We start from the raw sequence: 56,815 nt of genomic DNA on the forward strand, positions 1-56,815 counted from the left end.
ATCAGCGTCGATGGTCACATCCTCAGGCGGGCCCCCAGCGATGAGCCTGATGAGCCCGGGGAGGAGATTCCCTCTCCATCGTCCCCGGATGCAGGCGAGAACGGCGACGGAGGATATCGCCGCCTATACGATCTCAGCGATTTCGATCGCATGGACACGCTGCCTGTGGACAATCCGCCCTTCTTCACGCGTCCAGAGTGGATGGCTGAGCATCACTGGCCCCTGTTACCCTACTCGCCTCCTGATGGAGGCACTCCGGATGGAGGTACTCCCGATGGAGGTCTTCACACGGATGGCGGCGCTCCAGCGCCTCCCTCCAGGTAACCGACTGACTTGCAGCTGAGAACCATCAGGGCGCCGCACAACAGCGCCAGGAGCTTCGTAGGCAGGGAGCGCATGGCTCGAAGCCTCCACAGAAGGGAGCCAGGGAGGCTGCGCTCGGGAGGATGACAGGCGGGCTCTTCCTCGTTCGCCCGGCGTGGGCCTCCTGCCTCCGGAACCTCGGCTGTCACCTCTGCGACATGGGCTCTCTCTCCTCCGAACCTCTTCGGAAAGAGAGCCCGAGTTGCAGTCCGCCTTCAGCACCACCGAGTCCTTCGCGCCCTCGCTCCTGCTCTCCTTCGCTCGCTCGAACGGGCTCATGGAACTCCATGACACCGGAATGCCCGGCTCGCTCTACCGGCGCGTGCTCGAGCGGCTCGTCCTCGCGGACACCGCGGCGCAGGCAGCTCGGCGGCGACTCCCCTCGCTCCCGGTGCACTTCCACCCCTGGTACCCGGTGCTCACCATCGGCATCGACAAGGTCCGCCTGTACCTGGAGGCCATCCAGAGCGCTGGGAGCCGGGACTCGGCGCACCTGCCGGAGCCTCGCTGGTTGATGCGCGTGGGGCTCTACCTCGAGTTCCTCACCTGCCTGGGCATCATCGAGGCCGTGCGCCCCGAGTACCCGGACCTGCTCTCCGCGGAGGAGCGCCACGCGGTGGAGACCACTCCCGCCCTGCTCGGCCTGCGCGAGCACCTGGACGTGAAGGCCTGGCGCAAGGTGTGGGCGCTGCGGCACATCGCCCGGCCATCGCTCTGGCTGCGCCGAGTCCCCGTCGGCCCGAGCAACCTGCTGCGCAAGCAACGGGCGACGCTGGCGTTCCTCGAGGTCCACCACGAGGATCTCAAGCGAGCCATCAGCCTCGCGGGCCCCGCTCGGGCGGGAGCGCCGGAGACATGGCGGCGGGTGTTCCTGGACGCCGAGCGCGCGGTGCTCCGCAATGTCGAGGAGGTGTTCCCGGAGCTGCAGGCGCTGCCCGCCTCCTGGAGGACCTTCGCGCTCTGTCACCAGCACGGAGACTTCCGAGCGCTGGGCTTCGGCCAGGTGCCGAGGCGGCTCAGCCGGCTGCTCGGGGACCGTGACGGAGTGCTCGCCTCCGCGTGCCGGCACTACCGGCGCTCGATGAACGAGGTGGCGCGCTGGGCGCGGGAGCATGGCTGGATGCACTACGCGGGCGAGGAGTGCATCCCCCACGAGGCCAGCCTCATCGAGAAGCTGCTGGCAGGCCAGGAGCTCAGCACCGCCTCCTGAGCGGAGCGGCTCCGGCGGGCCTCTCCCTGGCGCGAGGAGGGGCACAAGCAGTTATAATCTCCGCCGGCGGCCGGGCCTGATTCCATCATCCCCCTCACGGGCGAGGGCGTTCTTGAATCAGGGGTTTCGATGAGACACGGCTTCGTGACGCGCTCCCTCCTCTCCGTGCTCACCTGCGCGCTGTGCTCCTGCGCGACCACATGGGGCGCCTCGGACGACGCAGACGAGGGGGCATGGGACTCCTTCCTGGGCTCGGATCCGCCGGGCCTCGTGTGCGACAACACCCGGCTCGTGGGGGCCACCTCCTTCTCCGCGACCTGTCTGCCCGTGGAGGCAGCCCCCCGCCCCACCGCCTCAGGGCTCGAGCCGCTGCCTGAATCGCTGCGCGAGTGTGTGCTCACGGGCCTGCCGGTGGAGACAGGCCGAGCGGACCCCGCCGCATGCCAGCAGGGCGCGGCCCAGGTGCTCCAGGGGCGGTTGCGCCAGCTGGGTTGGCTGGAGGCCACGGTCTCTCCGCCGGCAGGTGCCGCCAACGTGTCCGAGGCCCAGCTCAGCGTCCAGCTCGGGAGCCGCTACCAGGTGGGCCCACTCCACGTCGAGCACAGCGGCGAGGGAGGAGTCATCGAGCCTCAGCGGATCCTCATGAAGGCCTACACCGCGGCGCCCGAGGGCTCCTGGTACACCTCGAGCGTCCTGGCGGACATGCACGCGCGTGTCTACCAGATGAAGAAGTTCAGAGCGGTCTGGGTCATTGGTGGCGAGCCCGATTTCGAGAACAAGGTGGTGCCCGTGACGATCGACGTCTGGGAGAAGCCCCACAAGCCGCACAAGCCCCAGCAGATCCGCCACGAGCAGGCGCGGGTGCCGGATCGCTACTGCCCCAGGCGCGGCGCCATCTGCCTCAACGGCAGGGACTGCACCTATGAAGTCCAACTGGGCTGTGCCGTCTGCTCCTGCCGCCCCCCGCGCTGGTGAACCTCCGAGGCTCCGCACATGAAACGCGCTCTGCTCCTCCTCCTCGTCAGCCTGTCCCTGGCGGCCTGCTCCACCGCGCCCAAGCCCTCCAACGCGTGGTGGAAGGGCCTCTCCGATACCGAGCCCAACCCCGAAGACGAGACCCTCTCCTGCCGCGGCGTCCGCTCGGGCGCGGAGCTGGATCGCCTCTCGAGCTGCTGGACCCCGGATGCGCCCATGCTCACCTCCACGGATGTGCGCGGACTCGAGGACATGTCTCCCATCCTGCGGGAGTGCCTGCTCGCGGGCCTCCCGGCGCGCTTGGCCGAGGGAGAGGACCGCCCGCGGTGCCAGCAAGGCCTCGCGGAGGTGATTGATCGCCGGCTCTATCAGCTGGGCTGGCTGAAGGCGCGGGTGACGCCAGCGGAGAGCACCGGCGGGGCCTCGTCGCGAACCCGGCTCGCCGTGCAGCTCGGGCAGCGCTACCGGATTGGGCAGCTCTTCGTCGCCACGGGCCCCAGCCAGCGCGTCGAGCCCAAGAAGATCATCAAGAAGGCCCAGAAGGCGATCCCCAAGCGGCGGTGGTGCACCCAGAGCGCCCTGGAGGAGATCCACACGCGCATCTACGACGGATCGACGTTCCAGCAGGTCCAGGTGGCCCTCGGAGAGCTCAACGACACCACGGCCCAGGCGTCGGTGATCATCACCATCCAGGAGTAGCGGGAGCCAGGCCTGGCTCCGCGAGCCGTGAACTCGCGGGGCGCCGGGGCTAGTCTGCCGCCCCTCATGGCCTTCCACTTCGACCGGAACTGCCGGCTGCTGGGTCCCTTCCTCGGCCATACCACCGACACCGAGACGCTCCTCTGGCTGCACATGGCCGACCTGAAGCCCGGGGAGCGCCGCACGCTCTACGTCACCGTGCACCCCGGCGACGCCAGCGCTCGCGCCGTGCACAAGCTTCCCCTGATCCTGTCCGAGGAGGACTGCGGCGTGGGCGTGATCACCCTCTCGGGGCTGGAGCCGGACACGCTCTATGTCTACCGCGTGTGGTGGGACGAGTCCTGTCTGGCGCCGTTGGATCTCCAGGGGCTGGAGCTGTCGGACACGTGCTTTCGCACGCTGCCTCGCGGCGGCTTCGAGCAGCAGCTCGATTTCCTGGTGATGAGCTGCCACAACCCAGAGACGGCGGTGCGCGATGGCCAGAACGGCTTCGCGGTCTGGGCCCAGCTTCCGGACATCATCGCGCACAACAAGAACGTCCGGTTCGCGCTGCTCATCGGGGATCAGATCTACGCGGACGACGTCGAGCGCAAGGCGCTCCGGGAGAAGGATCCGCGCAAGCGCCTGCAGCTGTACCTGGGCATCTATCGCAAGTACTGGAGCGACCCGCGCTACCGCCGGGTCCTCTGCCGGCTGCCCGCGTACTTGATGTGGGACGACCACGACGTCACCGACGGCTGGGGCTCGCGGGAGGACTCCTTCGAGGGAGCGCGCTCGGACGTGTTCAAGGGCTCGTGGCAGAGGATGTTCATGTCGGCGCGCACGGCGTTCCAGCAGATGCAGGCCTCGCGCAACCCGCCGCCGCTGTCTCCAGGCTTCCAGCAAGGCTTCGACACCTGCTTCCGGGTGGGGAGAGCCGGCTTCGTGATGGCGGACCTGCGCAGCCACCGCAACGTGCGCCAGGGGCGCATCTGGACGCCGGAGCAGCTCGCGGCGGTGGAGCGCTGGGTGGCCTCGGAGCGCGAGCACCTGGAGGTGCTCTTCTTCTGCAGCACGGTGGTGTTCTCGCACGGGCACCAGGGGCTGGAGGCGCTGATGCACAGCGGCTGGCCCTACGTGCTGCAGTTCTTCTCGTGGCTGGGCTCCCTCCGCCACGCGGGCCTGCGGAGCCTGGTGAGCAACTTCCACAAGAACATCGGGGACCTGAGGGACGACCTGAACGACAGCTGGGGCGCCGAGCCGAACCGGCGCGAGGCGGACCGGGTGCTGGACTTCCTGTTCGGGCTGCAGAACCCGCCGCCGGGCCAGCGGCCGCTGAGCGTGGTGGTGCTGGCCGGAGACATCCACACGCCCGGCTACTCCACGCTGTACTCGTCGGATCCGGCGCACGCGGCGCGGCCCTCGATTCCCCACGTGGTGGCGTCCCCCGTCTCGTTCCAGCCCTTCAGTTGGATGGCGGAGGCGGTGTACCGGCGGCTCACGCGGGTGGTGACGCTCGGAGAGCGAGGTGCCTACAGCGCCCAGGTCAGCCACCACTTCAGCCACCGCAACGTGGTGGTGGCCTCGCTGCGCCACGTGGCCACGGAGGAGTGGCACCTCAAGGTGAAGCTCTACCTGGAGGGCCACCCCGAGCCGCGCCTGCTGCTGTTCGATCTCAACCGCAGCTCGGGCCGCGAGGCCATCCCCTGGCCCCACGCCCGCGAGCCCACCCTCTTCGGCTGATCCCCGGGTCAGCAATCGCTCGATTGCCCGCTGGGCTCTCAAGACTGCATTCAATCGCCTCCATGGGCCGGATGAACCCTGGCGCCAGGCGGGGTTGCTCTCACGCGCCACCCGGCGCAAGACGCCACGGCTCGAGGCGCTGGAGGAACTTCATGAGGCGCATGTACCTGCTCCTGACGCTCGGGGCGCTGCTGGCCGCTGGCTGCGGTGGCTCCCCCGAAGACACGACCGAGGTGCTCCCCCCGGCTCCCGAGGCCCCCGTGCAATCCCCACCGGCGGAGACTCCGCGGACAGCCCCTCCAGTGGGCAGCGGCCCAGGGGCGGAGACTCCAGTGGGCAGCGGTCCAGGAGCCGAGACTCCGGGCTGGAAGTTGATCCGGCACGAGGACTTCGAGTCCCAGGCCCTGCCCTCGCCAGCCTGGGTGAAGGATCCGGTGCCGGATGATGGACCTTTCTCCGATCAAGGGAGCTTCTTCGCGCAACGCGGGGTGAAGGCGCCCGCGGCCTGGCGGATCTCCGCGCCCTTCGGGGAGCAGGGCTGGCTCACCTTCGAATCCTATACGCGCAACAGGGACACCCCCTTCTCCCGCCTGGCCTCGGTGGTGCCTGATCCGGCCAACCCCAACAACCATGTGCTGCGCCTGGCCTCGCCCGCTCACACGGACGCCACCATCGTGCGCCCGAGCGAGTCACTGTCGGCCCGTTACCGCGTCTCCCTGCGCGTGGGGTTCGCCGACTTTGGCGATGGCCGGCCGGGGCTCAACGGCTATGACAGCGGCAACGAGACGGCAGAGCCCTGGTCCACCGCCAAGTCCACCTCGCAGAATGGCTTTTACTGGCTGACCATCATGGACGCGCAGCCCCGCCCGCACAACAACACTTGGATCCACCACCGCCGCAAGGTGGTGATCGACTCAGACAACAACTCGCCGCCGTGGATGGAGACCTTCGACGGCTCGCGCTTCCAGCTCAATGGCGAGCACCCAGTCATGATGTTCGCCCTGGACGGGCGGGCGCAAGACACCGAGCTGTACGGGCCGCCCTTCCTGGCCTGGTCAGCCGATGCGTGGCAGCCCTCGGAGAAGATCCGCGCTGTGGACTCGTACCTGCCCGGCGAGTGGTACGACGTCTCCATCGAGCGGAACCCCGGGAGCTACACGCTGCAGGTGTCCGGGCGTTTCCGCTACGGGGGACAGAAGACGTACCGGGCCACCATCGACGCGGCGGCAAGCTGTGTCTGGCACTTCAAGGCCACCCCCGAGGAGCAGGCTCCGGGGTGCGGCTGGCCGGAGGGCGAGTGGTGGCCCGAGTACTTCATGTTCGGCGACCCGCACGTGAACTACTACGAGGGCCAGGTGCTGTATGACGACCTGCGGCTCGAGGTGTGGCGCTGAGTGAGGCGTGGAGTGCCGGGAGGACTTGCACCGGCAGGACTGCGCCCCCATGTGTTCTCCCAAGTGACACTCGCGTGCTGCCAAGGGGTTGACGGCCTCGCGGGGGTGTTGCCCGGAGAGCTTGCTGCCTGTCGAGCGCCCCATGCAGGTGTGGCCCCTGCTGTCCACGTTCCCGGCCAGTAGCAGCACGCACCCGGACAATGGAGACAGCATATGAAGATCTCGAATCAGAAATTCCTGGTGGCAGGCCTGCTCGCGGGCGCGCTCACGTTCGTGGGCTGCAAGTCCGACAAGTCTGCCGAGCGCCCTCCTGACACCACCCAGACAACGCCGCCTGCGGGCACGGGCACGGACACTACAGGCACGGGGACAGGCACCTCCACGGGAACTCAGACGAACCCAGGTACCGGTGGCTCCGGTAACTCCGACGGCCAGATCAGCACGACCAAGCAGTCGGATGACAACCTCCGCATGCCGGAGGACGATCCCCTCCGTCTGAAGAATGGGGACAAGAGCATCCGGGACGCCGAGTCCGAGCAGGGCGTCCACGAGAACACCCCTGCCACTCCCAAGCTCGAACCCAACAGCGGCACCGGCGGCTCGGGCCTCAACAATGATGCCACCGACGACAACCTGAACGACGGCGGCAACGTGGATGACAGCCTCCGCATCCCGGACTCTCCGGCGGATCGGTCCACGCCGGACGGCGTGACGAACAACAACGCCCCGGTTCCTGACGACGCGACGGCTCACTGACCCGAGCCTCTCGGCAGAGCTGGACTGACACGGCGCCCGCGCACTCGCGCGGGCGTTGTGCTTTCAACCAGGGGAAAGGGCTCAGGGCGCGGTGTACCCGCTGATGGACAAGCTCCGAGTGGCGAGGAAGCAGGTAGCGGTGGCGATCATCCGGCAGGCCCAGAAGGAGGGCGTGGCCACGGAGAAGCTGCCGGGAGACATGGGGGCGCACCTCGAGGCGCGCATGTGGCGCCCCGAGTTCCTCCCGCTGCGCAAGGCTCGTGGCGGCTGAGCCTTATTGAGCCTCAAGGCAGGTTGGCCAGGTCATCGCTGAAGAAGACGTCCAGCAACGTGGGAGGAGGATCCGAGCTGAGCCAGTTGAGCTGCCCGATACGAAGCCCCGTCACGGGCAGCTGAGCCAACCGCAGCGGAAACGGGCGGCATCTCAGGATCCGCTCCACGAGCCCTGCCAGCGCGTCAGCGTCCGGCTTGATGTCGCTGGGAGGCTCGAAGGTCAGTTGAGGGCGGGTAGCGCGGCGGAGGCGAAAGGCACCAGGGTCCGTCGGCTTGCTCGCGCTTTCAGAGCCACATTGGGGATGCCAGCGTTGGGTTGTGACGTAGACAACGTAGAGCGGAGCCAGGACGCTGACGGCGGCGGCCACTCGGGTGACGAGCTGATCGCCATCGGGCTGAGGGGCCACTTGATAGATCTGGCAGCGGAGACAAGCCGACACGAAAGGCTGGGTCCCACCGCCGATGGAATGTTCTGGGAAGGTGACTCGAAGCTGCTCCATGAACATGCTCCACTCCTCCCAGTGAAGCGCTCGGTCCCAAGCCGCCATGAACCGTTGGTGTTCGGGGGTCCGCTGATGGGCAGGAGTGGACTGGCTGGGGTCGTCTTCCTCTGGGGGAAAGCCCCGTGGATAGAACTGATGAGCCAGGCGAACCAGCTCCTCGTACGTCAGCTCATTCATCGGGCGATACGAACGTCGACGGCATTGCGCTCATGGACACAGCCTGACAGCACTGCGCTGCTCCAGAGCGCGACCGCGAGCCCCAACAGGCATGTCCTTTGCGAACGGCTCAAGACCACCATCTCGGCCCCTTCGATGCGCTCGGAGCCAGGACGATAGCAGTGATTCCGCTGATGCCTCTGCACCTTCAGACTGAGCCCGGCACCATGTGAGTCCAGGCCCATGGACCCAGACTTCAGCTCACGCCGACTCCCGGGTACGGAATGGATGAGGGCTGCGGCTCGATGACGCGCGGATCCTCGCCGCGGCCCGGCGTCTTCCCTGGACCCTCGGAGGGCCGCAGTGGCGGCGTACTGGGAGCGCGCTCCTCGTCCTCGGTCCGGGCCGTGCGGCCAGGGGCCGGCGTCTCCGGATTGGGAATGTGCAGGACGTCCTTCTTGCTCATGGCATCCCTCCAAGTGCTCGTCTCAGCCTCAAAGATGGTGAGCCCTCGGCTGGCCGGGCACCCTCGCCTGGAACGGGCCTCGCACCTCGCACGCAGAGAGACCAGCCGGGCGCTGGGCACCTGGCGCTCCATGGATCGCGCCGTCGCTGCCTGAAGACGCACCGCGCGCCAGCCCCGAGAGGAACTGGCGCGCGGGAGAAACGAGGTGCCTCTAGTACTTCTTGGCGCTGCCCGGATTCATCGTGTTCTTGTCGCCGGGGCTCTGGCTGCCCTTGTTCATGTCACCCGTGCCGCCGGTGCCCATGTCGTGGCCCTTCTCGTGCCCCATGTCCTTGTTCATGTCACCCGAGCCGCCCACACCCGTGGCCGCTCCCGGGCCGACGCGGCCGAGCAGCGTGTAGGCCTGCTGCCGGTGCTGGGAGACGGACTGGGAGACCTGCTGGAGCAGCGGGCTCAGCGCGTTGTCGGTGATGTTCTGCTGGGCCGCCATCAGCTTGCCGAGCGCGGCGTCATGCCCGCCCACCATCGCCGCCAGGAAACACGAGTCGAACGGCGCGCCCTTGAGCACCTGGAGCTTCTCCGCCTCCGCCTTCTCGGCGGTCATGGCCCTGCGCTCGACATCATCCATCGGCTTGGGCTCGGCCAGCTTGAGGCCCTTCTTCTGCGCGTAGGCCATGATCTGCTGGTCCGCCGAGGTGTGGTCCTTCACCAGCATGTCTCCGTAGGACTTCACGTCCTGGTTGTCGGAGTTCTTCTGCGCCAGCTTGCCGGCCTGGATCTCGTGCTCGTTGATGTGGTGCAACCGCTCGAGGAAGGCCTTCTCGTCGGCGGGCACCTTGAAGCCCATGTGCTCGACCATGCCGCCCTTGGCCATGCTCTTGCCGGCCTGGGCGCTGGTGTCAGTGCGCTGGGCGCTCCCCTGCTGGCTCTGAGCCAACGCGGTCCCTCCCAGCACCAGCGAACCTGCGAGGAGAAGTCCCTGAATCGTGCGCTTCATGTGCTGCTCTCCCTTCGTCAAGTGACCGCTATCGGTGAGTCCCCCATGGGCTCCCTTTGTTCGCGGTCGATGAAAACGGGGCGCACCTTGGCGGGCCGGAGAAACAAGATCACCCGGCCCGGAGGCTCGACGTGCACCCCTGCACATTCGCGCCCGGGATGTTTCCTGCACCGGACGGTGCGTGTGTCCGGCAGCAGAGCAAGGCCCTGGTAAGGCGGGCCTGCGTCCTAGCGGCGGCCCTCTCGGAGCACGTCGATGCGCGTCGCGTAGGTGTCTCCGGAGATGAGATTGAACGAGGCGCGGACCTCGCTCCCCTCGCGGATGTCCGCCACCGGAATGCGGCGATCCCCGCTCTGGGCATGCGTGCTCCGGGTCACGCGCAGGACGTAGGGCTCACCCGTCTCGTAATCGATGACCTCGATGGAGCCCTTGGAGACGTTGCGCACGCGGCCTTCGAAGACGGCGCTCGCCACCGGCTGGGGCGCCGAGGCCGCTGCGTTACCCGAGCCGCCCGTACCCGTGCCTTGCTGGGCGTGGTGGCCACGGCGCGACTTGGAGTGGCCGAGCTCCGCGCGGAGCCGATCCACCTCGGCCCTCAGCCTGGCAAGCTCCACCTGCTCATTCGCCGATACAGAGCCCGCCGTCGTCCCCGGCGTGGTGTTCGCCGTGCCCGGCGTGCTGTTGCCACCGGCGGTGCCAGCGCTCTGATTGCCCTGCTGATGGGTCGCGGCGCCCGTTCCCGCTCCAGCCGCGCCACCGGTGCCATTGATGGCAGGGCCTGCACCGTTCACGTTACCGGGACCGCTCGCGCCAACCGTGCCGTTGCTCCCGGTCCCCGTGCCTCCACCGCCCGTGGCACCGCCGGCTCCGCCAGCGCCGCTGCCCTGATCACTCGGGCCATAGAGCGTCTGTGACGGGCCGACCGCGCTCCCCACGGAGCCCTGGCCCGCGCCCCCCGCCCCTCCCGCTCCTTGTCCCAAGCCGCCGGCCTGCGCGCCACCTCCCAGCGTGCCTTGGGACTGGCCCTGCACCGAGAACGAGCCTGTCGTCGGCGGGCCCCCTTGAACTCCTCCACCGCTCGGCCCCGAACCTTGCGTGTTGGCCGGCATCCCCGTGCCACCCTGCGCGGTACCCGCTCCACCCGCGCCACCCTGCGCGGTACCCGCTCCACCCTGCGCGGTACCCACGCCACCCTGCGCGGTACCCGCGCCACCCTGCGCGGTACCCACTCCACCCTGCGCGGTACCCGCTCCACCCGCTCCCCCCGCGCCGCCCTGCGCGGCACCTGCTCCCCCCGCGCCAGCTGCTCCCCCCGCGCCGGCCGCCGAGGCTCCACCAGCGCCAGCGCCACCTCCGGCGCCCGCTCCGCCGCCCGCCTGGGCTTGGCTCCTCAGAGGCAGGGTGAACGTGGCCGCAAGGGCGGCTGCCAGGATGACCTTTCGCATGGGCTCGGCTCCTCATTCTCTCGGCTGCGCAGAGAAGTTGGGCCGCGACCAACGCCAGACCAAGGGGGGAGGAGGCTCGCGCCACTCAGCCGCCCGCAGGCGAGAGCGCCCTGCAAGCAGGGAGGCACGCGTTCAATGCCCATCAGAGCCTGCCGCCCCCACGGGCCAAGCGTTCTCCAGTGACTGAACACACCTTGTACGAGACGAGGTGGACACACAGATTGGCGCCCACACCCAACAGGCGTGTCATTTCAGTGGGATGGACGGGCGATGGAAATGGAAGTGTGGCCGGGGAAGCCATATCCCCGTGGGGCGACGTACGACGGCACGGGGGTCAATTTCGCGGTCTATTCACAGGTGGCGACGCGGGTGGAGGTCTGCATCTTCGATCCCAACCACCCCGCCCAGGAGCTCGCCCGCTTTGATCTGCCCGAGGTGACCGAGTTCGTCTGGCACGGCTACGTGCCGGGCATGGAGCCGGGGACCCTCTACGGCCTGCGCGTCCACGGCCCGTATGATCCGCTGCAGGGCCACCGCTGCAACCCGCACAAGCTGCTGGTGGACCCCTACGCCAAGGCGCTCTTCGGCGAGGTGGACTGGAAGCAGCCCGTCTTCGGCTACACGCTGGGCCACAAGGATCAGGATCTCGCGCGGGACGAGCAGGACAGCGCCGCGGGCGTCCCCAAGGGCGTGGTGGTGAGCGACTTCTTCGACTGGGGCAATGACCGGCGCCCGGATGTGCCCTGGCGCGAGACCGTCATCTACGAGGCCCACGTGCGCGGCCTCACCATGCGCCACCCCGCCGTGCCCGAGCACCAGCGCGGCACCTACGCGGGCCTGGCCCACCCGGCCGTCATCGAGCACCTGCTCAAGCTGGGCGTCACCGCGGTGGAGCTGCTCCCGGTGCACGAGTCCGCGGACGACTCGTTCCTCAACGACAAGGGCCTGAGCAACTACTGGGGCTACAGCACGCTCAACTTCTTCAGCCCCGAGCAGCGCTACGCCAGCCGCCGCACGCCGGGCTCGCAGGTGGCCGAGTTCAAGTCCATGGTGAAGGCCCTGCACGCGGCCGGCATCGAGGTGCTCCTCGACGTCGTCTACAACCACACCTGCGAGGGCAACCACCTGGGGCCCACGCTCTCGTTCAAGGGCATCGACAACACGTCCTACTACTGGCTCATGCCGGAGCCGCGCTACTGCCTGGACTTCACCGGGTGCGGCAACAGCCTGAACGCCTCGCTGCCCCAGGCCGCGCGGCTCATCGCCGACTCGCTGCGCTACTGGGTCACCGAGCTGCACGTGGACGGGTTCCGCTTTGACCTCGCCACCACGCTGGGCCGGCTCGGCGGCGGCGAGTTCAACCCGAACGCCCCCCTCTTCCAGATCATCAACCAGGATCCGGTGCTCGGGAAGGTGAAGCTCATCGCCGAGCCGTGGGACGTGGGGCTGGGCGGCTACCAGGTGGGGCGCTTCCCGGCGCCGTGGCGCGAGTGGAACGGCAAGTACCGCGACGCCCTGCGCCGCTACTGGAAGGGAGACGAGAACCTCGCGGGCGAGGTGGGCCATCGGCTCGCGGGCTCCTCGGACATGTTCCAGTCCGCGCGGCGCCGGCCCCAGGCCAGCATCAACTTCGTCACCGCCCATGACGGCTTCACGCTCCATGATCTCGTCACCTACAGCCACAAGCACAACGAGGCCAACGGCGAGCACAACCGCGACGGCGCGGATGACAACCAGGCGTGGAACTGCGGCGTGGAGGGCGAGACGGACGACGCGAACGTCATCGCCCTGCGCGAGCGGCAGAAGCGCAACCTGCTGGCCTCGCTCTTCCTCTCGCAGGGCGTGCCCATGCTGGTGGCCGGCGACGAGATGGGGCGCACCCAGGGCGGCAACAACAACGCCTACTGCCAGGACAATGAGCTGTCCTGGGTGGACTGGAACCTGGACGCCCGCCGCAAGGCGCTGCTGGAGTTCACCTCCCGGCTCATCCAGTTCCGCCACCGCCAGCCCGTGCTGCAGCGCCGCCGCTTCTTCCAGGGCGAGCACATCTGGGACTCGCACTTCAAGGACCTGGCGTGGTTCCGGCCGGACGGCACGGAGATGAGCGAGCAGGACTGGCAGAAGCCCTTCGTGCGCTCGCTGGCGTTCCTGCTGGGAGGCGATGCCATCCCCACCCCGGACGAGCGCGGCCGGCGCGTCATCGGCGACGGGCTGCTGGTGCTGCTCAACGCCCACCACGAGCCGGTGCGCTTCACCCTGCCCCAAGCCGAGCACGGGCACCCCTGGGTGCTCGAGTTCTACACGGCGGAGGACTCGCGCGGGCCGGAGCCGGTGTCCGCGAGCGCCTTCGAGCTCACTGGCCGCTCGCTGGCGGTGTTCCGCGCCGCCTTGAGCGACTCCCAGCCCTGAGCCCCGCAAAGACCACGGGCCGGCTCCCAGGGGGTAAGAGCCGGCCCGCTGACTTCAGGACACAACCAGGGTGGGGGCCCTGCCTGAAGCTAAATCACGCTGACCGTGGACCACTCCCCGATGCAGCGAGACAAGAACTGTTCTAGCAATCATGAATAATCCTGTAAAGCACGATTTTAAGAAGATGCGAATTATCCATGTTGGACGAGAACTTAGCCCCTCTCCTACCTGAAGCGCTCAGGGGGCGAAGAAGTCCACCTCGCCGCTCTCCAGGCTGTACTCCGCGCCGATGACGCGCATCCCATCCTCGAGCACCATCCGCTCGAGGATCCGCGAGCCGTACTTGAGCTGGTTCACCGAGGCGCGGACGTTGGCGCGCGTGGCCTCGCGCACCAGGCGCTGGTGATCCTTGGCCAGCTCGGTGTGCATCAGGCTCTCGATGGAGGGGCGCACCCGGTCCACGATGGAGCGCAGGTTGGGCGAGCGCTGGGTGTTGGGGTTCTCGATGACCTCGAGCGTCGCGTCGATGGCGCCACAGAAGGTGTGGCCCATCACCACCACCAGGCGGGTGCCGAAGGCCTCGGCGGCGAACTCGACGCTGCCAATCTGCGAGGGCGCGACGATGTTGCCGGCGACGCGGATGACGAACAGATCCCCGAGCCCCTGATCAAAGACGATCTCCGCGGGCACTCGCGAGTCCGAGCATCCAAGGACGATGGCGAAGGGCTTCTGGCCCTTCACCAGCTCGCCCCGGCGGATCTGGCTGAGCATCGCCTCCGCGCTGCGGAGGTGATTGACGAACCTGCGGTTTCCTTCCTTCAACAGATCCAAGGCTTCCTGCGCGGTCTTCATGCCGCCCCTCTACCTCATGGGCAGGTGCTCAGCGAGGAGATCCACGCATCCACCACGCTGGCGCCCGCCGAGTCCTCGGCGCGAGTGCCCAGCGGGGGCATCCGGGAGGCGCCCAGCGAGTGCATGCGTACGGAGAGGAGGGAGCGCGCGGGCTCTCCCGGGGCCAGCAGCCGGGCATTGGCGATGCCCAGGTCTCCCTCCTGAGGGGCCGCGTTGCAGACGCCCACCTGGGCCAGCGGCGTGGAGAAGCGGAAGTCCGCCGGCCCCTGGCCCGTGCTGTTGGGGCGGTGACAGAACGAGCAGTTCGCGTGCAAGTAGGCGCGCGCTCGCGGCTCGAGGGAGTCGCTCCCGGTAGGCGCCGGGTAGCGCGCCTGGGCCTCCACGGTGCTGGACAGGGGCGTCTCGAACAGGCCGATGTGATCGAACGTGGCGAGCTGGTTGGAGATGCGCTGGGTGGACTCGTACGTCAGGTCGCGGTTGAGCTGTGCTGTCTCCAGGCCCAGCGAGAAGCCCGCGGCGCTGGTGTGGCACCGCACGCACTCGGCGCGGCTGGGGTAGTACCAGGGCTGGTCACCCACCTGCCGGGACTTGTTGGCGGGCAGCAGCGTGGCATCCGTCTGGGCATCGTCCCACTCGTAGCTGTAGCCGCCCCAGCTCCCGTCGGGGTGGCGCATGAGGAGCCGCGTCTCCACGCGGCGCTCCCCAAGGGAGAAGGTCTTCATCAGCACGGTGCCGATGGGCAGCTCCCAGTGCCCGTCGTCGCCCACGTGGATCTGCTTGCCGTCCGGCAGCGCCAGGTAGCGCTCCTTGGCCGCGCCATCGGACCAGAGCGGGCTGTTCACGTCATAGGGGATGAGGCCCGGCGCGGGCTTCGTCGGATCCGCGGGGTCCACGCAGCCAGTCTCGGAGAGCTTCTGTGGGAAGGTGGAGGGCTGCTGCGCGCCGGTGGGCACCAGCTTGTAGAGATGGCTCTGGAAGTCGACCACCAGCACCTCGCCATCGACCAGCTCGCCAAACGAGGAGATGTTGAACGTCGTGCTCGCGAGGAGCAGGGGCTTGGCGGCACCGGTGGTGGGATCATTCGTGACGGCCCAGATGCGGCCAGAGCCATAGTCCGCGTAGATGAAGTGCCCCACGAGCGAGGGGATGGCCTTGCCCCGGTACACGTAGCCGCCGGTGATGGCGATGCCTTCCGAGTGCGTGTACTGGACGACGGGGTTGATCAACCCGGCGCCGCTACAGGGGATCGGGTTGTAGCACTGGTCCCCCTCCTTGATGCGCCAGCCGTAGTTGCCGCCGAGGACGATGCGATCCACCTCCTCGATGACGCCCTGCCCCACGTCGCCGGCCCAGAGCTCGCCGGTGGCTCGATCGAAGCTCCAGCGCCACGGGTTGCGCAGCCCCCAGGCGTAGATCTCCGGCCGGCCGCCGCCATTGCGGAAGGGGTTGGTGGAGGGGATGGCGTAGGGCTTGCCGCCGTTCACGTCGAGGCGCAGGAACTTGCCGAACAGGCTGTTGAGATCCTGCGCATGGTTCTGCGGATCGCCCCCGGAGCCACCATCTCCCAGCCCGATATAGAGGTAGCCATCCGGCCCGAAGGCGATGTTGCCGCCGTTGTGGTTCGGGTAGGGCTGATCAAGGGTGAAGAGGATCTCCTCGGAGGCGGGATCCAGCGTGGCGCCGTTGTCGCTGCTCTTGAAGCGGGAGATGACCGAGCGCAGGTTGGTGGAGCCGCCATAGCCCGTGTACGAGAGGAACACCTCGTGGTTGGTGGCGAACTGGGGGTGGAACGCCATGCCCAAGAGCCCCGCCTCGGTGCCCGCGCCCGAGTTCACCCGCGAGGTGATGTCGATGAACGTCGAGGCCGAGGCCGCCGCTTCGTCATTGGGGAAGACCTGGACACTGCCGCCGCGCTGCACGACGAAGACGCGCGAGGCATCCGCCGGCGCCTGCAGCACGAGGAGCGGCTGGAGGAAGCCCAGCTTGGGGAAGACTCTCTGCGTGGTGACACCCGTGCTCTCCACGGGCCGCTCGCGCGCCAGGCACGTGGCGTTCAGGGGGCGCTCGTCCAGCCCGAAGGGAGCGGGAGCAGGGCCGGGAGGATCCACGGGCGGCTTCGGCGAGTCGCTGGAGCAGCCCGTGAGCGAGAGGACCGCGAGCGCGGCGAGCACCCGCGCGGCGAAGAGGGGGCGTCGAGTCATGTTGCCTCCGAGATCAGGGCTTGGGGGAGCCCCTGGCTCACTCCGAATGAAGCGTGGGATCAGGCCGGAAACGGGCCTCGCTGTCACTGCGTGCTCGCGATAGCCTGGGGCCCTTCTTTCCCGAGCTGTCGACCGGCCCACCGGAGCCGGCCCAGGAGTCTGCCCGAATGTCGTCCCCGAACCACTACAAGCCCAACCTCCGAGACATCTCCTTCAACCTCTTTGAGTTCCTCGACATCGGAAAGACTTCGCTGGGCAAGGGCCCCTTCGGTGACATGGATGAGACGGCGGCCCGGCAGACGCTGGAGACGCTCGAGCAGGTGCTCCTCAAGGAGGTGGCCCCCAGCTTCGCCGAGTCCGACCACCACCCGCCCGTGTGGGAGAACGGGAAGGTGACGCTGCCGCCGCTGCTCAAGCGTGCCATCGCCACGTACTACGACTCGGGGATGCCCGAGCTGGAGCTGCCCACGCACATGGGAGGCCTGGGCGCGCCGCCCTCGCTGTGCTGGGGCGCCTTCGAGCTGCTGGTGGGCGCCAGCGCTCCGGTGGCCTTCTACACGCTGGGCACGCTCGTCTCGCGCGTGATTGACCGGCTGGGCACCGAGGCCCAGAAGCGCCGCTTCCTGCCGTACATCAACGAGAAGCGGTGGATTGGCGCCATGGTGCTCACCGAGCCGGACGCCGGCAGCGACGTGGGCGCCGCGCGCACCAAGGCCCGCCACGTGGGCAACGGCCTCTGGGAGCTCGAGGGCGTCAAGCGCTTCATCACCAACGCGGAGCATGACGCCTCGGAGAACATCATCCACATGGTGCTGGCGCGGCCCGAGGGCGCGGGGCCGGGCACCAAGGGCCTGTCCCTGTTCATCGTCCCCAAGCTCTGGGTGGAGGAGGGCGGCAAGCTGGGCGAGCACAACAACGTGGTGTGCACCAAGCTCGAGAAGAAGATGGGCATCAAGGGCTCCGTCACCTGCGAGCTGACGTTCGGGGACGGCAAGCCCACCCGCGGCCTGCTGCTGGGCGAGGTGCACGAGGGCATGCGGCAGATGTTCCACATCATCGAGCAGGCGCGCATGGCGGTGGGCATGAAGTCCATGGCCACGCTGTCCACCGCGTACCTGAACGCGCTGGACTTCGCCAAGGAGCGCAAGCAAGGCGCGGATCTGCTGGCCGGGCGCGACAAGGCGGCTCCCCGGGTCAACATCATCCGCCACCCGGACGTGCGCCGGATGCTGATGATGCAGAAGGCCCACGCCGAGGGCATGCGCGCCCTGTGCCTGTTCACCGCCTCCATCCAGGATCAGGTGGAGATCAAGGGCGGCCACCGGGCGCTGGACGCCGCGGAGCTGGACGCGCTCAACGACTTGCTGCTGCCGCTGGTGAAGGGCTACTGCTCGGAGAAGGCGTACGAGCTGCTGGCCCTGTCGCTGCAGTGCTTCGGAGGCTCGGGCTACCTGGCGGACTACCCCATCGAGCAGTACATCCGGGACCAGAAGATCGACACGCTCTACGAGGGCACCACGCACATCCAGGCGTTGGATTTGATTCTTCGCAAGATGGCGCGTGACGGCGGGGCCACGATCCAGGGGCTGCTGAGCCAGGTGCGGCAGACGGCCGAGTCGGAGCTGGGCGGCAAGGAGCTGGAGGCCGAGCGCGCCGCGCTGGGCAAGGCGCTGACGGACTTGGAGACGATGCTCGGGGCGCTGATGGGCAAGCTGGGCGAGTCGCTCTACCACGTGGGCATGCAGGGCAACCGGGTGCTGATGTCCGTGGCGGAGGTCATCATCGGCTGGCTGCTGGTGCGGCACGCGGCGGTGGCGCTGGAGCGCACCAAGGCCAACCCCGGCGACAAGGCCTTCTACGCGGGCAAGCTGGCCTCGGCGCGCTGGTACTGCCGCGAGGTGCTGCCTCAGCTCTCCCACGCCGCGCGCATGGTGGAGCAGAGCGCCCTGGACTTGATGGAGGTCCCCGAAGAGGCCTTCTGAGGGCGCTCGGTGGGCAGGCGAACAGTCGGCGTTGACTTGCCTGCTCGTACGACGGTAGAGCCTCCTGTCTTCGCAACGTGAAACTGGGAGGTTTGATGTCGCGGACAGCTCCGAAGGAGTACGAAGTGCTGCAGGGTCCCGAGCCGCACCCGGCTCGGACCGGAGCCATCCTCCGAGCCCACCCCGAGGTGCGCAAGCTGTTCGGCCGCACCCCGGCGACCGCCTTGTTCGTCCCGCTGATCCTCGTGCTGCAGTTCGGGATGGCGTACGCGGTGCGCCACCAGCCCTGGTGGGTGGTCGTCCTGGCGGCCTACACGCTGGGCGCGGTGGTGAACAACACCTGCTACGTCATCATCCACGAGGCCACGCACAGCCTCATCTTCAAGGGGCGTACGGCCAACCTGCTGGCCGCCATCGGCGCGGACCTGGTGCACGTCATTCCGTCGGCGGTGACGTTCACGCGCTTCCACCTGGTGCACCACCGGCACCAGGGCGAGTTTGATCTCGACGCGGATCTGCCCTCGCACGCCGAGGCGAAGCTGGTGGGCAACAGCACGGTGATGAAGGCGCTCTGGATTACCTTCTTCCCGCTGATGCAGGCGCTGCGGATGCCGCGCTTCTCGAAGCTGATCAGCTTCTGGGAGCCGTGGACGGTGGTGAACGCGCTGGCGGTGTTCGCGGTGGACGCCTCCGTCCTCTACTTCATGGGGCCGTGGGCGTTCGCCTACGTGGTGCTGAGCATCTTCTTCTCGATTGGCCTGCACCCGCTGGGCGGCCGGCTCATCCAGGAGCACTTCGTGGTGTCCCACCCGCAGGAGACCTACTCCTACTACGGGCCGTGGAACCTCTCCGCGCTGAACGTGGGCTACCACAACGAGCACCACGACTTCTCCGCGGTGCCCTGGAACAGGCTGCCGCAGGTGAAGGCGCTGGCGCCCGAGTTCTATGACTCGCTGGTGTGGCACCGCTCGTGGACGGGGCTGCTGGTGAAGTTCATCTTCGATCCGTCGCTGAGCCTCTACAGCCGCATCACCCGTCCGGGCCCGAAGAAGCGCCAGGTGCTCACTGGCGGCGTGGGCCGCGTGCCGGACTCGGTGGAGTCGCTGCAGAAGCCGCCGTCCGCCGTCGACTCGGCGGCCTGAGCGCCCTGAAGAGTCCCGGCGGAAGCGCTCCCGCCGGGCTCAGGGCTCGACCACCGCCAGCGTGAAGAAGAAGGTGCTCCCGACACCCTCCCGGGTCTCCACCCAGAGGGTGCCGCCGTGGGCCTCCACGATGCTCTTGGCGATGCTCAGCCCCAACCCCGTGCCTCGCTCCAGCATGCCCGTCGCCCTCCAGAAGCGCTCGAACAGGTGCGGCACGTCCTGCGCCGAGATGCCCGGCCCCGTGTCCTTCACCGAGATCCGCATCATCCCGTCCACCTTCCGGGCGCGCAGGGTGATGGTGCCCCCCTTGGGCGTGTACTTGATGGCATTGCCCACCAGGTTGGCCAGCACCTGGAGGATGCGCTCCCGGTCGGCCCTCACGCGCTGCAGCCCCGGGGCCACCTTCACCACCAGCTCCTGAAACTTGTTCAGCGCCAGCGGCCGGAGCACCTCGGTCGCCTGCTGGAAGAGCGCCTCCACCTCCAGCGGCTGGGGCGCCAGGGGCACGGGCACCCCCTGCACTCGCGCCCGGTCCAAGATTCCTCCGATCAGATCCCTCATCTGATCCACCGCGCTGAGGACGAGCTCCAGGTGACGCCGGCTGAGTTGGCGGCGATCCTCCTCGGGCGAGGGCGCGGACTTGAGCAGCATCTCCGCGTTCATCCTCACCACCAGCAGCGGCGTCTTGAGATCATGCGAGACGACCGCCAGCAGCTCCTCGCGCCAGCGCACCGCCTCCTGCGTCTGCTGGTGGAGCAGCGCGGTGTCCACCGCCGCGGCGATGCGCTGGGCCAGCGCCTCGAAGAGCGCCTCGTCCGCGGGGCCATAGCGCCTGGACCGGGCGGAGATGAGGCTCATCACCCCCAGCGTGCGGCCGCGCATGCGCAGGGGCAGGCGCAGGTTGGAGGGGAACCCGGCCCACTCGCCCCGCTCCACCGGCGCCTGCGCCTCCTGCAGGCTCTCGGGGCTGGCCGGGAAGGCGATCCACGGATGCGAGGCGAGCGCCTGGGCCAGGAAGGACTCACGCCCGGGTGGGCTGCCCGGAGGCTCGGAGGCCACCATGGCCATGCGCTCGCCGCCCGGGGCCATGAGGAACAGATCAATGGCGCAGCAGTCCGCCCACGCGGGCACCAGCAAGCGCGCGATGCCCGGCAGTGAGGCGCGGTAATCCAATGAGCCCACCAGCAGCGAGCTCGCCCCGGCCAGGAAGGTCTGGCGCCGGTGGGCATCCTCCACCTCCTGGCGCGCCTTGCGCTCGCGCTCCAGCAGCTCGCGCTGGACCCGCTCGAGCGCCTCGGCCCGCTCGCGCAGGCGCACCTCGCGGCGCAGCGCGTAGTGCCGATCCAGGGCCGCCGCGAGCTGGTTCGCCATCGCATCGAAGAAGGCCAGCGCGCCTTCGTTCAAGGCCCTCACCGCCTCGACGTGGAGCGCGCCAAAGACGCGCCCCAGGGACACCATCGGAAGGGTGATGAAGGCCGGCTCTCCGTGCATGGGAGGCTCGGGAAGGATCCACGAGGCGGGCCCCGCCAGCTCGGTCGCCACCTGGCCTCGGGGCTGGACCTGCCGCGCGCCCACCAGGTAGGCATACGTGGAGGCCGCCTGCTGGGTGGAGAGGGAGAGCTGGACGGTCGGCACCTTCCCTGTGGTCCAGACGGTCAGGTACGGCCGCTCCAGGACGAGCTCACCATCCGCATCCACCCCTTCGAGCAGGACGGCGGCGCGCACGGGCAGCACCTCGATGGCCAGCTCCATCAACGCGGGGAAGCTGCGCTCCACGCTCTCGAAGCGAGCCAGCAGCTTGCCGAGCTCATACAGGTGGTCGATGTAGCGCCGGGCATGCTCCAGCTCCCGGAAGGCCCGGAGCGGGATCTCCCGAGGTGCAGCGCCCTCGGACGGCAGGCCTTCCTCCTTGAGCAACGGGCTCCCTTCCTCCATGGCGCGACCTCCTGACGGCGGTGCTGCCGGGCGTTCGGGCCCTACTTCCGGCGCTTGCGTCTCAGGCTCAAGCCCCGTTTCTTCTTCTTTGGCGCTTCCTGAATAGGTGGGGACTCGCGCTCGAACCGGCCACCCAGCCGCAGCCCGCCTTTGCCAATCAGGGTGCGATAGCTCCCCCCGTCGTGCTCGCTGCCGCGCGTCTTCACCACCGTCAGCAGCGGGAGGAACTCGCCCCCCTGCTGGACGTAGCGGAGCATGAAGACGTTGTCGGCGAGCGGAGACAGCCCCCGCTCGCTGATGACGTCGACCGTGAAGAGCGAGCGCGCCTCGAGCATGAAGAGGCTCGTCACCCCCAGGGAGCGCAGGCGGACGACCAGGCTGTACAGCAGCAGCCGTAGCTCCTGGGAGACGGTCCCCAGGCTCTCGATGTCGCTGGCGCTGTCGAGCACCAACCGGCTCGGCTTGAACTCCTGGAGCTTGTCCTTCACCAGGCTGAGGAAGCGCGTGGCCTGCAGCTGCTCGCGCGGCAGATAGAGGATCTCCACCCACCCGGCGTCCATGGCCTCCTTCAGCGGCAGCCCCAGCTTCTCGCTGGTCTGGCACAGCTGGGCAGGCCCCTCCTCGAGGGTGATGTAGAGCGCGCGCTCCTTCATGCGCGCCGCGTCCAGCACGAACTGGACGCCGAGGGTGCTCTTGCCGGTGCCGGGGCTGCCCGAGACCAGGGTCACGCTCCCATCGAGCAGCCCGCCCCCCAGCAGCTCATCCAGCTGCGGCACACCCGAGGAGACCCGCTGCCGGCCCGGCACGGGAGCGGTGGCTCTGTCCATGAGCGAGCCCTCGTCGAGGCGAGGGAAGATGGTGATGCCATCCTGGCTGATGGTCATCGAGTGCCAGCCCCGGGCGTGCGCGGTGTTGCGCAGCTTGATGATCTCGATGTAGCGATGGCGCTCGAGCCCCTCGGCCTCCCACTTGAGGGAGATGACGCCATCCATCACGGTCTCTTCCACCCCGAAGCGGGTGATCTGATGCCCGCCAGGAGGGGTGTCGTTGATGAAGAAGCCCACCGCCTGCTGGTTCAACACGATGTTCGCCAGCCAGAACACCTTGTCCCGCAGCAGCCGCAGATCGTCGATCTTGTGGAGGAACACCGACATCGAGTCGAGCACCACGCGCCGGGCCCCGAAGGCCTCGACGCGGCGCTGCAGCTCCAGGATGTCCCGGTCCACCAGGATGTCCGGCTGGGGGATGAAGAAGATCTGCACCATCCCCCGGTTGATCTCCCCCTCCAGGTCCCAGCCCATCCCCCGGGCGTTGGCGCGCAGGCGCTCCGGGGTCTCCTCGAAGGAGAGGTAGAAGCCCTTCTCGCCATGGTCCCGGGCCCCCCGGTAGAGCAGCTCCAGCGCCAGCATCGTCTTGCCGGAGCCCGACACCCCCGAGACGATGAGGCTCGAGCCCAGCGGGATGCCCTCGCCGAGCAGCTCGTCCAGCTTGGGGATGCCGGTCTTCAGGCGCTCGACTTGCTCCGGGACCTGCTCACTGACGTGATGATCGCGCCGCAGGGTGATGCCGGGCGCGTAGACCTCGATGCCGCCCGTGGTGATGACGAACGGGTGCTGGTCGCGGCTGTGCGCGGTGCCGCGCATCTTGACGATCTGAAGCAGCCGCTGCTGCTCTCCGGACAGCTCGTGCTGCTTGACGATGATGATGCCGTCGATGGCGGAGAAGGCCGGGTGCTCGAAGTGCTCGGGGTTGTACTCCCCGAGCAGGAAGGTGGTGCACTCCCAGGCCATCAGCCGGACGGTGAGCTCGTAGGTGAACTTGCGCAGCTCCTCGGAGGAGTGGGCCAGATCATCAAAGACCTTGAAGCTGTCGATGACCACCATCGAGGGCTTGAACTGCTTGAGCTGATCCATCAGCAGGTTGACCGTCAGCTCGATGCCCTTGGTCCGCAGCATCATGCCCAGATCGACGAAGCGGATGCGCTCGTCGAGCTGAGCCGGATCAAAGAAGGTAAAGGGCTGCAGGTAGAGCAGCGTCTTGGCGGTGGGCTGGGAGAGGGTGTTGAAGTAGAGGACCCGTCCCCCCTGGGAGGTGTGGTGGAAGCAGATCTGCTGGGCGAGGATGGTCTTGCCCGAGCCCGGGGGGCCGGCGACCACCGTCACCACGCCTTGCGGGATGCCGCCCTGGAGGATGGCATCGAGGTTGGAGATGCCCGTCTCCAGCCGAGGAATCGTGGGCCTGCCGCCGGGGCCACTCATGCTTTTCCACCCTTCTCATCCGTCGGCCGGGCCTGCACCTTGCGCAGCTCCGCATGGAGGCCTGGGGTGAGGATCTCCCCCGTGAGGGTCCCAAGCACCCGCAGCAACTCGACGACCAGGAACTCGAGAGATTCCTCCAGGAGCGCTCTGCCGAGGGCCGCCGCGGTCTGGCGCAGCTCGCCGCAGTGCACTCCGCTCGTCTCGATCTTGAGCGCCGCGAGGTGCGGATACTTCTCAGTCCCGTAGAGGTGCACACGCTCCACGATGGCCATCAAGGTGATCTCCCCCAAGCTCAAGTGCGCGCGGCGCCACAGCGTATCCAGAGCGTGCTCATAGAGCTCGACGAGCGCCTGGGGCGGCAATGGCTCCGCCATGCTCGCGCGCCAGGCTCTCACCACTTCACTGTGGATGTTTCGCTCAGCCATCTGTTTGGAGAGCCTGGGACTGCAGAGAGGGAGCCCACGCCCTACACCGCTGGCTTAGCGAGCAGGCCCCTGGAAGTCCACCCTCATGACGTCTTATGTCGCAGGCGCACCATCGTACCTAGCAAGTGGTCCAGGGCTTTTACCGGGTCCTCGCACAGCCCGGAGTGCACGGGGGAGGTCTGGATGATAGTGCTGCGCGGCGCCACCAGCCAGTGCCAGCGCTCCTTCTGAGGAAGCTGACCGATGGGCCCTGCCTTCCTGCCGCCCGCGCAGAGGTGGGGGATGGCCTCCAGGTGGCCGCGCACCAGCGCCACGTCCACGTCGGGCTCGAGCGCCAGCAGGCGCTGCTCGTCCAGCTCCACCTTCGCCGCCAGGAAGCGCTGCGTCAGACAGAAGAGGATGATGCCGGCGTTGATGAACTCGCCCCGCTCCACGCGTGGCACCACGCGCACGATGGCGTAATCAAACGAGCTGGGCGCGGGCACGCTCGGCCTCCTCGATGAAGCGGGGGGATGCCTCCAGGCGCTCGCGCAGCCACGCGAGGTAGGCCGCCCGGTGCGCTTCCCTCGAGGGGAAGGACTCCTCCGAGCCCAGCCACTCGTCTGGAATCATCGCCACCGTGCGCTCCAGCACCTCGGGCGTCAGCCTCGCGCGCAGGGTGGCCTCGGAGGCTCGCAGCGCCGTGGCCCAGGGCAGCAGCACGTGGTCCTTGATGGGAGCGAAGGGAGTCCGGCTGCGCTCCAGGTACTCGGCCCACGAGTGGTGGAAGTACATGGAGGCGCCGTGGTCGATGAGCCACAGCGCCTTGTGCCACTGCAGCATGTTCGGGTTCTTGGGCGTGCGGTCCACGTTCGTCACATAGGAGTCGAAGCAGACGATGTCCGAGGCCTCCTCGGCGGCCGGAGGGGGGCCCACCAGGGGGTCGAACGTGATGGAGCCCGGCAGGTAGTCCAGCGCCAGGTTGAGCCCTCCGCTGGCCTTGATGAGATCTCGAATCTCTCCGTCCGGCTCGGCGCGGCCGAGCACCGGATCCAGGTGCATCAACACCAGCTCCGGGACGCGCAGCCCCATGACGCGCGCCAGCTCCCCGGCGACCAGCTCGGCGATGAGCGCCTTGAGCCCCTGCCCCGCGCCTCGGAACTTGAGCACGTAGAGCCCCGAGTCCTCCGCCTCGACGATGGCGGGCACGGAGCCCCCCTCTCGCAGCGGAGTCACGTACCTTGTCGCCGTCACCGTCCTCAGCATCGCCCCGCATTTATCACGGAGCGGCCTGCTTCTGACTGCGACAGAACGGGCCTGGACAGCCGCGATCGAAGCGGGCACCGTGCGCGCCGTCGCGCCCGAGCAGCCGTGGCGCGTGAACCCCTGTCCTTTCGACTCGGAGGAAGCCTTGCCCCTGTCGCTCCTGGCGGCCCTGGCGCTCACCGCCGCCCCCGCCCCGTCCCATCCCTACAACGTCCAGGATCAGGTGACGATGCGCCGGCTCAGCGAGCCACGCGTCTCGCCTGACGGCCAGCACATCGCGTACGTGCTGCGCAGCACGGACATGGAGGCCAACCGCGGCCGCAATGACCTGTGGCTCGTCAACACCGACGGCTCCGGCGCGCGCCAGCTCACCTCGCACCCGGACAGCGACAGCCAGCCGGTGTGGGCGCCGGATGGCCACAGCCTGTTCTTCCTCTCTCCGCGAGGCGGCTCCTCGCAGGTGTGGCGCCTGCCCATCGACGGCGGCGAGCCGCAGCAGGTGACGAAGCTCCCGCTCGAGGTGAACGCCTTCGCCCTCTCGCGCGACGGCTCCAGGCTCGCGGTGGCGCTGGAGGTCTTCCCCGACTGCGCCACGCTGGAGTGCACGACTCAGCGCCAGGCGGACAAGGCCAAGAGCAAGAGCTCCGGCCGCGTCTACGACAAGCTCTTCGTCCGCCACTGGGACACGTGGGCGGATGGGCGGCGCTCGCACCTCTTCGTCGTGCCCGTGGCCGGCGGCCCGGCCGTGGACGTGATGAAGGGCATGGACGCGGACAGCCCGACCAAGCCCTTCGGCGGCCCGGACGAGTTCACCTTCACGCCGGATGGCAAGGGCGTGGTCTTCACCGCTCGGGACGTGGGCCGCCAGGAGTCGTGGAGCACGGATCTGGATCTCTTCCTCGCCTCCGCGGACGGCCAGGGCCAGCCGCGCAAGCTCACCACCAGCAACCGCGCCACGGACACCTCGCCCGCGTTCAGCCCGGACGGCAAGACGCTGGCGTACCTGGCCATGGCGCGCCCGGGCTTCGAGGCGGATCGCCTGCGCGTCATCCTCCGCTCGTGGCCGGACGGCAAGGAGCGCGTGCTCACGGACAAGTGGGACCGCTCCGCCGAGGCGCTCGCCTGGAGCGCGGATGGCAAGACGCTGTTCACCACCACGTACAACGAGCTGCAGCACCCGGTGTTCGCCATCGACGTGGGCAGCGGTGAGGTGCGCCCGGTGACTCGCGAGGGCCACGCCTCGGATGTGCAGCCCGCGGCGGGGGGCCGCATCGTCTACGCGTTCGACACGCTGAAGGCGCCCACGGACGTGTTCTCGAGCAACGTGGATGGCTCGGACGCGCGCCAGCTCACGCACGTGAACCAGGAGGCGCTGGCCTCCATCCGCTTCGGCGACTTCGAGACCTTCACCTTCCCCGGCTGGAACGGGGAGAAGGTGTTCGGCTACGTGGTGAAGCCCGTCGATTTCGATCCGAAGAAGAAGTACCCGGTGGCCTTCTTCATCCACGGCGGGCCGCAGGGGAGCTACAGCAACCACTTCCACTACCGATGGAACCCGCAGGCGTTCGCGGGGCATGGCTACGCGGTGGTGAGCGTCGACTTCCACGGCTCGACGGGGTACGGGCAGGCGTTCACGGACGCCATCCAGGATGACTGGGGTGGCAAGCCGCTGGAGGACTTGCAGAAGGGGCTGGCGGCGGCGATGGCTCGCTACCCGTTCCTGCACCAGGAGCGGGTGTGCGCGCTGGGCGCGAGCTATGGCGGGTACATGATCAACTGGATCGCCGGGAACTGGCCGGATCGGTTCAAGTGCCTGGTGAACCACGACGGCATCCTGAACGAGCAGATGGGGTACTTCGACACCGAGGAGCTGTGGTTCCCGGAGTGGGAGCACCGCGGCACGCCGTGGGACAAGCCGGAGGCGTACGCGAAGCACAACCCGGTCGAGTTCGTGAGCAAGTGGAAGACGCCGATGCTGGTGGTGCAGGGCGGCCAGGACTTCCGCGTGGTGGAGACGCAGGGCCTGGGCACCTTCAACGTGCTGCAGCGCAAGGGCATCCCCTCCAAGCTGCTCTACTTCCCGGACGAGAACCACTGGGTGCTCAAGCCCGCCAACAGCGTGCTGTGGCACGAGACGGTGCTCGACTGGCTGGATCAGTGGACGAAGCCGGGCGCCGCGGCGCCAGTGGTGAAGAGCTCGCCGTAGGCCGTGAGGCTGGGCGGAGGCGCTCCGAGCGCTTCCGCCCCGAGGGTCTCACTTCACGGGCGCCGGGGTCTCCGCCGGGCCCGAGGCCGCAGCCGCGGCCGGGGTGTCCGCCTTGAAGCCCGCGCGCTCCAGCATGGCGCGCATCTCGGCGCGAGCCACCGACTTGCTCAACGCCTCGTTCGGCTCGATGACCTTCTTCTTCACCAGCTCGAGCAGCGAGTCATTGAGCGTCACCATCCCCTGCCCGCGCGAGGTCTGCATCACCGAGGGAATCTGGAACGTCTTCCCCTCACGGATGAGGTTGGACACCGAGCCCGTGCACAGCAGCACCTCCTGCGCCGCCACGCGCCCGCCTCCAATGCGCTTGCACAACGACTGGGCGATCACACCCTTGAGGGACTCGGAGAGCATCATCCGGATCTGCGGCTGACGGTCCGCGGGGAACTGATCGATGATCCGGTCCACCGTGGACGCCGCCGTGTTGGTGTGCAGCGTCCCGAACACCAGGTGCCCCGTCTCCGCCGTCTCGATGGCGGTGGCGATCGTCTCCAGATCCCTCATCTCCCCCACCAGCACCACGTCCGGATCCTCTCGCAGCGCGGCGCGCAGCGCGTTCTTGAACGAGCGCGTGTGCATCCCCACCTCGCGCTGGTTCACCAGGCAGCTCTTGTTCTTGTGAACGAACTCGATGGGGTCCTCGATGGTGATGATGTGGTCCTCGCGGTGGCGGTTGACGTAGTCGATCAGCGCCGCCAGGGTGGTGGACTTGCCGCTGCCCGTGGGGCCCGTCACCAGCACCAGCCCCTTGGTGAGGAAGCACAGGTCCAGCACGTGCCGCGACAGGCCGATCTCCTCCGCGGTGCGGATCTTCTTGGGGATCTGCCGCAGCACCGCGCCGATGCCATTGCGGTCCTCGAAGACGTTGACGCGGAAGCGCGCGGCCGAGGTGTCGTAGGCGAAGTCCGTGTCCTGGAGCTCCTCCCACTGCCTCCGGTTCTTCTCCGGAGCAATGCTGAAGAGCATCGCCTTGAGGCGCCCAGGGGTGATGAGGCCGTACTCCTCGATGGGCACCATGTCGCCGTCGATGCGCATGTGCGGCAGCGTCTCGCTCGACAGGTGCAGGTCCGAGGCGCCACGGGCCAGCATCGCCTCCATCAAGGCGAGCATCTGCGCCTGGGCCTCCTTCCAGTGGTCGTCGATCTCTTCGACGGCCGGGCTCGAAGCGGCGGGGCTGGAGGCCTCGGGGACGAGCGCCAGCACAGGCGCGGAGACGGGAATGGGCGCGGGAGTGAGAGCAGCGGCAGGTGCCACGGCGGCGGCGGCGGGCACCGGAGGCTGAGTCACCGGGCCGGTGGGAATGGCTGGCGCAGCGGTGGCGGGCCCAGGAGGAATCGTCGCTGGCGCGGACGGAGCCACCGGAATGGCCGCGGCAACAGGAACCGCGGCGGGGGCAGGGGCAGGCACCGGAGGCATCGTCGCCGGCCCCACGGGAGCTGCTGGCACGTGCGGAGCGGGATGCGCCGCCGTCAGAGGCGCGGCCACCACGGGTGAAGCCACAGCGGGCGCGGCAGCGGGCACGGGTGGAAGCGTGGCGGGCCCAGCGGGAGCGGCCGGGACCACCGTGGGAGCCGGAACCGCCGCAGGCACGGGTGGAAGCGTGGCGGGCCCACCGGCACGCGCGGCAGCCGGCACCGCGGCATGCGCTGCGGCGGTGGGCACTGGCGGAATCGTGGCGGGCCGTGCCGGAGGAGTGCGTATGGCCGGAGCGGCGGGGGCCGCGGGAGCCACCGGCGCGGGAGCCACCGAGGCGGGAGACTCATCCAACCAGTGAGGAGCCGGCCCGGTGTCGAGCTCGAGCGCCGCCTCCTGCGCGGCCGGTGCCGGATCCACGACCTGGGCCGCCAGCTCGAGCATCTCGTACGGCGAGGCCAGCTCGAACTTCTCCTCCTCCGGAGCGGGCGGCAGCGAGATCGCGGTGAAGGGCACCATGGACACCTTCACGCGGCCCTGGATGTTCTCCAGCGTCACCTGCACCTGCCCGGCGGGCGCGGCGTAGGGGAAGGCGGTGGTGCCCTCGGGCGGGAAGGTGGCCCGCTGCTCGGCGGGCACCAGCTCCGAGATCGCTCCGAGGATTTGCGGGGTGGTGAGGTTCTGCTTCAGCACCAGCTGGAGCCCGGTGGGGGTGCGCATGTTCACACCGCCACCGGTCTCGATGAGCAACTCCTGACCGGAGTCCTTGAAGAGCTTCTCGATGATGGGGTCGAGCCTGGCCATGGCGTCAGCGGGGGAGGAGTTCCACGGATGCGACGTGGCGTTTGTTGATCAGCGCCACCCTGGGAATCGAGCTTTTTTGTAGCACGGGGAGACACCCGCTCCCAGCCCGCCCCGGAGCCCGCCAGTCCCAACCCTCACCCAGAGTCACACCAGGACACACCAAAATTACAGGTCGGGTCGACTCAGCTCGCGCTCCACGAAGAGGCGGAGGATGTGCAGGAAGTCCTGCGCGTTGGTGACCACGCCGAAGGCCTGGTGCGTGCCTCGATCCTTCAGCTTGCTGACGACGAACTCGGACGAGTCCACGCAGATGGTCGCCAGCTCCCGGAGCGAACCATCCGGCTCGGTGACGAACGAGGGCAGCATGTTGCCCGTGGCGATGGCGTGCAGCGCCGTGGCGATCATCACCGCCAGCGTGGCCTTGAGGGTGTGGCGGCGCATGGCGTCCTGCGCGGCCAGGTTGTCCGTCACCACGTCCGGCAGCGGCCCGTCATCCCGGATGGAGCCCGTCAGCACGAAGGGCACCTTGTGCGCCACGCACGCGTGCATGATGCCGTCCTTGATCACCCCCCGCTCCACCGCCTGGGCGATGGAGCCCGCCGCGCGCACCTGGTTGATGGCGCGCATGTGCAGGCCGTGGCCGCCCGCGGTCGCCTCGCCCGCGCCGCTCATGCCCAGGGTGGTGCCGAAGATGGAGGCCTCGATGTCATGCACCGCCACCGCGTTGCCCGCCAGCAGCGCGCCCACGAAGCCGTTGGCGATGAACCACGTCATGTCCGCGCGCGCCCGCGAGTGCACCAGCGCCGGCCCCGTCACCCACACCGGATAGCCGCCTCGCTGGCGCTCCTCCACCAGCAGCCGAGCCATGCGCGTGTAGTCGATGGGCTTCTCGCGCGACACCCCGCTCGTCATGAACTTGAACTCGCCCTCGGCGCCGCCCGCCAGCCACGAGGCGTGCACGTAGACGCCCTGGCTCCCGTCCTCCGCTTGCCCCATGGCCACCTGCTCGCCCGCGCGCACGCGCCGCCCCTCGCGCGTCCACAGCTCCCCGTTCGCGTCCAGCACCAGCGCGCAGTCCATGCGCGGCTCGCGCGGCATGCGCCAGCGCCCGCCCACGCGCACGTACGTGGGCAGGTTGGTGGTGGAGAAGAAGCCCTCGGGGAGGACGCCGTCGGCCGGCGCGGGCTCGAAGCGCGCGTCCGGGGCCCGCGTGAAGCGCTCGGCGGTGAAGTCGGGATGGGGGATGGTCATGCTCACGCCGGGAACATGGGACGGACGCTCCCGCGGTTCAAGCACGCGCGGCGGGCTCCCGGGCCGGCCGTCCCGCGCGGCCGCCAACCTTTGGGACTTCCAGGGGAAATTGCCGCCGGGGCTCTCCGGGAGAGTTCCCCGCAACTTCCGCGAGGGGCTCGGGTTCATCTCGGCACAGACGATGCCGGCACGGCCGGCAGCAACCCGAGGAGAACAATCATGGTGAAGAGCATCTCTCTGGCTGTCGCGGTGGTGGTGGGTGTGATGATGGCGTCTCCGGCCGATGCGGCGCGGGCCGACCGCCGGCAGGCGAAGCAGCAGGCGCGCATCGTCCAGGGCGAGAAGAGCGGCGAGCTGACTCAGGCCGAGGCCACGCGGCTCGAGGCGCAGCACCAGGCCATCAAGCAGGAGGTCCGCGAGGATCGCGCCGCCAATGGCGGTCACCTCACCCCCGCCGAGCGCGCCAAGGTCGAGCGCCAGCAGGACCGGCTCAACCGCCGCATCTACGTGCAGAAGCACGACGGCCAGACGCGCTGAACCCCACCCAGTCCAGATTCAGCCTGAGCCCGAGTGAAAAAAGGTGGGAAAAATGCCCCCCTACGCAACTTGTGGGGCTCTGGCTCCGAGAATGCGGATGAAGTGTTCTCACGATCCTGGAGCACCCGATACGGATGGGCTCACTGAGGATCACCTATCGCGGTTGAAGCCTTCATCCCCCACTTCAGCCGTTCATCATGGGGCTCCCGACTCATCCCAGCGGGAGCCCCGTGTCATTTCCAGCGTCCGAGCTCCCGTGAAGCACCCCGGCCCCCCCCGGTGCTCAGGTGGCCACCGGACGCCGGAAGCCAGGTCCCCCGAGCTCGGGGCCCTGAGGCTCGAAGGCCTGGGGGAAGAAGAGCCGGGGGGCGTTCGGCTGGAGCCAGAACCAGAGCGTGTAGACCCCCACGGCCGTGCCGATCGGAACGTGGAGCAGGCCCAGCATGCCGACGATCAGCGTGGGCACCTTCGCCCAGGCCCGGCGCCGCAGCATTCCGGTGCCGCCCATGACTCCCACCGCCGCCATCCCCAGCAGCAGCAGCCCTCCGGCTCCGCCCACCAGCAGGATGACGGCTCGCTCCTGCCCGGTCCGCACCTCGGGCAGGGCCACGGCCAGGACTACGGCCAGCAACGCGATGCCTGCGATGGCCCACAGCCCTCCGAACACGAGATAGAGGATGCCGAGGACCTTGCGGTGCTGATCCAGGACGTTGGTGCTCTGCATGCTCGCCTCCCCTTGCTCGCGAGGCTGCTCCTGGGGTGAGTCTCCCGGAGCGAGCCCGCCGCGCACGGCACTCCTGGGAAGCGTCTGCACTCCTGACGATGAGGGGAAGCGGGACAGGAGCGAGCAGCCGAGGAGCCTGATGCCGGTCGGCTGGAGGCAGGACAGGGAATCGAGCGGCTCCGGCTCGCTCCTCGCGCCCGAGCCCTCTCGCTCACATGTCCTGCAAGCGCGACGGGAGCCCGGAGACCCCAAGGGCCGTGGAGAGATGGGAGCGCAGTTCGCCGGGGTTCCAGGGCCGCGCGAAGGTGAAGTGGCTCACGGAGCCTCGGCGCATGGAGGATGCGTCCTCACGCGCCAGCGCGCTGGAGAGCAGGATGCGCGGGCCTTCGTAGGCGTGCTCCATCAGCCGGGCGAGGAACCACGGCGCGCCTCGCTCGTCCCTCATCTCCAGATCGACGATGATCGCCGCGAGCGAGGGCTGAGCGGAGAGCTTACGGACAGCGGAGTCGAAGCGGGTGGCGTTGAGCAGCTCGAAGTGCCGGGCCAGCTCACGCGCCACGGCGTTGCGCACGGCGGCCGCCTCGGCGACAACCAGCACCGTAGGCAGAGTCGCTGCGGTGGAAGGCTCCCAGGAGGCTCTTCGCAGCGGGAAGGTTCCCAGCTCCGGGCCACACGGCAAGCCCTCGCGCTCGGGCAGCAACGCCCTGCGGCGGAGCCTCGGAGGCTCCCGGCTCACAGTGTGGGTGCCTGAATCCTGCGAGTCAGCATCTGAGAAGGGCGGTCCGGACACACCCAGAGAGTAAGCGCCTCACACGGCGTGAATCAATCGAAGGCTGGAGAAACCTACATGCCCCAGAGAACAATCGAACGCTGGATCAGCACCCGACCTGTGGAGTGAAGTGATTCGGATGACACCTGGGGCAACCTCCGCGCTATTGCTGAACGGCAAGGATGCGCCATTGACGAACGTCAACGGCGTAGGTGGCACCCATATCTAGAACCACCGCCCTTTCTTCCTCGGTGCATGCATCGGGGTTGAAGACAAAGCGGACGAAGACGACCCCATCTGGTCCTGGTGCAGCCATTACATCGAATGACTGTCGCCGATACAGGCACTGTTCGATCGGCGTCGCTCCAGCATGTGGCTTGCTTCCCGGGGGACGAAAATCATCCATGGCCAGTTGGATCGCAGTCGCTATCAAACCCGAAATCTCATGGAGCCCCTCTCTGGGGAATTGCGCTGGGAACTTCACCTGGGCTGCTTCCGCTGGTGAAGCATGAACCGGAGGACTCTGGCCCTCCACGAGAGCATGAGCGGGATGTTGATGAAGGTGTACCCACCCGCAAGCGGGGAGAGAGAGGCAGAGCAACAGGAGCGGTGTGTGCTTCATGGAGTTCCCTGTCCTAATGAGGTAAGGGGGCAACTCGTGGCGATATGCGGCCATGGCGCTATTCACCCACCGGTGTTACGATTCCGGACTTCTTGTTCCCTGGCTCTATATACCCAGTGAGCACCCATTCCTTTCCCCGCCTCACATACATCTCTCCGGGGCGGTCTTCGTTCAAATAGGGAATCAGTTTCATCACAGTGCAATCCGTATCAAATTGAATTCTGATATGAAACAGTTGGAGATTTGCGCGTTTGTCGTCATCTGTCATTTCCGAAGGGGCCCACGGGTGACTGTGGTAATCCGCCCAATAAACGGGCTGTCCACGCGCATCATTCACAACCCGGGGCGGTTGACACTGCTTCCGCTTTGCCGGCCCCACAAGGATCGTTGGCCCCAGAGGAGAAGGGTAGCTCGCGAAGTAGACGCCATCCCCGAGTGAATAGATGGCGCCGCAGTACTCCTGACCGTAGTCGCGCCAAGCAGCCCAGGGCAACTTCATGATGGCAGGGCAGAGTTGATCAACAACCTCATCGACATCACGGGAGGCATTGATTGCTGGCCAGGGGCCATTCACCCATACCTCTTTCCCCTTACGCCCATAGTTCTCGGGTTCACTGGGCCTGCTCGGCTCGCTCGCACAAGCCAGAACTCCAAGCAGGACTACCCCGTAGGGCCTCATAGAAATCGCCCTGTCGAAGAGGAGCCCACGGAATAGAGCATCGGGGAGCTAAGAACACCGGCATGAGCCCAAAGCGGAGAATACACAAAGACCCGCTTCTGTATCTGGAGTGCTCACTCCGTCACGAGTGTCAGCTCGGTGATCTCGGGCGCGGGCCCCAGGCGCAGCGGCGGCCCCCAGTAGCCAGTGCCGCGGCTGGTGTACACGCGAATGCCGGCGATGTTCGCCAGCCCCCGGATGACGGGCTGCTGGAGCTTCACGAAGAACATGAAGGGGAACAGCTGTCCGCCGTGCGTGTGCCCGGAGAGCTGCAGGTCCACGCCCAGCCCCTTGGCCAGGAACGCCGTGCGCGGCTGGTGCGCCAGCAGCAGCCGAGGCACTCCCTCCGGAGCTCCCGCGAAGGCCAGGTCCGGCCGGCACGCGTGCGCCGGATCCATCCGCCCGCCCTCATGGTCCGTCACCCCGGCCACCACGAGCCGCGCCTCCGAGCGCTCGACGACGCGGTGCTCGTTGTGCAGCACGGTGAGCCCCAGCCGAGCCACCTCGGCGGCCCACGCGGCGCCCCCGTGGTAGTACTCGTGGTTGCCGGTGACGTAGTAGACGCCGAGCTTCGCGCGCAGCTCGGACAGCGGCGCCACCTCCTCGCGGAGCGTGCGCACACTGCCGTCCACGAGATCTCCCGTCACCGCGACGATGTCCGGCTCGAGCGCGTTCACTTGCTCCACCACGCGCCGCAGGAAGTGCCGATCCAACGTGGGGCCGATGTGGATGTCGGAGATCTGCACCACGCGCACCCCGTGCAGCCCCGGGCCCAGCTGCTTCACGGGGATCTTCAGCCGCTCCACGCGCGCCCGGCCCCGCGCCGTGAGGAACGCGAAGGCGAGCGCCGGCACCACCACCGCCACCACGCCCAGCGCCTTGCCCCGAGCCAGCGCCAGCGCCTCGGGAGCCGGGCCCAGCAGGCCCCACACCGCGCAGATGACATCCGCGGTCAGCACCGCCGTGAGCAGCAACCCGAACGTGCCCAGCCACAACATGGCCGTCCAGTACAGCGCCCGGTTCAGCAGCGTGGGCCTGCGGCGAGAGGCGGCGAAGCCCAGGGGGATGGAGAAGAAGAGCAGCGCCAGCGCCCCGAAGCCGAGCGCCGTCCACGGCTGCCCGAGCTTCGGCTCCGCCAACAGCCGCAGCCCCAGGTAGCCATGCAGGCCGCCGACGAGCCCCACCGCGAAGAGGATGGCCACCATGCCTCGGATGATGAGGCCGATAGGCACCTGACTCAGCGGGACACCGTCGTGCTGCTCGCGCTCCACGCCCTGAGAGGACTCGGCCATCCGTCACTGCCTCCGCGGCGCCGGCCCTGCCGCCCGATTTGAGAGCCCCAGCATAGCGAGGAGCCCCGGGCAGCGCCCGAGATCCCGCACGCGGCGAGCTGTCCGCGAGGAGCGCGGGGACTACCTTTCTGGCATGAGACCTCTGTTGGCTTTGAGCATGGGCGGTGTCCTGACAGCGGGCCTGCTCGTCTGGACCACGGCGGGTGCGGCCAAGGGCCAGGACATCTTTCTGCACACCCCTGGGGAAGCGATCTCGGCCACCGTGAAGGGCGACAGTGTCGCGAGCCCGGATGTTCAGCTCTATCGCTCGTCCGACGCGGTCCGCGGCCGGGCCTTTGGCCGGGTGGTGAACCTGGACATCGAGGGCGACCAGGTGGCTGGCATCGTTGGAGACCAGCCCACGCGGCTGCGGTTGAACCCCCAGGCAGGTGGCGGTCTGGAGGCCGTGGGCATGCTCGGCGGCGGTCTCTCGCGCTTCAAGCTGACCCCGAAGGAGTTCTCCGGCACCGTGGCCGCCTGTAGCTACGAGCTGCGGTTCACGGGCACCCGCTACGAGGGCTCGCGCGCGTGCCGCGGGAAGATCGAGGCGCCGGTATACCTGGAGCTGCCCCCGACGCTCGCCGAGGGCGGAGACGCCCAGGCGGTGGCAACGCTGGGCCTCATCCTCGGCACGCCCTGAGCTGGCTACTGCCGCCGCCGGAGCCGCGCCGCGCCCAACCCCAGCAGCAGCGCCATGGCCCCGGCCCCCACTCCCGACGTGGCCCCACATCCGCAGCCCACGTCGAGCACCAGGGGTGTCTGATCAGGCAAGCCGCCGTCATCGGGAAGCCCGCCATCCGAGGTGGGGCCTCCATCGGGCAGGGGGCCTCCATCGGGCAGGGGGCCTCCATCCGGGAGGCCTCCGTCTCCGGTACCCACCTCGAAGTGGTCGACTTCGGAGAAAAGGCTGTAGGCCCCCAAGGTCTCCGCCGAGGCCTGCAGCTCGTGTGCGCCCGCGGTCAGATCACTGGCCGGGGTGAACGAGAAGGCTCCCGAGCTGTCCGCCACCAGCTGCACATACGCGACGCCATCCATGAACAGGTGGACGACCACGCCCGGATCCGAGGTGCCCGCGATGGGAGGCCGCCCCGACAGGCCCGTGGCTCCATTCGGAGGCTGGGTCAGCACCGGGGTGCCGGGCTGCTGGTACGCAATCTCGTACGTCTGCTCGTTGCCATAAGAGCTCCCCCCATCAATGGCGCTCGGCCCCGCGCCGAAGGTGCCGCCCGCGGCCGTGGACTGACCGGGGAACCCCGCGACCACCGAGACCGGGCACTGGATGGGGTTGCCTTGAAGGAAGACCACGCCTCCGCCTCCACCTCCGCCAGGGCCCGACTCGCTGCTGGGGTGACGGGTGTCTCCGCCCGCGCCGCCCGAGGCCTGTGCGATCGCACACCTCAGCCGCTGCGCGACTCGGATGGAGATGGCTCCGCCCGCTCCGCCGCCTCCCGCGCCATCATCAATGGAGGAGGGGACGAAGTCCGCCGAAGCCCCCATGGCACTGAACTGCCCTGCCCCCTCCACGTCCAACGCACGCAGGAGCATCAGCCCGCCACCGGGGGCTCCTCCCGTGCCGAAGTCCATGTGCCCCGCCCCGCCTCCCCCGCCACCTCCGAAGAGGAGGTGCTCATATGGCAGGTAGAGCACGGACGTGCCTCCCAGGCCCCCCACGTCCGCGGTCGCCGGAGGACTCGCGGTGACAGTGAACCCTCCCTTGCCGCCGGCTCCGGAGTGGCCTCCTCCCGCACCGCCCGAGCTGTGACAGTTCCCGCTGCCACCGCCGTTGGCCAGGTTTCCCCGCCCGGCCGCCGTGCCGAAGCGTCCGGACACCACTCCCTCTCCTTTGTAGGAGCCTCCGTCCCCCGCCGGCTGGTCGAGCCCGGTGCAGCCGTAGAGCGAGGGGTGGTTGATGAAGGGGCCTCCTCGGAAGCCCGCCCCGTCCACGGAGATCAGACCGTCGTTGGTGAGCCGGCCCGTGACCAGCGCGGCCAGGATGCCTCCCACCTTCCCATCCCAGGGCAGCGGCATCAGCGAAGCCCCCGAGTCCACCCGCAGGTCCGTGTACTCGGGCACGCTCACCACCTGCGTCACGTTCGCGGTGTAGCCGTACTGCAACGGAGCCGTCAGTTGCAGCACGCTGCCGGCCACCGACTCGATCCGCGCATACTCGAACCGCCCCACGGGGCTCGTGGTGAGGTTGATGGAGTGCTGATCTCCCGAAGCAGGGGCGGGCAGCAGCCCCGCGGACTGCTGGAGCAGCACCAGCTCTCCCGCCGTGAAGGCCGAGGCGTTGGAGATCGTCAGGGCCTGGGTGCCAGCCGCGGCGCTCGCGGTGAGCTGCCCATAGTGGTTGATGACCATGCCCAGCGTGCTCACGCGCAGCGAGCCAGTGCGGCCCGTGCCCAGCCCGAAGGTGTCGGGCTCAGCCCGTGCGGCCCCCGCGACGAGCAGCCCAAGCAGGAAGAGGCGGATCCGCATGGGGCCATGCTGCCCCAGCTCACCGAGACACGTCGAGCCTGAGGCTCATCCCACCTGCTTGACCAGGAACACACAAGAGTCAGCGCCGGCGTGCATGCACTGCGCCTCCTGCACCTCGACGCGCTGCCCCAGCTCGTGGGCCAGCCCTCGGACGAAGCCAATGCCCACGCCACACAGCATGCGCGGCGACGCATACTCGACGCGGATCATCTTCGCGTTGATCCGCTGGCACTTCAGCCGCGGCGGAGTCGCGTGCGGATCCTTGCGCACCCGCTCGTGGATGCGCTCGGCGTTCTCGACGATGTCGATGATGGTCCACCCGGGCTGGATGAAGGTCCGGTAGACCTTCATCATCCCCGGGCCGTTGAACTCACCGAAGTCCTCGAGCAGGCTGCGCACGGAGAGGCCTGTCTTGCGTGAGGCGGCCAGGAAGATCGCCTCGGCTTGTTCATCGGGGTAGCTCTGAAAGGCGAGGTACATCCGCGGGCCGAGCCCGGCCTCTCGAAGCAACGTCTCCCAGCCCTGCTCGCCGAGGCGAGCCTGCGCATAGCTCCGAAGCTGATTGAAGATGATGCCGTGCATGTGCCTGCCTCCTCGAACCATGCCGGATCCGAGGGCGCGCCCACCTGCTCACGCCTGTCCGCATCATCGCATGTCCCGCGGGCAAACTGAATGATCATTCACTCTCCATGAGCCGCGCGAGGTACCTGGCGTTCACGGGAGCGAAGAAGGGCTGGCGCAGCAGGCGGGGCAAGGAGCGCTTGTCCACGCACAGCAGCTGGAGCGAGTCGGCCCACTCGCCGAGCACGGCGATGGCACGCACCTCGGGAGCCTCCCGGTAGAGATCATTCAGGTTGTGGACGAGGGCACTCAGGTCCTCCACCTCCCACCGCTCGGTGAGCTCTCCCACGAGCACGTGCAGCTCCAGCGTGCGCCGCTCCCGCACATCCACGAGCTTGAAGCCCCGCGCGGCGCCGCCCATGGCCTGGGTGAGCGGGCCGACGAGCTCGTCCGGCCGTACATCCAGCGCGACGGAGAGGCCCCCTTGCAGTAGGCCGGCGTCGCACAGGCGCAGCAGGGACACCGCCGGGGGCTCGCCGGGGACGAGCACCTCGGTGGCGGCCGCGCGGTCCTTCAGGAGCTGCTCTCGGGCCAGCGTGTCGGGCAGGGAGGCCATGGGCTCACCCTACCCTCTCGCCTCGAAAGTGGGGTGGCCAGAGCGCTCCGAGGCTCTTGGCTCGACAGGGTTATCGAGTCGAGTCGACAATCCACTCGAAGGAGGCTTCGAGCGCCATGGTGAAGCGGAGGGGCGGCCGTTCTCAAGCTCGATTCGACCATCGAGATGAAGACCTGCTGACGGCAACCGAGGCGGCGGCCCTGCTGGGAGTGAAGCGGGCGACACTCTACACGTACGTGAGCCGGGGACTGGTGCGGTGTGTCCCCGAGCCAGGCACCAAGGAGAACCGGTACGTGCGCATGGATCTGGAGCGCCTGAAGGTGCGGCACGACGCTCGGGCGGGACACGCGGCGGTGGCCTCGGGGGCGCTGCGCTGGGGCGAGCCAGTCATTGACTCTTCCATCTCCCGCGTGGGCGAGGAGGGCCTGGCGTATCGCGGGCACCTCGCCGTGGAGCTGGCGGTGCAGGGGCGCTCCTTCGAGCAGGTGGCGGAGCTGCTGTGGACAGGCGAGCTGCCCGGCGCCTCCGTGCAGTGGCCAGCGCCGGAGCTGCCCTTTCCTCCGTCCTCGCTGGTGGGCCTGCTGCCACGAGATGCTCCGCCGCTCACGGTGCTGTCCGCGGTGGTGCCGCTGCTGGGAGCCTCGGATCCGGTGCGCTTCGCCTCGCCCCCCGAGCAAGAGCGGCTACGAGCCCGGCGGCTGCTGCGCCTGCTGGGAGCCTGGGCGGGAGGAGCCCAGGGAGGCTCGCGGGTGGCCCAGGCGCTGAAGGAGGTGACGGTGGCGGCCTCGCTGGCGCGGGCGTGGGGCGTGGAGGTGAAGCGGGCCGTGGCACCGCTCGATCGAGCCCTGGTGCTGTGCGCGGACCACGAGCTGAATGTCTCCACCTTCACGGCGCGCGTGACGGCCTCCTCCGGCGCGGATCTCTATGCCTGCGTCAGCGCGGCCCTGGCGGCCCTCTCGGGCCCCAAGCATGGCGGGGCCTGCGATCGCATCGAGGCGCTGATGCAGGAAGTGGGGCGCCCGGAGCGCGCGGCCACGGTGGTGCGGGAGCGGCTGCGGCGCGGGGAGGCCGTCCCTGGCTTCGGGCACCAGCTCTACCCGGAGGGAGATCCGCGCACGCCTCCCCTGCTGGAGGTGGCATGGGCGACGCGGCCCGAGCCGGTGGGGGTGCGAGTGGTGCGCGCCGTGGTGGAGACCATGGCCAAGGCGGGGCACCCTCCTCCCACGGTGGACATCGGGCTGGTGGCGCTGGCAGCCGCGCTGGGCCTGCCACCCGGAGCGGCGGCGGCGGTCTTCGCGGTGGGGCGCGCGGCGGGTTGGGTGGCCCACGTGCTGGAGCAGCGCGAGCAAGGCCACCTCCTGCGCCCCCGCGCACGGTACGTGGAGCCTCTCCCTCCGGGCGCGCACGACAGTTCACAGGTCGTCACGGCGCCGCACACAGCGCGAGGTGGATGACGCTCCGGGAGACGGATACCGCGGCCAGCGCTCCCCTCCTCACGCCTCGGCCCCCAAATCACGCCCGCGCTGAACCACGACACACGGAGAACCCCTTGGCCCTCCACCGTCCACGCACCCTGCTGCTGCTGAGCCTGCTCCTGGGCCTGTCGACGGCCTGCTCGGAGGCGCTCGATGTACCCGACGCCGCCGGGCGCCGCGATCTGCTCTTTGCCTTCGACGACAGCACCCAGGCCTGGACCGCCAGCTTCACCGACGTGTCCACGGCCCAGGCGAGCGACGTGGGCTTCGTCTTCGAGCGCCGCGACGTGCCCGCCGAGACCGGATCCATGGGCGGCGCGCTCTTCCTCTCGGGCAAGAACGTGAGCGACGATCTGTTCATGTTCCTCACGCACCCGGTGAGCGACTTGAGGCCCGAGGCGCAGTACTCGCTCACCTTCGAGCTGGAGCTGGCGAGCAACGCGCCCTCGGGCTGCACGGGCGTTGGTGGCGCTCCGGGCGAGAGCGTCTTCCTCAAGGCGGGCGCCGCGAGCGTCCAGCCCGAGCGCGTGACGACCTCCGCGGGCGCCTACCGCCTCAACGTGGACAAGGGAGACCAATCGATGGGCGGCGCCAACGCGCAGGTGCTGGGAGACATCGCCAACGGCTCCACGGACTGCGCCACGCCCCCCTACCGGCGCATCACCCGTGACAACCACGGCAACTCGTTCCGAGTCACCTCGGATGCCCAGGGCCAGCTGTGGCTGCTCCTGGGCACGGACTCGGGCTTCGAGGGGACCACCTCGCTCTACTTCGACACGATTCGTGTCGTCCTGGAGCCTGTCCAGCCATAGGGTGGGCCCGTGACGAACCGCTCTGTTCCTCCCTGGTTGATGATCTCGCGGCTGATGGGCACCGTGGCGCTCGTGGGCGCGCTGGCGGTGACCCTCAAGCCGGGCGTGGCGCCCCGCTCGCTCGGGCCCGTGCTCATCCTCGCGTTCCTGGTGCTGCGCCTGGGGAGCGAGTGGCTGCTCGCCCTCCTCTATCCGGATCCGGAAGGCCGGCACCGGCGCTCGGCGATCCTCAACACGTTGATCGCGGTGGCCGTCACGGCCTTCTGGTTCTACATCCGCAAGCGCGTCGTGATGTGACGCGCTCGAGCGGAGCTAGCCGCTAGACATTGAAGCGGAAGTGCATGCAGTCGCCGTCCTGGACGACGTACTCCTTGCCTTCCACGCGCAGCAGGCCCTTCTCCTTCACCACGGACTCGCTGCCGAGCTTGATCAGGTCCTCCCAGCGCATCACCTCGGCCTTGATGAAGCCGCGCTCGAAGTCCGAGTGAATCACGCCCGCCGCCTGGGGGGCCTTGAAGCCCTTGTGGATCGTCCAGGCGCGGCACTCCTGCTCGCCCACCGTGAAGTACGTCTGCAGGCCGAGCAGCTTGTAGCCCGCCCGCACCACCTTGTGCAGGCCCGGCTCCGTCAGCCCCGCGCTCTCCAGGAAGCCCGGCCGCTCCTCCTCGGGCAGCTGCTGGATCTCCGCCTCCATGGCCGCGGCGAGCACCACCACCTCGGCGCCCTCCTTCTGGGCCATCTCCTTCACCGCGCGCACGTGCGGCGACTCATCCTCCTTGCCGATCTGCCCCTCGGAGATGTTCGCCACGTACAGCACCGGCTTGTCCGTCAGCAGGAACAGCTCGCGGATGGCCGCGTGCTCGTCGTCCGTCAGCTTCTGCGCGCGCACGGTGATGCCCGCGTCCAGCCCGGCCTTGATCTTGTCCAGCAGCGCCAGCTCCGCCTTGGCCTCGTCCCCGGCCTTGCCGCCCATCTTCGCGTTGCGCTGGGCGCGCTCGCGGCGCTTCTCGACTGTTTCGAGATCCTTGAGGCACAGCTCCGTGTCCACCACGTCCCGGTCCCGCACCGGATCCACGCCGCCCTCCACGTGGGTGACGTTGTCGTCCACGAAGCAGCGCAGCACGTGCAGCACCGCGTCCACCTGGCGGATGTTGGCCAGGAACTGGTTGCCCAGGCCCTCGCCCTTGGAGGCGCCGCGCACCAGGCCGGCGATGTCCACGAACTCCAGCGAGGTGGGCACCTTCTTCAGGGGCTTGATGAGGGCCGACAGCTTGTCCAGCCGCTCGTCCGGCACGGGGACCACGCCCACGTTCGGCTCGATGGTGCAGAACGGGTAGTTGGCCGCCTGCGCGCCGGCGGAGGACAGCGCGTTGAAGAGGGTGGACTTGCCCACGTTGGGCAGCCCGACGATTCCGATGGAGAGACCCATGACGGTTCCTTGGAACAGCGCCTGCGGCGGGCTGCTTCCCGGCGAGCCGGGTTAGGCGCGCGGAGTGCCGCCGGGCGTGGTCGGCAGGCCCTTGACGAACTGCTCGGCCAGCGCGCGGTGCTTGGCGTCATCCATGCGCTCGTTGATGAGCTTGCTGGCCACGTCCATGGCCAAGTCCACCGCCATGGCGCGGACCTCGGCGATGGCCTTGGTCTTCTGGTCTTCAATCTCGCGGCGAGCCTGGGCCTTGAAGTCCTCGGCCTCCTTGCGGCTCTTGGCCATCAGCTCCTCGCGGTACTTCTCCACGTCCTGCTTGTTGCGGTTCATCATCTCCGCGGCCTCACGGCGGGCCTCGGCGATGGCCGTCTTCTGGTCGGCCAGGAGCTTCTCGGCCTCGGCGCGCTCGCGCTTGGCGCTCTCGATGGCGCTGGCGATCTGCTTCTCGCGCTCCTCCACCAGGGCGAGGATGGGGCCCCAGGCCTTCCAGCGCAGGACGAAGGCCACGAGGATGAAGGTGATGAGGGTCCAGAAGATGAGGCCCGGACGGACCTCCAGGAAGCTGGCGGCGAGGAGGAGGGTGTTCATCGAAGTCATCCTTCGCGGAAGGGCGGGAGGAAAAGGCGAAGATTCACGACAGGGACAGCTCGAGAGCCGGGCTCCACCGTTGGAGCGGGCTCCCGGCGCGGCGCCCGCGGAGTGCGAGCGCCGAGCCTGGGGACTCCTGCTCGACTAGGTCTTGGTGGCGAGCAGGATGCAGATCACCAGCGCGAACAGCGTGGCGCCTTCGATGAGGGCCGCGGCGATGATCATGGAGGTGCGGATGTCGCCGCCGGCGGCCGGCTGACGGCCCGTGGCCTCCATGGCGGAGGCGGCCAGCTTACCGATGCCGAGGCCGGCACCGATGATGGCGAGGCCGGCGCCAATGCCGGCGGACAGGAACGCGAGAGCGAGGTTGGTCATGGGAGCACTTCTTCTTTCTTACAGGTAGGACCCTCTTGTGGGGGGGTCGTGTCGTCCCTTTTGGACTACCTCCGGCGACCTTTCGAATCGCCGGGTTCTGGCCGGGGCCCGCTGCTGCTGAAGCCCCGCTAACTCGTGAAGTGGAGGGCTAGGCGTGGGCCCGGCCGTGGTCGTGGCTCTTGGCGCCCTCGGGGTGGCCCTCGCCGTGCTCGTGGCCATGGTCACCGTGGTGGCCCATCGCCACGCCCATGCCGATGAAGAGCGCCGAGAGCATGGTGAAGACGTAGGCCTGCACGAAGGCCACGAACAGCTCCAGGAAGTAGATGCCCATGGCGAAGGGCACGGCCACCAGGCCCACCGCCGCGCTGCCCATCATGAAGATGAGGCCCAGGAGGAAGAAGATGACGATGTGGCCCGCCAGCATGTTGGCGAACAGACGCATCGTGAGCGCGAAGGGCTTGGTGAACAGGCCGAGGATCTCCACCGGAATCATGATGGGCCACAGCCACCAGGCCACGCCGCCCGTCAGGTGGGCCAGGTAGCCGCCCACGCCCGCGGCGCGGATGGCCGCCACCTGGGTGAGGATGAAGGTCATCAGGGCCAGGGCGCACGTGACGGCGATGTTGCCCGTGGCGGTCGCCATCCAGGGGAACAGGCCGAGCATGTTCATGAAGAGGATGAAGAAGAACGCGGTGAGCAGGTAGGGCACGTAGCGCGGGCCCTCCTCCTTGCCGATGTTCTTGATGGCCAGCTCGTCCCGGACGAACAGCACCAGCATCTCGAAGAGGTTGGCGCCCGTGCCGCGCGGCACCAGCTTGGACTTGTCGCGGTTGCTCCAGATGAGGAGGGAGCCCACCAGCAGGATCGCCGCCAGGAACATCATCAGCGTGTGCTTGGTGATGGACAGGTCCAGGCAGCCCTGGGCCAGGGTGGGGATCGGCGCGCCGTGCTCGGCGGCGCCCAGGCCGTTCTCCACCGCGCCCTCACCGTGCGTGTCCGCCGGCCCCTGGCAGGCCCCCTCGTGGAAGGGGATGAAGAGCTTCGGCAGGTGGATCTCGATGGGCTCGTCGCTCCCGGGGACCTCGAGCTCGTAGTCCGTCGCGTCCGAGACGTGGTGCATGATGTACTCCGCCACGTCCGGCTTCGCCTTCTCGCCGCCCGCGGAGTGCTCCTCCGCCGCGAGCACGGTGCCCGCGAACAGACTGGCGATCAGAACCATTGCCTTGCGCATCACTCGTCTCCGCCCGCCGCCTGACGAGAGGCGGCGTTCACGTAGCTGATCTCCACCCACTGCAGCACGAAGTAGACGCCGAAGAAGCCGACCACGAAGCCCCACGGCGACATCCCTCGCGAAACGATCGCGTACAGCCCCGCCGCCACCGTCACCGCCCGGAGCCCGAACACCAGCCCCACCACCTTCAACGCGGCCTTGAGGCTGCGTTGCACCGCCCGCCGCTTCAGCGCCAGCGACACCACCCCGGTCAGCGCCGCCAACCCCGTGCCCCACATCGCCGGCCACCGGCTCTCCGGCGTCTGCGGCAGCGCCGCCGCCAGCGCCACTCCCACCACCGCCACTCCCGCCGCCACCATCGCGTGGTTCTGGAAGCTCTCCCCTGCCCCCGGCCTGTCCTTCACTTCTTCTTCCCCAGCCGGGTCATCTCATGGAGGAACCCGTAGAACCCCACCACGGTGCCCGCCACACTCAGCCCCACCAGCATCCAGGGCTTGGTCCCCAGCCAGCGGTCCAGCAGCAGCCCGCCGATCACTCCCACTATCGTCCCGCCCACCATCTTCCAGACCGCGGAGATGTAGGGCATGGCCGCCTGCATCTGCCGGGCAGTAGAGCCCAGCTCGCTGTCTTCCTGGCCCTTGTCACCCTGATCCCCGGGCTCCTCTGCCATCGGACGCCTCACCAACTCCCGGGAAAGTTTCGGGTTTCCTCCGCCACCCGCCTCGCCTGACGCCACGCGCGCGCGCCGCTTAACACTGATGACGCGGCGTGCGCAACCGCTACCGTCGGCCCGAGGGCCGCGGGCCCCAGTCCGGGTTGCGGCTACTGGAAGCCCAGCTTGAGGAACTGGATGTCGAAGGAGACAGGGAGGGTGGGAGAGCCCCCGTCGTTGGGCTCCACCATGATCTCCACCCGCTGGACATGCTTGAGGTCCAAAGCAGTGTTGCGCTCGACCCAGCCACCGGCGCTCCCCTGACCGATGGGCAGCGTGGTGGTTACCTGTCCGCCCGCCGTGGGCATCAGCGGGGTGGTCCCCCCGTCCATGACAGGCACGTAGCGGGCGTAGCCGGTGGGGCTGCACAGCAGGACAATGGGCTGCTTGTGCGGCGCCCAGGGCGGGTTGCCGATGCCGCTCATGGTCGGATCGAAGTGGATCGCCAGGGAGTTGGTGGCGCGGCTCAGGTCCCACGACTGGGGCGCCTGGAACCAGACGACGTGCGACTGGGGGCGCGAGCCGCTCCACACGTTGTTGGCGGAGAAGGACTCGGGGACGCCCCCGTCCCAGTACCGCAGGCAGCCCTGGGTGACGCCGCTGAAGCTCGTCTGTGTGTCCACCGCCCCGCGCTCGCCGGTGGCCTTCAGGTCCAGCAGGTCCGCCGGGCCTCCGCAGTCCGGCCGCTCGTCGATCCCGTTCCGGCAGTTGTTGTCCGTGCCGTCGCACACATCCAGTGCGTCCGGGTTCTTCGCGGCGTTGGAGTCATCGCAGTCATCTTTGTTGATGACGTAGCCCGAGGGCTGGACGCACGCCTGCTGCTGCATGTCCGCCCGGCCATACCCGTCCCCGTCCCCGTCGCGATACCACGTCGTGGTCACCCCCTCGTCGATGTAGCCGTTGCAGTCATCATCCATGCCGTTGCACTCCTCCACGGCGTTGGGATGGATGCGGGGGTTGAGCGGCTGGCAGTCGTTGGGGAGCGCCACCCAGCCTTGAGAGGGCTTGCACAGCACGCGGGGCTGCTTCGTGTCGCCGTAGCCGTCGTTGTCCTCGTCGAAGTAGTAGGTGCCTCCGTCGAAGCCCTCGTCGAACTGGCCGTTGCAGTTGTTGTCCAGGCCGTCGCACTGCTCGGGCGCACCCGGGAAGAAGAGGTCGCCACCGGCCGCGGGGTTGTCGTTGCAGTCGTCCGAGTTGGTGACCACCCGGATCGACTCGGGCGGGGCGCAGCGCAGCAGGGGCTGGGTGAGGTTGCCGAAGCCGTCGCCATCCTCATCGCGGAAGTAGCGGGTGGCGGTACCGCCGTCCGCGCACACGCCCCCATCCAGCACGCGGCCCAGGCACAGCGGCTCCCCCCGCTCCGAGCAGCACACCCCGTCATCGCAGACGAGGCCGCCATCTCCACACTCGGAGTCCTCCGAGCAGGTGAAGTAGCCCTGGGGCTTGGGGCTCTCGTAGCAGGCGCCCGAGAGCGCGAGGCCCAGACCGGCAAAGAGGAGGCCGAGGCTGGCCAGGCGGAACGAAGGGTTGGACATGATCAGCGCTCCGACGAGGCGAGATCGAAGACAAAGAGGCCAATGCCCACCGTGGACAAGGCCCCACCGGCACCCAGCAGCACGTTGCCGGTGCGCGCATAGCGGTCCGACTTGTCATAGGCGGCCTTGGCGTCCGGGTAGCGCGTGCACGTCCGGTCCACCCCCACGCACGGCTCGATGCGATGGAGCGCGCTCCGGGACAGTCCCCCCGCCACCAGGGAGCCCGCCAGCGCCAGCGCTCCCAGGCTGAAGGTGACGTAGGAGGCCGTGCGCAGCCCCTTGCCGCGAGAGGCCGCCCCCAGGGCACCGGCGGAGACCTCGGCGGGAGGTGTCAGGCGCAGGCGAGCGCCCTCGGGGACGAGCTCGCGCGACAGAGCGGCCTCTCCCGAGGGCAACAGCAGATCCACCTCGTGAGGCCCCGCCGTCAGCGGCACCACCGCCGAGGAGGCCGCCAGGGCCCGGCCATCCACCCGGATGCGCGCCGAGTCCGAGGCCACCACCAGGCCGCCCCAACCCTTGCGCACGAAGGGCGGCAGCAGCGCGGTCAGCGCGGGCCGCAGGGCGGACTTCAGCTCCGCGGTCGCCGCACCTGAGATCCGGCGCCGCGAGGCGCTCCCCTCCGCTCCATCCATCCAGGTGGCCTCCACCTCCAGGGTGCCTCGCCGGGCGGCGGGGGTGACGAGCAGAAAGAGCCCGTGCTCGGCTTGCGCCTCCGAGAGCAGCGCCCGGAGGCACGCGTCATCCGCGCAGCGGCGCGACACCGCCGGCACGGGATGGATGACGAGCCCGGACAGCTCGCGGGCCAGCTCCACGGAGGCTCCCAGCACGAGCTGCGCCTCCGAGGCCCCGAGCCCGCCTCCATCCAGGACGCGCACCGAGAGCTGCTCGGCGGCGGACGCAGGCAAGGCCAGCAGGAGGAGGAACAGGCGCAGGAGCGGCTTCACGAGGCCAGACTCTAGATCAAGGGCGCGAGCCCATGCCCCCCTCCTTGCAGAGTCGCCACTGCTCCCCCTCCATCACCAGCTTGAAGAGGAGTCCCTGCTTCACGGAGGACATCATGCCAAAGCCACTCCAAATCACCTCGCCTCGCTTCCAGGACGGCGAGCCCATCCCCATCGCCTTCACCGCCGAGGGAGAAGACAAGGCCCCGCCTCTTCAGTGGGGTGAGGTCCCCCACGGCACCCGGAGCCTGGCCCTCGTGGTGGAGGATCCCGACGCGCCGGATCCGCGCCACCCGCAGCGCACCTGGTGCCACTGGCTGCTCTACAACATCCCTCCCGGGACCCGGAACCTGCCCGAGGGCGCCAGCCGGGACACGCTGCCCCAGGGCGTGCGCGAGGGCCTGAATGATTGGCACCGCGCCGGCTACGGAGGCCCCTGCCCACCCATTGGCCGCCACCGCTACATCTACCGCCTCTATGCGCTAGACACCGTGCTGCCAGATCTCGGCTCGCCCACCCGCGCCCAGCTGCTCGCGGCCATCCAGGGCCATGTCCTGGCGGAGGCCCAGCTGATCGGCACCTACGAGAAGACCCACCCCCACGTCAGCGCCTGAGCCGCACGCCCTCCGGTCAACACCCGGGCGCCTGCCCTCCAGCGGTGGCTTCCCCTCGACGGGCCGGGGGTGCAATGGTGCGCGCTCGTGACGACGTCCAGCGAAGCCGGCACGCAGTACCGGCACTTCGACGCAATGCCCCTCGGCCTTGGAGTCATCCGGCAGGGGCGGGTTGTCTATGCGAACGCGTCGATGCTGGGCCTGTTGGGGTACACCGCGGAGGAGCTGGTCGGGCGCCCCGTGGACGAGCTGAGCCTGCGCTTCCCCAATGGCCCGGCGATGCTGGAGGGCTACCTGCGCCGCATGCGCGGAGAGTGGGCGCCCCCGGTGTTCGAGCTGCAGCTGAGCACTCCCACGGGAGAGCGGCGCCTGGAGCTCTCCATCACCATCGAGGGGCAGGACGCGGTGGTGCTGATGCGGGACGTGAGCGCCCGCGCCCACCACCGCATCGTGCTCCAACGTCTGGCGGAGCTGGGAGCGGGGCTGCCCGGCCTGCGCACCGAGCAGGAGGTGCTCACCCGCGTCTTCGGCGGGCTGGCGGAGCTGGGCTTTACCTTCGCCTATGTCATGCCCCAGGGCGAACAGGCGCTCCTGGAGCGGCTGTACGTGCCTGCCGAGTTCACCCAGGAGCCGGAGGGCAAGACCTGGGAACCTGGGCTGACGGGCGTCTGGTCGCCGCTGCTGGAGCGGACCTGGCGGGAGGGCTCGGCGTATGATCCCGAGTTCGCCCAGGAGGCCTCCCGCTTCCTGGCGGGAGAGCTGTCCAACGGGGTGGGGACGCGCCTGGCCGAGGCCCGGCTCCATGTGATTGGCGTCCGCATCGAGGCCAGCGGCATGCGCCGGGCGGTGCTCGTGGTGGCGGCCCCCTGGCTGCGCGAGGAGGAGCTCCCGCCGCTGCGGCTCTTCGGCGCGCAGGTGTCCGCCGCGCTCGAGGCGGCGCTCACCATCTCGCAGCTCTCCGCGCAGAACACCGCGCTCGCCGCGCTCAACCGGCTGGCCTCCACGGCGGCCACGGCCCAGGAGCCCCGGGACTTCTTCGTGCCCGGCGCCCGGGAGATCACCCGCCTGCTGGACTGTGACACCCTGGGCCTGTTCCTCCGCAAGGATGGCTCGGAGGAGATGGAGCTGGTGTACGCCCAGGGGCTGGACGACATCAGCGCCCAGCAATACGGGCGGATGCCCGTGCGCGGCAGCCTCTCCGGCCAGGCGATGGAGCAGGGCTCGGCCCTGGTGCTGGAGGTGGAGTCGGTCACCGGCGCCACGCGCGAGAACATGCTGCGCCAGGGCTACTCCACCGTGGCGGTGGTGCCGCTGCGGGTGCGCTCGCGGCTGGTGGGCACGCTGGTGGTCGCCTTCCGCAAGCGCCGCGGGCTGTCGCACCTGGAGCGCGAGACGCTCCAGGCCATGGGCGCGCACTTCGCCGCCGCCACCGAGTCCCACCGGCTGCTCACCGAGGTGCGCCGCCGCGCCGATGATCTGGCCCTCATCCATGAGGTGAGCCGCAACATGGTGGCCACCCGGGAGATGGACCTGCTGATGCAGATCGGCGTGAAGGGGCTGGCGCTGATCGCCCGCGCCTCGGATGCCTTCCTGCTGCTGCTGGACGCCACGGGGCAGCGGCTGGAGATTCGCTCCTCGGTCCGCCAGCTGGAGCAGACGCTCGGGTACTCCATCCCCCTCTGCCCCCCTGACAGCTCCGCCTCCGCGAAGGCGCTCCAGACGCGCGCACCTGTCGTCGTGACGGACGCGGAGAACGAGCCGGGCTTCCATCCGGATGCCCGCAGCCTGCTGCATATCACCGCGGGGCTGGCGCTGCCCCTGGTGGTGCGCGACCGCGCCATCGGGGTGGCCATCATCATCGAGACGCGCGAGCCGCGCCGCTTCACGGAGTCGGAGGTGGAGCGCGCCTCCGCCATCACCAACCAGCTCGCTCTGGCGCTGGAGCAGGCCCGCCTCATCGAGGATCTCAAGCAGAGGAACGCGGAGCTGGCTCGCACCCAGGAGCAGCTCGTCCAGCGCGAGCGGCTCGCGGCGCTCGGCGAGCTGGCCGCGGTGGTGGCCCACGAGGTGCGCAACCCGCTGGGCGCCATCTTCAACTCCGTCTCCTACATCCGCAAGCTCATCGGCGCGGCCAACCCCGCGCTGCCCATGGTGGAGATCGTCGCCGAGGAGGCGGACCGGCTCAACCGCATGGTGGATGATCTGCTGTACTTCGCGCGCCCGCCCTCGCCCACCCCCGCGCTCCTGCCGCTGCGGCGGCTGCTGGAGGAGACCGTGCACACGGCGCTGGCGGATGCCACGGGCAAGGTCGAGGTGGTGTGGGCGCTGGAGACAGAGGTACAGGTGCTGGTGGACGAGCGGCAGATCCGGCAGGCCTTCCTCAACCTGGCGCTCAACGCCGTGCAGGCCATGCCCGAGGGCGGCATGCTGCGGGTGGGCGTGCAGCGCCCCGCGGGCGCGCGGGCCGAGGTGCAGGTGGAGTTCACCGACACCGGCACGGGCATCCCCGAGGACGTGCGCGCGCGCATCTTCGAGCCCTTCTTCACCACCAAGGCGCAGGGGACGGGGCTGGGGCTGGCGCTCGTCAAGCGCATCATCGAGTCCCACTCGGGCCGCTTGTTGCTCGAGTCGGAGCCGGGCCGCGGCACCACCTTCCACGTCCTCCTCCCCCACGAGCCCGAGTCCGCCCAGCCGGTGATCCAGCCCGGCGCCTGACGCATCAAGACAAGCCCGGGGTCGACCCGCCGCGTCGTGAGCTCGCGCGTTCCAAAGTTGATGAGTGATTCAGGAATCAGCTGATCATTTCACGCGAGGTGTTAGCTTCCCGCGCCTCCAACACAGAGGGAGGGCTCATGCGGAAGCAGCGTCTTGGAAGTCTCGTCGGTGGACTGCTGGTCCTGGCTGTCCTGGGGTGCGAGGACCTGGCTTCACACGAAGCGCCGCCGGCGGAGGCGCCCGAGCTGGGACATCTCCAGAGCGGGCTCACGGCGGTGGCCAGCTTTGGAAGCAACCCCGGCAACCTGAAGATGTGGAAGTACGTGCCGGCCGGCCTGCCCGCGAACGCGCCGCTGGTGGTCGCCATGCACGGCTGTACCCAGTCGGCGGATGCCTATACCGCCGCTGGCTGGAACGCGCTGGCGGACGTGCTCAAGTTCTACGTCGTCTACCCGGAGACCAATAGCTCCAACAACCAGAACAGCTGCTTCAACTGGTTCGAGCCCACGGACATCGCGCGAGGCCAGGGCGAGGCGCTCTCCATCAAGCAGATGGTGGATCAGATGAAGCTCGATCACTCCATCGACTCGAGCCGCGTCTTCGTCACTGGCCTGTCCGCGGGCGCCGCCATGACGCACGTGATGGCGGCCACCTACCCGGATGTGTTCGCCGCCGGGGCGGTGATGTCGGGCATCCCGTACCAGTGCGCCACCACCATGAATGACGCCTTCACCTGCATGAGCCCGGGCGTGGACAAGTCGCCCACGCAGTGGAGGGACCTGGTGCGCAACGCCTTCCCCAGCTACACCGGGCCCTACCCGCGGATGTCCATCTGGCACGGCACCTCCGACTACACGGTGAAGAACACCAACCAGCAGGAGGCGGTGGACGCATGGACCTCGGTGCAGGGCATCGACGGAACGGAGGACGTCAGCGAGACGGTCGCTGGCTACCCCCACAAGGTCTACAAGGACACGGCGGGCAAGGCCCTGGTGGAGACGTACGCCATCACCAGCATGGGCCACGGCACGCCCATTGATACGAAGTTCAAGTTCCCCAACTCCACCGTGGCGTGCGGCACGGCGGGCGCCTACATCCTCGACGCCGGCATCTGCTCCACCTGGTACGCGGCGAAGTGGTTCGGGCTCGACAACTCGGACGCCGTCGCGCCCACCGTCAGCCTCTCCGCGCCCGCCAACGGCGCCAGCGTGAGCGGCACCGTACAGGTGACGGCCACCGCCTCGGACAACGTCGGCGTGTCCAAGGTCGAGTTCTTCATCGACAACACCCTGGTGGGCACCGACACCGCCTCGCCGTACGCGTACTCGTGGAACAGCGCCGCCTCCACCAACGGCACCCACGTGCTGAAGGCCCGGGCCTCGGACGCCGCCGGCAACACGGCCACCTCCGCCAATGTCTCCGTCACCGTCACCGGCGGCATCTCCGACACCACGCCGCCCACCGTGAGCCTCGCCTTCCCCACCGCGGGCTCCACCGTCGCGGGCGCCGTGGACATCACCGCCAACGCCTCGGATGACATTGGTGTGACGAAGGTCGAGTTCCTCGTGGATGGCACGGTGGTGGGCCAGGGCGTGTCCGCGCAGCAGGCCGGGCCCTACGTGTTCAACTGGAACACCACCTCGTACGCCACGGGCAGCCACACGGTGCAGGCCCGCGCCTCCGACGCGGCGGGCAACACCGCCACCTCCGCCGCGGTGTCGGTGACGGTGGATCAGAACTCGGTGCGCTTCACCGAGCACTTCTCCGGCCCCAGCGGCCCGGACACCACCAATACCACTTGGGACATTACCCAGTGGACCGTGGATCCCAGCGACCAGATGGGCAGCACCAGCAGCAAGTCCATCCTCGGCTCGGCGCTGCCCGCCTTCAACACCGTCACCAAGACGGCCACCTACACCAGCCTCGCGCTCACCGCCAACCCGCGGCTCACCTACTGGCGCAAGCTGGATCTCTATGGCGCCAACATCTCCGCCTCCGCCGCCTTCAAGGTCATCGTCAATGACGGCACCGACCACGTGGTGGACTCGGCGACCAAGAGCGGCCTGGGCCCGCTGGCCGAGGCCACCTGGACGCAGCGGGCCAACATTGATCTGTCCGCGTATGCCAACAAGACCGTCACGCTGAAGTTCGTCGCCACCGCCACGGACACCGGCTCCAACACCAGCCGCGCCAAGGCGTGGGTGGACAGCATCACCGTGGGCCCGGCGAGCACCTCCGCTGACACCACCGCCCCCACCGTGAGCCTGACGGCCCCCACCAACGGCGCCACCGTGAGCGGCACCGTCGACGTGGCGGCGAGCGCCTCGGACTCGGCGGGGGTGAGCAAGGTCGAGTTCTACGTGGACGGCGCCCTGGCCAGCACCGACACGGCCTCGCCCTTCGTCTTCACCTGGAACACCGCGGGCGTGGCCAACGGCAGCCACGCGCTCATGGCCAAGGCCTACGACACGGCGGACAACATCGGCGTGGACAACGCCACCACGGTGACGGTGAGCAATGCCGGCGGCGGGACGACCACCGCCACCTTCTCCAGCATCGCGGCGGATGACGGCTACGTGAAGGCCAACGCGGACGGCTCCGCACCGGCGGTCGGCACCTTTACGACTCCCGCCCTCGGCAAGGGCACGGACGGCAAGTTCAACCGGTCGTTCTTCTCGTTCGATACCTCCTCGATTCCGGACACCGCCACCGTCACGCGCGCCTCGCTGAAGGTGACGTTCTCCTCGGCCTCGGGAGATCCGTGGGCGGACCCCGCGGGCAACACCTTGAGCATTGATCTGCAGAACGGGACGTTCGGCACCGCCGCCACCGAGACGACGGACTACAGCGCCACCGCCACCGCCACCGGCGTGGCCAACATCATCAAGTTCACCAGCGGCACCCAGAGCTCCACCGACTTCAACGCCGCGGGGCTGGCCGCCATCAACAAGACGGGCAAGACGCAGGCGCGCCTGCTCTTCCCCCAGAACCCCGCCGGCACCTCCTACCTCTTCGTCACCGAGGGAACCGGCGCCGTGCTGACAGTGGAGTACAAGTAGCACGTGCGGCACGGAGCCGTCCCCTGGGCCCACGGGGACGGCTCCTGGCCTGGCTGATCCAGGAGAGCCGGCGCGCCGCCCCGCGAAGCGGATCCGCTGGAATTCCCCTGTCCTGTTTTCGGACAGGCACTGGAGCCTGGATTATCCACTCTTCCGGAATTCCAGGGCTTGGGTTCAAACCACTGTTTTCCCTCGTAAATCCCGAGAAAAAGCGGTTTTAGCTCCCAACACCTACATTACAGCCAGCTCGATATGGTGCAGCCTTGTCGTAGTCACCAATTGTCCTACCGAGGCACCCCCCTCTTGAGCAGCTGAGGATTTTCAAGCACTTGCGCGGAGGCCTTGCCCCTTGGGGGGGTTGGCACGTCGCCTGCTTAAAGGGAATGCGAGCCCCCAACCAATCCCCCCGGGGAGGAGAGCCCCCACCATGAATCCTTTCACGCTGAAGCGGTTCACACTGACCTCCCTGATGATGCTGGCCGCGGCCGGCTGCGGAGGTGCGGCGACTTCGGATGAGCAGCCGCAGGCCCCCGACACCCAGACCGAGGACAACTGGAACCCTGAGGAGCAGGCCACGACCGCCAGCACCGCGCAGGGCGCGCTCCTGTTCACCAAGGAGACCTTCAAGGGCAACGGGCGCACCTGCTCGACCTGCCACTCGCTGACCACGGGCACCCTGACTCCGGCCCAGGCGCAGGCCGCGTACGCGAGGAACCACAGTGATCCGCTGTTCCGCGCCCTGGACAGCGACACTGGCAACGGCGCCAGCTACAGCAAGCTGCTGAACGACGCCACGGTCACCGTGACCATCCCGCTGGTGGCCAACGTCCGGCTGGCCAACTCCACCGCCCGCAGCGTCACGCTGCGCCGCGGCATCCCCAGCACCTTCGACAACCCGAAGCTTGACCCGGTGATCATGCTGGACGGCCGCGAGCCCACCCTGCAGCACCAGGCGATGGACGCCGTCGCGGGCCACGCCCAGGGCGGCCGCGTGCCGACCACGACCGAGCTGAACGCCATCGCGGACTTCGAGAAGGCGCTCTTCTCCTCGGCGAAGATGGCGACCTGGGGAGCCACCGGCACGCCTGCGGCGCTGCCCGAGGGCACCACGGACTCCGAGAAGCGCGGCAAGGCCTGGTTCGCTCCGAACGCCCTGTGCGGCGGCTGCCACGGCGGCCCGGCGCTCAACGCGACGACGCAGTTCAACCTCCCGGGCCTGCCGACCGGCGACCGCTACGCCTTCGCCTTCGTCTCCCAGTTCAACTTCGCGGGCAACCCCACGCAGGAGTACATCGTCACGAACCCGGACGGCACGGAGAGCCACGTGGTGTCGCCTGACCCGGGCCGCCTGCTCATCACCGGCAACATGTTCGACGCCGACACCTTCACCATGACGTCGCTGCGCAACATCAAGAACACGGCGCCCTACTTCCACGACAACTCGGCCAAGGATCTGGCGGGCGTGCTGCGGCAGTACAAGGCCGTGACGGACATGCTCGGCATCCCGATGAGCGACCAGGACCAGGCGGACATCATCGCCTACATGAAGCTGCTGTAATCCCCGCCTAGCGCGGCAGCAGCCGCGCGGCGGCCCACAGCACAGCCTTTCCGACCCGGCGCATGAGTTCCATGCGCCGGGTTTTTGTTTGTGGCCCCTGCGCCGGCTGCTCCCAGTCGAAGCTGCGGAGCCGAGTCAGGAAGCCCTGCCGCACGCACCCCTCCAGGCTGAAGACGTGCAGGTCCGCGCACCAGAGCCGGGCCCGCCGCAAGTCCCGGGAGAGCTCGTCCCAGGAGAGCGGCGGCGCCGCGCCGGCCCCGGGTAGCTCCACGCCGCCGC

At 68.7% G+C, this 56,815-nt stretch carries 49 protein-coding genes (1 of these 49 cut by a window edge); 20 read left to right on the top strand and 29 right to left on the bottom strand.

Features of this window, described 5'->3' with window-relative positions; genetic code table 11:
- Positions 1-565: 565 nt before the first annotated feature.
- The 7 genes from ACJ8AT_RS27650 to ACJ8AT_RS27680 all read left to right on the top strand — a co-directional run bounded on the left by ACJ8AT_RS27650 (position 566) and on the right by ACJ8AT_RS27680 (position 7,390).
- Entirely contained in the window at positions 566-1,573 is a 1,008-nt protein-coding gene (locus tag ACJ8AT_RS27650; protein ID WP_407740879.1) for a hypothetical protein, read from the top strand.
- 144 nt (positions 1,574-1,717) lie between these two features.
- Positions 1,718-2,548: a hypothetical protein gene (locus ACJ8AT_RS27655; RefSeq protein ID WP_407740880.1), complete on the top strand. Its 831-nt coding sequence runs from the start codon at positions 1,718-1,720 to the stop codon at positions 2,546-2,548.
- 18 nt (positions 2,549-2,566) lie between these two features.
- Positions 2,567-3,247 carry a hypothetical protein gene (locus tag ACJ8AT_RS27660; RefSeq protein WP_407740881.1) on the top strand — a complete coding sequence of 227 codons (681 nt, stop codon included), beginning with the start codon at positions 2,567-2,569 and terminating at the stop codon, positions 3,245-3,247.
- Positions 3,248-3,313: 66 nt separating this feature from the next.
- Positions 3,314-4,969 (top strand): alkaline phosphatase D family protein, encoded by a 1,656-nt coding sequence (locus tag ACJ8AT_RS27665; protein WP_407740882.1) that lies wholly within the window; start codon positions 3,314-3,316, stop codon positions 4,967-4,969.
- Between the two features lie 152 nt (positions 4,970-5,121).
- The gene (locus tag ACJ8AT_RS27670; protein WP_407740883.1) at positions 5,122-6,363 is read left to right on the top strand and encodes a hypothetical protein; all 1,242 of its coding nucleotides are present in this window, start codon (positions 5,122-5,124) and stop codon (positions 6,361-6,363) included.
- Positions 6,364-6,576: 213 nt separating this feature from the next.
- Positions 6,577-7,119 (top strand): hypothetical protein, encoded by a 543-nt coding sequence (locus ACJ8AT_RS27675; protein ID WP_407740884.1) that lies wholly within the window; start codon positions 6,577-6,579, stop codon positions 7,117-7,119.
- A 103-nt stretch (positions 7,120-7,222) separates the two neighbouring features.
- Complete coding sequence (locus tag ACJ8AT_RS27680) at positions 7,223-7,390, top strand: hypothetical protein (protein WP_407740885.1); 168 nt, start codon at positions 7,223-7,225, stop codon at positions 7,388-7,390.
- A gap of 13 nt (positions 7,391-7,403) precedes the next feature.
- On the opposite strand, the gene ACJ8AT_RS27685 is transcribed toward ACJ8AT_RS27680, so the two are convergent.
- From ACJ8AT_RS27685 to ACJ8AT_RS27700, 4 genes are all read right to left on the bottom strand, one after another.
- Positions 7,404-7,892, bottom strand: coding sequence for a hypothetical protein (locus ACJ8AT_RS27685; protein ID WP_407740886.1), 489 nt, complete (start codon positions 7,890-7,892; stop codon positions 7,404-7,406).
- Positions 7,893-8,307: 415 nt separating this feature from the next.
- On the bottom strand, positions 8,308-8,517 hold the full coding sequence (locus tag ACJ8AT_RS27690; protein ID WP_407740887.1) for a hypothetical protein: 210 nt from the start codon (positions 8,515-8,517) through the stop codon (positions 8,308-8,310).
- A 211-nt stretch (positions 8,518-8,728) separates the two neighbouring features.
- Positions 8,729-9,514, bottom strand: coding sequence for a DUF4142 domain-containing protein (locus tag ACJ8AT_RS27695; RefSeq protein ID WP_407740888.1), 786 nt, complete (start codon positions 9,512-9,514; stop codon positions 8,729-8,731).
- Between the two features lie 227 nt (positions 9,515-9,741).
- Entirely contained in the window at positions 9,742-10,959 is a 1,218-nt protein-coding gene (locus tag ACJ8AT_RS27700) for a hypothetical protein (RefSeq protein ID WP_407740889.1), read from the bottom strand.
- 270 nt (positions 10,960-11,229) lie between these two features.
- Between ACJ8AT_RS27700 and glgX the strand changes: the two genes are divergently transcribed.
- Positions 11,230-13,368, top strand: coding sequence for a glycogen debranching protein GlgX (glgX, locus tag ACJ8AT_RS27705; RefSeq protein ID WP_407740890.1), 2,139 nt, complete (start codon positions 11,230-11,232; stop codon positions 13,366-13,368).
- Between the two features lie 237 nt (positions 13,369-13,605).
- Here the strand turns inward: glgX and ACJ8AT_RS27710 are convergent, their stop codons facing one another.
- Both ACJ8AT_RS27710 and ACJ8AT_RS27715 read right to left on the bottom strand, forming a co-directional pair.
- On the bottom strand, positions 13,606-14,220 hold the full coding sequence (locus ACJ8AT_RS27710) for a carbonic anhydrase (protein ID WP_407740891.1): 615 nt from the start codon (positions 14,218-14,220) through the stop codon (positions 13,606-13,608).
- Positions 14,221-14,234: 14 nt separating this feature from the next.
- Positions 14,235-16,421, bottom strand: coding sequence for a PQQ-dependent sugar dehydrogenase (locus ACJ8AT_RS27715; protein WP_407740892.1), 2,187 nt, complete (start codon positions 16,419-16,421; stop codon positions 14,235-14,237).
- A gap of 167 nt (positions 16,422-16,588) precedes the next feature.
- On the opposite strand from ACJ8AT_RS27715, the gene ACJ8AT_RS27720 reads away from it, so the two are divergent.
- Positions 16,589-18,403 (top strand): acyl-CoA dehydrogenase, encoded by a 1,815-nt coding sequence (locus ACJ8AT_RS27720; protein ID WP_407740893.1) that lies wholly within the window; start codon positions 16,589-16,591, stop codon positions 18,401-18,403.
- Positions 18,404-18,498: 95 nt separating this feature from the next.
- On the top strand, positions 18,499-19,545 hold the full coding sequence (locus ACJ8AT_RS27725; RefSeq protein ID WP_407740894.1) for a fatty acid desaturase: 1,047 nt from the start codon (positions 18,499-18,501) through the stop codon (positions 19,543-19,545).
- Positions 19,546-19,584: 39 nt separating this feature from the next.
- Here the strand turns inward: ACJ8AT_RS27725 and ACJ8AT_RS27730 are convergent, their stop codons facing one another.
- From ACJ8AT_RS27730 to ACJ8AT_RS27750, 5 genes are all read right to left on the bottom strand, one after another.
- On the bottom strand, positions 19,585-21,480 hold the full coding sequence (locus tag ACJ8AT_RS27730) for an ATP-binding protein (protein ID WP_407740895.1): 1,896 nt from the start codon (positions 21,478-21,480) through the stop codon (positions 19,585-19,587).
- A 41-nt stretch (positions 21,481-21,521) separates the two neighbouring features.
- Positions 21,522-23,738 (bottom strand): ATPase domain-containing protein, encoded by a 2,217-nt coding sequence (locus ACJ8AT_RS27735; RefSeq protein ID WP_407740896.1) that lies wholly within the window; start codon positions 23,736-23,738, stop codon positions 21,522-21,524.
- Entirely contained in the window at positions 23,735-24,112 is a 378-nt protein-coding gene (locus tag ACJ8AT_RS27740; RefSeq protein ID WP_407740897.1) for a hypothetical protein, read from the bottom strand. The genes ACJ8AT_RS27735 and ACJ8AT_RS27740 overlap by 4 nt, the downstream gene beginning before the upstream one ends.
- Before the next feature lie 134 nt (positions 24,113-24,246).
- The gene (locus tag ACJ8AT_RS27745; RefSeq protein ID WP_407740898.1) at positions 24,247-24,648 is read right to left on the bottom strand and encodes a DUF3037 domain-containing protein; all 402 of its coding nucleotides are present in this window, start codon (positions 24,646-24,648) and stop codon (positions 24,247-24,249) included.
- Positions 24,626-25,408 (bottom strand): HipA family kinase, encoded by a 783-nt coding sequence (locus ACJ8AT_RS27750; protein ID WP_407740899.1) that lies wholly within the window; start codon positions 25,406-25,408, stop codon positions 24,626-24,628. The genes ACJ8AT_RS27745 and ACJ8AT_RS27750 overlap by 23 nt, the downstream gene beginning before the upstream one ends.
- A 145-nt stretch (positions 25,409-25,553) precedes the next feature.
- Between ACJ8AT_RS27750 and ACJ8AT_RS27755 the strand changes: the two genes are divergently transcribed.
- A complete protein-coding gene (locus tag ACJ8AT_RS27755) occupies positions 25,554-27,614 on the top strand; it encodes a prolyl oligopeptidase family serine peptidase (RefSeq protein WP_407740900.1) in 2,061 nt (686 codons plus the stop codon).
- 48 nt (positions 27,615-27,662) lie between these two features.
- Here ACJ8AT_RS27755 and ACJ8AT_RS27760 read toward each other — a convergent pair whose 3' ends face one another.
- The gene (locus ACJ8AT_RS27760) at positions 27,663-29,888 is read right to left on the bottom strand and encodes a type IV pilus twitching motility protein PilT (protein ID WP_407740901.1); all 2,226 of its coding nucleotides are present in this window, start codon (positions 29,886-29,888) and stop codon (positions 27,663-27,665) included.
- 165 nt (positions 29,889-30,053) lie between these two features.
- Positions 30,054-31,139 carry a hypothetical protein gene (locus ACJ8AT_RS27765; RefSeq protein WP_407740935.1) on the bottom strand — a complete coding sequence of 362 codons (1,086 nt, stop codon included), beginning with the start codon at positions 31,137-31,139 and terminating at the stop codon, positions 30,054-30,056.
- Positions 31,140-31,358: 219 nt separating this feature from the next.
- On the opposite strand from ACJ8AT_RS27765, the gene ACJ8AT_RS27770 reads away from it, so the two are divergent.
- Positions 31,359-31,676, top strand: a complete 318-nt coding sequence (locus tag ACJ8AT_RS27770) for a hypothetical protein (protein WP_407740902.1) — start codon at positions 31,359-31,361, stop codon at positions 31,674-31,676.
- Between the two features lie 283 nt (positions 31,677-31,959).
- Here the strand turns inward: ACJ8AT_RS27770 and ACJ8AT_RS27775 are convergent, their stop codons facing one another.
- The 4 genes from ACJ8AT_RS27775 to ACJ8AT_RS27790 all read right to left on the bottom strand — a co-directional run bounded on the left by ACJ8AT_RS27775 (position 31,960) and on the right by ACJ8AT_RS27790 (position 35,801).
- Positions 31,960-32,400, bottom strand: coding sequence for a hypothetical protein (locus ACJ8AT_RS27775; protein ID WP_407740903.1), 441 nt, complete (start codon positions 32,398-32,400; stop codon positions 31,960-31,962).
- Between the two features lie 211 nt (positions 32,401-32,611).
- The gene (locus ACJ8AT_RS27780) at positions 32,612-32,998 is read right to left on the bottom strand and encodes a hypothetical protein (protein ID WP_407740904.1); all 387 of its coding nucleotides are present in this window, start codon (positions 32,996-32,998) and stop codon (positions 32,612-32,614) included.
- A gap of 334 nt (positions 32,999-33,332) precedes the next feature.
- On the bottom strand, positions 33,333-33,575 hold the full coding sequence (locus ACJ8AT_RS27785; protein WP_407740905.1) for a hypothetical protein: 243 nt from the start codon (positions 33,573-33,575) through the stop codon (positions 33,333-33,335).
- Between the two features lie 1,008 nt (positions 33,576-34,583).
- On the bottom strand, positions 34,584-35,801 hold the full coding sequence (locus tag ACJ8AT_RS27790) for a metallophosphoesterase (RefSeq protein WP_407740906.1): 1,218 nt from the start codon (positions 35,799-35,801) through the stop codon (positions 34,584-34,586).
- Between the two features lie 133 nt (positions 35,802-35,934).
- On the opposite strand from ACJ8AT_RS27790, the gene ACJ8AT_RS27795 reads away from it, so the two are divergent.
- Positions 35,935-36,480, top strand: a complete 546-nt coding sequence (locus ACJ8AT_RS27795) for a hypothetical protein (protein WP_407740907.1) — start codon at positions 35,935-35,937, stop codon at positions 36,478-36,480.
- A gap of 5 nt (positions 36,481-36,485) precedes the next feature.
- Here ACJ8AT_RS27795 and agmC read toward each other — a convergent pair whose 3' ends face one another.
- The 3 genes from agmC to ACJ8AT_RS27810 all read right to left on the bottom strand — a co-directional run bounded on the left by agmC (position 36,486) and on the right by ACJ8AT_RS27810 (position 39,495).
- Complete coding sequence (agmC, locus tag ACJ8AT_RS27800) at positions 36,486-38,318, bottom strand: adventurous gliding motility protein AgmC (RefSeq protein WP_407740908.1); 1,833 nt, start codon at positions 38,316-38,318, stop codon at positions 36,486-36,488.
- Between the two features lie 45 nt (positions 38,319-38,363).
- Complete coding sequence (locus tag ACJ8AT_RS27805) at positions 38,364-38,900, bottom strand: heme NO-binding domain-containing protein (RefSeq protein WP_407740909.1); 537 nt, start codon at positions 38,898-38,900, stop codon at positions 38,364-38,366.
- A gap of 94 nt (positions 38,901-38,994) precedes the next feature.
- Positions 38,995-39,495 (bottom strand): hypothetical protein, encoded by a 501-nt coding sequence (locus ACJ8AT_RS27810; protein WP_407740910.1) that lies wholly within the window; start codon positions 39,493-39,495, stop codon positions 38,995-38,997.
- 116 nt (positions 39,496-39,611) lie between these two features.
- On the opposite strand from ACJ8AT_RS27810, the gene ACJ8AT_RS27815 reads away from it, so the two are divergent.
- The 3 genes from ACJ8AT_RS27815 to ACJ8AT_RS27825 all read left to right on the top strand — a co-directional run bounded on the left by ACJ8AT_RS27815 (position 39,612) and on the right by ACJ8AT_RS27825 (position 42,079).
- Positions 39,612-40,949, top strand: a complete 1,338-nt coding sequence (locus ACJ8AT_RS27815) for a citrate synthase family protein (RefSeq protein WP_407740911.1) — start codon at positions 39,612-39,614, stop codon at positions 40,947-40,949.
- 95 nt (positions 40,950-41,044) lie between these two features.
- A complete protein-coding gene (locus ACJ8AT_RS27820; RefSeq protein ID WP_407740912.1) occupies positions 41,045-41,782 on the top strand; it encodes a hypothetical protein in 738 nt (245 codons plus the stop codon).
- Positions 41,783-41,791: 9 nt separating this feature from the next.
- On the top strand, positions 41,792-42,079 hold the full coding sequence (locus tag ACJ8AT_RS27825; protein ID WP_407740913.1) for a hypothetical protein: 288 nt from the start codon (positions 41,792-41,794) through the stop codon (positions 42,077-42,079).
- A gap of 22 nt (positions 42,080-42,101) precedes the next feature.
- Here the strand turns inward: ACJ8AT_RS27825 and ychF are convergent, their stop codons facing one another.
- The 8 genes from ychF to ACJ8AT_RS27865 form a co-directional block, all read right to left on the bottom strand.
- Positions 42,102-43,211 (bottom strand): redox-regulated ATPase YchF, encoded by a 1,110-nt coding sequence (ychF, locus tag ACJ8AT_RS27830; RefSeq protein WP_407740914.1) that lies wholly within the window; start codon positions 43,209-43,211, stop codon positions 42,102-42,104.
- Positions 43,212-43,262: 51 nt separating this feature from the next.
- Positions 43,263-43,796: a F0F1 ATP synthase subunit B gene (gene atpF, locus ACJ8AT_RS27835; RefSeq protein WP_407740915.1), complete on the bottom strand. Its 534-nt coding sequence runs from the start codon at positions 43,794-43,796 to the stop codon at positions 43,263-43,265.
- A gap of 144 nt (positions 43,797-43,940) precedes the next feature.
- The gene (locus ACJ8AT_RS27840) at positions 43,941-44,171 is read right to left on the bottom strand and encodes an ATP synthase F0 subunit C (protein ID WP_224240070.1); all 231 of its coding nucleotides are present in this window, start codon (positions 44,169-44,171) and stop codon (positions 43,941-43,943) included.
- 148 nt (positions 44,172-44,319) lie between these two features.
- A complete protein-coding gene (gene atpB, locus ACJ8AT_RS27845; RefSeq protein ID WP_407740916.1) occupies positions 44,320-45,402 on the bottom strand; it encodes a F0F1 ATP synthase subunit A in 1,083 nt (360 codons plus the stop codon).
- Positions 45,402-45,806 (bottom strand): hypothetical protein, encoded by a 405-nt coding sequence (locus tag ACJ8AT_RS27850; protein ID WP_407740917.1) that lies wholly within the window; start codon positions 45,804-45,806, stop codon positions 45,402-45,404. Before ACJ8AT_RS27850 ends, atpB begins: the two co-directional genes overlap by 1 nt.
- Positions 45,803-46,072, bottom strand: a complete 270-nt coding sequence (locus ACJ8AT_RS27855; protein WP_407740918.1) for an AtpZ/AtpI family protein — start codon at positions 46,070-46,072, stop codon at positions 45,803-45,805. Before ACJ8AT_RS27855 ends, ACJ8AT_RS27850 begins: the two co-directional genes overlap by 4 nt.
- Before the next feature lie 152 nt (positions 46,073-46,224).
- Complete coding sequence (locus ACJ8AT_RS27860; protein ID WP_407740919.1) at positions 46,225-47,649, bottom strand: putative metal-binding motif-containing protein; 1,425 nt, start codon at positions 47,647-47,649, stop codon at positions 46,225-46,227.
- Between the two features lie 2 nt (positions 47,650-47,651).
- Complete coding sequence (locus ACJ8AT_RS27865; RefSeq protein WP_407740920.1) at positions 47,652-48,593, bottom strand: hypothetical protein; 942 nt, start codon at positions 48,591-48,593, stop codon at positions 47,652-47,654.
- A gap of 113 nt (positions 48,594-48,706) precedes the next feature.
- On the opposite strand from ACJ8AT_RS27865, the gene ACJ8AT_RS27870 reads away from it, so the two are divergent.
- The 4 genes from ACJ8AT_RS27870 to ACJ8AT_RS27885 all read left to right on the top strand — a co-directional run bounded on the left by ACJ8AT_RS27870 (position 48,707) and on the right by ACJ8AT_RS27885 (position 56,536).
- Positions 48,707-49,204 carry a YbhB/YbcL family Raf kinase inhibitor-like protein gene (locus tag ACJ8AT_RS27870; protein WP_407740921.1) on the top strand — a complete coding sequence of 166 codons (498 nt, stop codon included), beginning with the start codon at positions 48,707-48,709 and terminating at the stop codon, positions 49,202-49,204.
- Between the two features lie 87 nt (positions 49,205-49,291).
- Positions 49,292-51,919: an ATP-binding protein gene (locus ACJ8AT_RS27875; RefSeq protein ID WP_407740922.1), complete on the top strand. Its 2,628-nt coding sequence runs from the start codon at positions 49,292-49,294 to the stop codon at positions 51,917-51,919.
- A gap of 137 nt (positions 51,920-52,056) precedes the next feature.
- A complete protein-coding gene (locus ACJ8AT_RS27880) occupies positions 52,057-54,978 on the top strand; it encodes a PHB depolymerase family esterase (RefSeq protein WP_407740923.1) in 2,922 nt (973 codons plus the stop codon).
- A gap of 427 nt (positions 54,979-55,405) precedes the next feature.
- On the top strand, positions 55,406-56,536 hold the full coding sequence (locus ACJ8AT_RS27885; RefSeq protein WP_407740924.1) for a hypothetical protein: 1,131 nt from the start codon (positions 55,406-55,408) through the stop codon (positions 56,534-56,536).
- A 7-nt stretch (positions 56,537-56,543) separates the two neighbouring features.
- On the opposite strand, the gene ACJ8AT_RS27890 is transcribed toward ACJ8AT_RS27885, so the two are convergent.
- A protein-coding gene (locus tag ACJ8AT_RS27890; RefSeq protein WP_407740925.1) for a hypothetical protein crosses the window boundary here: on the bottom strand, positions 56,544-56,815 show its 3' end. The gene runs 679 nt beyond the window's last position; only the last 272 of its 951 coding nucleotides appear in the window; the start codon falls outside the window, past its right edge — the gene reads right to left on this strand; it ends in the stop codon at positions 56,544-56,546.

This window comes from Hyalangium sp. (genome assembly GCF_045802625.1).
Taxonomy (GTDB): domain Bacteria; phylum Myxococcota; class Myxococcia; order Myxococcales; family Myxococcaceae; genus Hyalangium.

What these genes read in the sequence shown, in the direction of transcription:
- ACJ8AT_RS27695 (WP_407740888.1), bottom strand. Translation starts at nt 9,514, where the DNA reads ATGAAGCGCACGATTCAGGGACTTCTCCTCGCAGGTTCGCTGGTGCTG.
- ACJ8AT_RS27675 (WP_407740884.1), top strand. Translation starts at nt 6,577, where the DNA reads ATGAAGATCTCGAATCAGAAATTCCTGGTGGCAGGCCTGCTCGCGGGC.
- ACJ8AT_RS27805 (WP_407740909.1), bottom strand. Translation starts at nt 38,900, where the DNA reads ATGCACGGCATCATCTTCAATCAGCTTCGGAGCTATGCGCAGGCTCGC.
- ACJ8AT_RS27660 (WP_407740881.1), top strand. Translation starts at nt 2,567, where the DNA reads ATGAAACGCGCTCTGCTCCTCCTCCTCGTCAGCCTGTCCCTGGCGGCC.
- ACJ8AT_RS27840 (WP_224240070.1), bottom strand. Translation starts at nt 44,171, where the DNA reads ATGACCAACCTCGCTCTCGCGTTCCTGTCCGCCGGCATTGGCGCCGGC.
- ACJ8AT_RS27700 (WP_407740889.1), bottom strand. Translation starts at nt 10,959, where the DNA reads ATGCGAAAGGTCATCCTGGCAGCCGCCCTTGCGGCCACGTTCACCCTG.
- ACJ8AT_RS27725 (WP_407740894.1), top strand. Translation starts at nt 18,499, where the DNA reads ATGTCGCGGACAGCTCCGAAGGAGTACGAAGTGCTGCAGGGTCCCGAG.
- ACJ8AT_RS27885 (WP_407740924.1), top strand. Translation starts at nt 55,406, where the DNA reads ATGAATCCTTTCACGCTGAAGCGGTTCACACTGACCTCCCTGATGATG.
- ACJ8AT_RS27795 (WP_407740907.1), top strand. Translation starts at nt 35,935, where the DNA reads ATGAGACCTCTGTTGGCTTTGAGCATGGGCGGTGTCCTGACAGCGGGC.
- ACJ8AT_RS27770 (WP_407740902.1), top strand. Translation starts at nt 31,359, where the DNA reads ATGGTGAAGAGCATCTCTCTGGCTGTCGCGGTGGTGGTGGGTGTGATG.
- ACJ8AT_RS27765 (WP_407740935.1), bottom strand. Translation starts at nt 31,139, where the DNA reads ATGACCATCCCCCATCCCGACTTCACCGCCGAGCGCTTCACGCGGGCC.
- ACJ8AT_RS27735 (WP_407740896.1), bottom strand. Translation starts at nt 23,738, where the DNA reads ATGAGTGGCCCCGGCGGCAGGCCCACGATTCCTCGGCTGGAGACGGGC.
- ACJ8AT_RS27880 (WP_407740923.1), top strand. Translation starts at nt 52,057, where the DNA reads ATGCGGAAGCAGCGTCTTGGAAGTCTCGTCGGTGGACTGCTGGTCCTG.
- ACJ8AT_RS27775 (WP_407740903.1), bottom strand. Translation starts at nt 32,400, where the DNA reads ATGCAGAGCACCAACGTCCTGGATCAGCACCGCAAGGTCCTCGGCATC.
- ACJ8AT_RS27680 (WP_407740885.1), top strand. Translation starts at nt 7,223, where the DNA reads ATGGACAAGCTCCGAGTGGCGAGGAAGCAGGTAGCGGTGGCGATCATC.
- ACJ8AT_RS27730 (WP_407740895.1), bottom strand. Translation starts at nt 21,480, where the DNA reads ATGGAGGAAGGGAGCCCGTTGCTCAAGGAGGAAGGCCTGCCGTCCGAG.
- ACJ8AT_RS27815 (WP_407740911.1), top strand. Translation starts at nt 39,612, where the DNA reads ATGGTGAAGCGGAGGGGCGGCCGTTCTCAAGCTCGATTCGACCATCGA.
- ACJ8AT_RS27760 (WP_407740901.1), bottom strand. Translation starts at nt 29,888, where the DNA reads ATGGCCAGGCTCGACCCCATCATCGAGAAGCTCTTCAAGGACTCCGGT.
- ACJ8AT_RS27810 (WP_407740910.1), bottom strand. Translation starts at nt 39,495, where the DNA reads ATGGCCTCCCTGCCCGACACGCTGGCCCGAGAGCAGCTCCTGAAGGAC.
- atpB (WP_407740916.1), bottom strand. Translation starts at nt 45,402, where the DNA reads ATGCGCAAGGCAATGGTTCTGATCGCCAGTCTGTTCGCGGGCACCGTG.
- agmC (WP_407740908.1), bottom strand. Translation starts at nt 38,318, where the DNA reads ATGCGGATCCGCCTCTTCCTGCTTGGGCTGCTCGTCGCGGGGGCCGCA.
- ACJ8AT_RS27785 (WP_407740905.1), bottom strand. Translation starts at nt 33,575, where the DNA reads ATGGATGATTTTCGTCCCCCGGGAAGCAAGCCACATGCTGGAGCGACG.
- ACJ8AT_RS27855 (WP_407740918.1), bottom strand. Translation starts at nt 46,072, where the DNA reads ATGGCAGAGGAGCCCGGGGATCAGGGTGACAAGGGCCAGGAAGACAGC.
- ychF (WP_407740914.1), bottom strand. Translation starts at nt 43,211, where the DNA reads ATGGGTCTCTCCATCGGAATCGTCGGGCTGCCCAACGTGGGCAAGTCC.
- ACJ8AT_RS27715 (WP_407740892.1), bottom strand. Translation starts at nt 16,421, where the DNA reads ATGACTCGACGCCCCCTCTTCGCCGCGCGGGTGCTCGCCGCGCTCGCG.
- ACJ8AT_RS27750 (WP_407740899.1), bottom strand. Translation starts at nt 25,408, where the DNA reads ATGCTGAGGACGGTGACGGCGACAAGGTACGTGACTCCGCTGCGAGAG.
- ACJ8AT_RS27710 (WP_407740891.1), bottom strand. Translation starts at nt 14,220, where the DNA reads ATGAAGACCGCGCAGGAAGCCTTGGATCTGTTGAAGGAAGGAAACCGC.
- glgX (WP_407740890.1), top strand. Translation starts at nt 11,230, where the DNA reads ATGGAAATGGAAGTGTGGCCGGGGAAGCCATATCCCCGTGGGGCGACG.
- ACJ8AT_RS27690 (WP_407740887.1), bottom strand. Translation starts at nt 8,517, where the DNA reads ATGAGCAAGAAGGACGTCCTGCACATTCCCAATCCGGAGACGCCGGCC.
- ACJ8AT_RS27665 (WP_407740882.1), top strand. Translation starts at nt 3,314, where the DNA reads ATGGCCTTCCACTTCGACCGGAACTGCCGGCTGCTGGGTCCCTTCCTC.
- ACJ8AT_RS27860 (WP_407740919.1), bottom strand. Translation starts at nt 47,649, where the DNA reads ATGTCCAACCCTTCGTTCCGCCTGGCCAGCCTCGGCCTCCTCTTTGCC.
- ACJ8AT_RS27685 (WP_407740886.1), bottom strand. Translation starts at nt 7,892, where the DNA reads ATGGAGCAGCTTCGAGTCACCTTCCCAGAACATTCCATCGGCGGTGGG.
- atpF (WP_407740915.1), bottom strand. Translation starts at nt 43,796, where the DNA reads ATGAACACCCTCCTCCTCGCCGCCAGCTTCCTGGAGGTCCGTCCGGGC.
- ACJ8AT_RS27720 (WP_407740893.1), top strand. Translation starts at nt 16,589, where the DNA reads ATGTCGTCCCCGAACCACTACAAGCCCAACCTCCGAGACATCTCCTTC.
- ACJ8AT_RS27670 (WP_407740883.1), top strand. Translation starts at nt 5,122, where the DNA reads ATGAGGCGCATGTACCTGCTCCTGACGCTCGGGGCGCTGCTGGCCGCT.
- ACJ8AT_RS27870 (WP_407740921.1), top strand. Translation starts at nt 48,707, where the DNA reads ATGCCAAAGCCACTCCAAATCACCTCGCCTCGCTTCCAGGACGGCGAG.
- ACJ8AT_RS27740 (WP_407740897.1), bottom strand. Translation starts at nt 24,112, where the DNA reads ATGGCGGAGCCATTGCCGCCCCAGGCGCTCGTCGAGCTCTATGAGCAC.
- ACJ8AT_RS27790 (WP_407740906.1), bottom strand. Translation starts at nt 35,801, where the DNA reads ATGGCCGAGTCCTCTCAGGGCGTGGAGCGCGAGCAGCACGACGGTGTC.